Annotated in this window: 53 protein-coding genes and 2 tRNA genes (2 of these 55 only partly in view); 30 read left to right on the forward strand and 25 right to left on the reverse strand. The window is 64.3% G+C overall.

The features are described 5' to 3' along the window. The 3 genes from KW832_RS08280 to KW832_RS08290 form a co-directional block, all read left to right on the forward strand. Nucleotides 1-1,188, forward strand: the 3' portion of a protein-coding gene (locus tag KW832_RS08280) for an acyclic terpene utilization AtuA family protein (RefSeq protein ID WP_218299510.1). Its footprint begins 189 nt before the window's first position; only the last 1,188 of its 1,377 coding nucleotides appear in the window; its start codon lies beyond the left edge, outside the window; it ends in the stop codon at nucleotides 1,186-1,188. 176 nt (nucleotides 1,189-1,364) lie between these two features. Beyond that, nucleotides 1,365-1,727 carry a hypothetical protein gene (locus KW832_RS08285; RefSeq protein WP_218299511.1) on the forward strand — a complete coding sequence of 121 codons (363 nt, stop codon included), beginning with the start codon at nucleotides 1,365-1,367 and terminating at the stop codon, nucleotides 1,725-1,727. Nucleotides 1,728-1,772: 45 nt separating this feature from the next. Then, nucleotides 1,773-2,765, forward strand: a complete 993-nt coding sequence (locus KW832_RS08290) for a tripartite tricarboxylate transporter substrate binding protein (protein WP_218299512.1) — start codon at nucleotides 1,773-1,775, stop codon at nucleotides 2,763-2,765. Nucleotides 2,766-3,039: 274 nt separating this feature from the next. On the opposite strand, the gene KW832_RS08295 is transcribed toward KW832_RS08290, so the two are convergent. After that, a complete protein-coding gene (locus tag KW832_RS08295; protein ID WP_218299513.1) occupies nucleotides 3,040-3,933 on the reverse strand; it encodes a LysR family transcriptional regulator in 894 nt (297 codons plus the stop codon). A gap of 125 nt (nucleotides 3,934-4,058) precedes the next feature. Here KW832_RS08295 and KW832_RS08300 point away from each other — a divergent pair, with 125 nt between their 5' ends. From KW832_RS08300 to KW832_RS08310, 3 genes are read left to right on the forward strand one after another with little or no spacing between them, the layout of a single operon-like run. Continuing rightward, entirely contained in the window at nucleotides 4,059-4,925 is an 867-nt protein-coding gene (locus KW832_RS08300) for an MBL fold metallo-hydrolase (protein ID WP_218299514.1), read from the forward strand. 53 nt (nucleotides 4,926-4,978) lie between these two features. Beyond that, complete coding sequence (locus tag KW832_RS08305; protein ID WP_233573380.1) at nucleotides 4,979-5,251, forward strand: hypothetical protein; 273 nt, start codon at nucleotides 4,979-4,981, stop codon at nucleotides 5,249-5,251. A 3-nt stretch (nucleotides 5,252-5,254) separates the two neighbouring features. Beyond that, the gene (locus KW832_RS08310) at nucleotides 5,255-5,899 is read left to right on the forward strand and encodes a DsbA family protein (RefSeq protein WP_218299515.1); all 645 of its coding nucleotides are present in this window, start codon (nucleotides 5,255-5,257) and stop codon (nucleotides 5,897-5,899) included. Between the two features lie 286 nt (nucleotides 5,900-6,185). Here the strand turns inward: KW832_RS08310 and KW832_RS08315 are convergent, their stop codons facing one another. Continuing rightward, nucleotides 6,186-7,076 (reverse strand): LysR family transcriptional regulator, encoded by an 891-nt coding sequence (locus KW832_RS08315; RefSeq protein WP_082437627.1) that lies wholly within the window; start codon nucleotides 7,074-7,076, stop codon nucleotides 6,186-6,188. Between the two features lie 132 nt (nucleotides 7,077-7,208). Here KW832_RS08315 and KW832_RS08320 point away from each other — a divergent pair, with 132 nt between their 5' ends. The 4 genes from KW832_RS08320 (at nucleotide 7,209) to KW832_RS08335 (ending at nucleotide 13,003) form a co-directional block, all read left to right on the forward strand. Continuing rightward, complete coding sequence (locus KW832_RS08320) at nucleotides 7,209-8,207, forward strand: DMT family transporter (protein ID WP_218299516.1); 999 nt, start codon at nucleotides 7,209-7,211, stop codon at nucleotides 8,205-8,207. A 163-nt stretch (nucleotides 8,208-8,370) separates the two neighbouring features. Beyond that, the gene (locus tag KW832_RS08325; RefSeq protein WP_218299517.1) at nucleotides 8,371-8,757 is read left to right on the forward strand and encodes a hypothetical protein; all 387 of its coding nucleotides are present in this window, start codon (nucleotides 8,371-8,373) and stop codon (nucleotides 8,755-8,757) included. Between the two features lie 580 nt (nucleotides 8,758-9,337). After that, nucleotides 9,338-10,681, forward strand: coding sequence for a sorbosone dehydrogenase family protein (locus KW832_RS08330; protein WP_218299518.1), 1,344 nt, complete (start codon nucleotides 9,338-9,340; stop codon nucleotides 10,679-10,681). 159 nt (nucleotides 10,682-10,840) lie between these two features. Next, entirely contained in the window at nucleotides 10,841-13,003 is a 2,163-nt protein-coding gene (locus KW832_RS08335) for a TonB-dependent receptor (protein ID WP_218299519.1), read from the forward strand. A gap of 74 nt (nucleotides 13,004-13,077) precedes the next feature. On the opposite strand, the gene KW832_RS08340 is transcribed toward KW832_RS08335, so the two are convergent. The 5 genes from KW832_RS08340 to KW832_RS08360 form a co-directional block, all read right to left on the reverse strand. After that, nucleotides 13,078-13,647, reverse strand: coding sequence for an AAA family ATPase (locus KW832_RS08340; RefSeq protein WP_218299520.1), 570 nt, complete (start codon nucleotides 13,645-13,647; stop codon nucleotides 13,078-13,080). Nucleotides 13,648-13,856: 209 nt separating this feature from the next. Continuing rightward, complete coding sequence (locus KW832_RS08345) at nucleotides 13,857-14,810, reverse strand: dienelactone hydrolase (protein WP_255577579.1); 954 nt, start codon at nucleotides 14,808-14,810, stop codon at nucleotides 13,857-13,859. Between the two features lie 29 nt (nucleotides 14,811-14,839). Beyond that, nucleotides 14,840-15,718, reverse strand: coding sequence for a GyrI-like domain-containing protein (locus KW832_RS08350; RefSeq protein WP_218299521.1), 879 nt, complete (start codon nucleotides 15,716-15,718; stop codon nucleotides 14,840-14,842). 201 nt (nucleotides 15,719-15,919) lie between these two features. Then, nucleotides 15,920-16,864: an NAD(P)/FAD-dependent oxidoreductase gene (locus KW832_RS08355; protein WP_218299522.1), complete on the reverse strand. Its 945-nt coding sequence runs from the start codon at nucleotides 16,862-16,864 to the stop codon at nucleotides 15,920-15,922. Beyond that, nucleotides 16,842-17,330, reverse strand: coding sequence for an Rrf2 family transcriptional regulator (locus KW832_RS08360; RefSeq protein ID WP_218299523.1), 489 nt, complete (start codon nucleotides 17,328-17,330; stop codon nucleotides 16,842-16,844). The genes KW832_RS08355 and KW832_RS08360 overlap by 23 nt, the downstream gene beginning before the upstream one ends. A gap of 247 nt (nucleotides 17,331-17,577) precedes the next feature. Between KW832_RS08360 and KW832_RS08365 the strand changes: the two genes are divergently transcribed. Next, nucleotides 17,578-18,300 carry a class I SAM-dependent methyltransferase gene (locus KW832_RS08365; RefSeq protein ID WP_255577580.1) on the forward strand — a complete coding sequence of 241 codons (723 nt, stop codon included), beginning with the start codon at nucleotides 17,578-17,580 and terminating at the stop codon, nucleotides 18,298-18,300. Nucleotides 18,301-18,421: 121 nt separating this feature from the next. On the opposite strand, the gene KW832_RS08370 is transcribed toward KW832_RS08365, so the two are convergent. After that, entirely contained in the window at nucleotides 18,422-19,360 is a 939-nt protein-coding gene (locus tag KW832_RS08370; RefSeq protein ID WP_218299524.1) for a LysR family transcriptional regulator, read from the reverse strand. 118 nt (nucleotides 19,361-19,478) lie between these two features. Here KW832_RS08370 and KW832_RS08375 point away from each other — a divergent pair, with 118 nt between their 5' ends. The 3 genes from KW832_RS08375 (at nucleotide 19,479) to KW832_RS08385 (ending at nucleotide 20,929) form a co-directional block, all read left to right on the forward strand. Then, complete coding sequence (locus KW832_RS08375) at nucleotides 19,479-19,877, forward strand: 4-oxalocrotonate tautomerase family protein (RefSeq protein ID WP_218299525.1); 399 nt, start codon at nucleotides 19,479-19,481, stop codon at nucleotides 19,875-19,877. A gap of 45 nt (nucleotides 19,878-19,922) precedes the next feature. Further along, nucleotides 19,923-20,423 carry a cupin domain-containing protein gene (locus KW832_RS08380; RefSeq protein ID WP_218299526.1) on the forward strand — a complete coding sequence of 167 codons (501 nt, stop codon included), beginning with the start codon at nucleotides 19,923-19,925 and terminating at the stop codon, nucleotides 20,421-20,423. Between the two features lie 125 nt (nucleotides 20,424-20,548). Beyond that, entirely contained in the window at nucleotides 20,549-20,929 is a 381-nt protein-coding gene (locus KW832_RS08385) for a class I SAM-dependent methyltransferase (protein ID WP_218299527.1), read from the forward strand. 147 nt (nucleotides 20,930-21,076) lie between these two features. Here KW832_RS08385 and KW832_RS08390 read toward each other — a convergent pair whose 3' ends face one another. Beyond that, on the reverse strand, nucleotides 21,077-21,838 hold the full coding sequence (locus KW832_RS08390; protein ID WP_218299528.1) for a putative phage abortive infection protein: 762 nt from the start codon (nucleotides 21,836-21,838) through the stop codon (nucleotides 21,077-21,079). Nucleotides 21,839-22,166: 328 nt separating this feature from the next. On the opposite strand from KW832_RS08390, the gene KW832_RS08395 reads away from it, so the two are divergent. From KW832_RS08395 to KW832_RS08420, 6 genes are all read left to right on the forward strand, one after another. Continuing rightward, a complete protein-coding gene (locus KW832_RS08395; protein WP_370628651.1) occupies nucleotides 22,167-23,414 on the forward strand; it encodes an ROK family transcriptional regulator in 1,248 nt (415 codons plus the stop codon). Further along, nucleotides 23,411-24,901, forward strand: coding sequence for a sugar ABC transporter ATP-binding protein (locus KW832_RS08400; protein WP_218299529.1), 1,491 nt, complete (start codon nucleotides 23,411-23,413; stop codon nucleotides 24,899-24,901). Before KW832_RS08395 ends, KW832_RS08400 begins: the two co-directional genes overlap by 4 nt. Then, entirely contained in the window at nucleotides 24,882-25,937 is a 1,056-nt protein-coding gene (locus KW832_RS08405) for an ABC transporter permease (protein WP_218299530.1), read from the forward strand. Before KW832_RS08400 ends, KW832_RS08405 begins: the two co-directional genes overlap by 20 nt. 193 nt (nucleotides 25,938-26,130) lie before the next feature. After that, the gene (locus KW832_RS08410; protein WP_056063953.1) at nucleotides 26,131-27,108 is read left to right on the forward strand and encodes a substrate-binding domain-containing protein; all 978 of its coding nucleotides are present in this window, start codon (nucleotides 26,131-26,133) and stop codon (nucleotides 27,106-27,108) included. 329 nt (nucleotides 27,109-27,437) lie between these two features. After that, entirely contained in the window at nucleotides 27,438-28,448 is a 1,011-nt protein-coding gene (locus KW832_RS08415; RefSeq protein ID WP_218299531.1) for a sugar phosphate isomerase/epimerase, read from the forward strand. 53 nt (nucleotides 28,449-28,501) lie between these two features. Next, nucleotides 28,502-29,686, forward strand: coding sequence for a Gfo/Idh/MocA family protein (locus KW832_RS08420; protein ID WP_218299532.1), 1,185 nt, complete (start codon nucleotides 28,502-28,504; stop codon nucleotides 29,684-29,686). Between the two features lie 84 nt (nucleotides 29,687-29,770). Here the strand turns inward: KW832_RS08420 and KW832_RS08425 are convergent, their stop codons facing one another. Beyond that, nucleotides 29,771-30,283 (reverse strand): hypothetical protein, encoded by a 513-nt coding sequence (locus KW832_RS08425; RefSeq protein WP_228894848.1) that lies wholly within the window; start codon nucleotides 30,281-30,283, stop codon nucleotides 29,771-29,773. A gap of 32 nt (nucleotides 30,284-30,315) precedes the next feature. Beyond that, entirely contained in the window at nucleotides 30,316-31,656 is a 1,341-nt protein-coding gene (locus KW832_RS08430) for a GNAT family N-acetyltransferase (protein WP_218299533.1), read from the reverse strand. Between the two features lie 80 nt (nucleotides 31,657-31,736). Between KW832_RS08430 and KW832_RS08435 the strand changes: the two genes are divergently transcribed. Continuing rightward, on the forward strand, nucleotides 31,737-33,395 hold the full coding sequence (locus KW832_RS08435; RefSeq protein WP_218299534.1) for an NAD+ synthase: 1,659 nt from the start codon (nucleotides 31,737-31,739) through the stop codon (nucleotides 33,393-33,395). A 55-nt stretch (nucleotides 33,396-33,450) separates the two neighbouring features. Further along, nucleotides 33,451-33,789 (forward strand): P-II family nitrogen regulator, encoded by a 339-nt coding sequence (locus tag KW832_RS08440; RefSeq protein WP_007857855.1) that lies wholly within the window; start codon nucleotides 33,451-33,453, stop codon nucleotides 33,787-33,789. A gap of 115 nt (nucleotides 33,790-33,904) precedes the next feature. Here the strand turns inward: KW832_RS08440 and KW832_RS08445 are convergent, their stop codons facing one another. From KW832_RS08445 to KW832_RS08470, 6 genes are read right to left on the reverse strand one after another with little or no spacing between them, the layout of a single operon-like run. Further along, a complete protein-coding gene (locus tag KW832_RS08445; RefSeq protein WP_218299535.1) occupies nucleotides 33,905-34,498 on the reverse strand; it encodes a TIGR00730 family Rossman fold protein in 594 nt (197 codons plus the stop codon). Then, the gene (locus KW832_RS08450) at nucleotides 34,491-34,901 is read right to left on the reverse strand and encodes a diacylglycerol kinase (RefSeq protein WP_055393766.1); all 411 of its coding nucleotides are present in this window, start codon (nucleotides 34,899-34,901) and stop codon (nucleotides 34,491-34,493) included. Before KW832_RS08450 ends, KW832_RS08445 begins: the two co-directional genes overlap by 8 nt. A 55-nt stretch (nucleotides 34,902-34,956) precedes the next feature. Continuing rightward, a complete protein-coding gene (locus KW832_RS08455; RefSeq protein ID WP_055393768.1) occupies nucleotides 34,957-35,505 on the reverse strand; it encodes an RDD family protein in 549 nt (182 codons plus the stop codon). Nucleotides 35,506-35,550: 45 nt separating this feature from the next. After that, on the reverse strand, nucleotides 35,551-36,441 hold the full coding sequence (locus tag KW832_RS08460) for a DUF3106 domain-containing protein (protein ID WP_207401877.1): 891 nt from the start codon (nucleotides 36,439-36,441) through the stop codon (nucleotides 35,551-35,553). Between the two features lie 24 nt (nucleotides 36,442-36,465). Further along, on the reverse strand, nucleotides 36,466-36,918 hold the full coding sequence (locus KW832_RS08465) for a DUF3619 family protein (protein WP_218299536.1): 453 nt from the start codon (nucleotides 36,916-36,918) through the stop codon (nucleotides 36,466-36,468). Next, a complete protein-coding gene (locus tag KW832_RS08470; protein ID WP_121419806.1) occupies nucleotides 36,915-37,484 on the reverse strand; it encodes an RNA polymerase sigma factor in 570 nt (189 codons plus the stop codon). Before KW832_RS08470 ends, KW832_RS08465 begins: the two co-directional genes overlap by 4 nt. Nucleotides 37,485-37,777: 293 nt before the next feature. Here KW832_RS08470 and KW832_RS08475 point away from each other — a divergent pair, with 293 nt between their 5' ends. The 6 genes from KW832_RS08475 (at nucleotide 37,778) to pbpG (ending at nucleotide 45,254) form a co-directional block, all read left to right on the forward strand. Beyond that, nucleotides 37,778-39,571 (forward strand): acetolactate synthase 3 catalytic subunit, encoded by a 1,794-nt coding sequence (locus tag KW832_RS08475; RefSeq protein ID WP_218299537.1) that lies wholly within the window; start codon nucleotides 37,778-37,780, stop codon nucleotides 39,569-39,571. Between the two features lie 142 nt (nucleotides 39,572-39,713). Beyond that, a complete protein-coding gene (ilvN, locus tag KW832_RS08480; RefSeq protein ID WP_007857867.1) occupies nucleotides 39,714-40,205 on the forward strand; it encodes an acetolactate synthase small subunit in 492 nt (163 codons plus the stop codon). Between the two features lie 61 nt (nucleotides 40,206-40,266). Then, nucleotides 40,267-41,283, forward strand: coding sequence for a ketol-acid reductoisomerase (ilvC, locus tag KW832_RS08485; protein WP_055393779.1), 1,017 nt, complete (start codon nucleotides 40,267-40,269; stop codon nucleotides 41,281-41,283). A 192-nt stretch (nucleotides 41,284-41,475) separates the two neighbouring features. After that, nucleotides 41,476-42,309 (forward strand): CDP-diacylglycerol--serine O-phosphatidyltransferase, encoded by an 834-nt coding sequence (gene pssA, locus KW832_RS08490; protein WP_055393781.1) that lies wholly within the window; start codon nucleotides 41,476-41,478, stop codon nucleotides 42,307-42,309. Nucleotides 42,310-42,522: 213 nt separating this feature from the next. Next, on the forward strand, nucleotides 42,523-44,061 hold the full coding sequence (locus tag KW832_RS08495) for a 2-isopropylmalate synthase (protein WP_121419808.1): 1,539 nt from the start codon (nucleotides 42,523-42,525) through the stop codon (nucleotides 44,059-44,061). 116 nt (nucleotides 44,062-44,177) lie between these two features. After that, a complete protein-coding gene (pbpG, locus tag KW832_RS08500; protein ID WP_121506717.1) occupies nucleotides 44,178-45,254 on the forward strand; it encodes a D-alanyl-D-alanine endopeptidase in 1,077 nt (358 codons plus the stop codon). A gap of 199 nt (nucleotides 45,255-45,453) precedes the next feature. On the opposite strand, the gene KW832_RS08505 is transcribed toward pbpG, so the two are convergent. From KW832_RS08505 to KW832_RS08530, 6 genes are all read right to left on the reverse strand, one after another. Then, the gene (locus KW832_RS08505; protein ID WP_218299538.1) at nucleotides 45,454-46,281 is read right to left on the reverse strand and encodes an IclR family transcriptional regulator; all 828 of its coding nucleotides are present in this window, start codon (nucleotides 46,279-46,281) and stop codon (nucleotides 45,454-45,456) included. A gap of 56 nt (nucleotides 46,282-46,337) precedes the next feature. Further along, the gene (locus KW832_RS08510; RefSeq protein ID WP_121419810.1) at nucleotides 46,338-47,099 is read right to left on the reverse strand and encodes an arginyltransferase; all 762 of its coding nucleotides are present in this window, start codon (nucleotides 47,097-47,099) and stop codon (nucleotides 46,338-46,340) included. Continuing rightward, the gene (aat, locus tag KW832_RS08515) at nucleotides 47,096-47,851 is read right to left on the reverse strand and encodes a leucyl/phenylalanyl-tRNA--protein transferase (RefSeq protein ID WP_218299539.1); all 756 of its coding nucleotides are present in this window, start codon (nucleotides 47,849-47,851) and stop codon (nucleotides 47,096-47,098) included. Before aat ends, KW832_RS08510 begins: the two co-directional genes overlap by 4 nt. Nucleotides 47,852-48,049: 198 nt before the next feature. Next, nucleotides 48,050-48,125, reverse strand: a tRNA-Asn gene (locus tag KW832_RS08520). A gap of 52 nt (nucleotides 48,126-48,177) precedes the next feature. Then, nucleotides 48,178-48,253 (reverse strand) — tRNA-Asn (locus KW832_RS08525). A gap of 137 nt (nucleotides 48,254-48,390) precedes the next feature. Continuing rightward, the gene (locus KW832_RS08530) at nucleotides 48,391-48,810 is read right to left on the reverse strand and encodes a YbaN family protein (RefSeq protein WP_055393793.1); all 420 of its coding nucleotides are present in this window, start codon (nucleotides 48,808-48,810) and stop codon (nucleotides 48,391-48,393) included. A gap of 105 nt (nucleotides 48,811-48,915) precedes the next feature. Here KW832_RS08530 and def point away from each other — a divergent pair, with 105 nt between their 5' ends. Continuing rightward, a complete protein-coding gene (gene def, locus KW832_RS08535) occupies nucleotides 48,916-49,455 on the forward strand; it encodes a peptide deformylase (protein ID WP_218299770.1) in 540 nt (179 codons plus the stop codon). Between the two features lie 189 nt (nucleotides 49,456-49,644). On the opposite strand, the gene KW832_RS08540 is transcribed toward def, so the two are convergent. Both KW832_RS08540 and map read right to left on the reverse strand, forming a co-directional pair. Continuing rightward, nucleotides 49,645-52,254, reverse strand: coding sequence for a [protein-PII] uridylyltransferase (locus KW832_RS08540; protein ID WP_218299540.1), 2,610 nt, complete (start codon nucleotides 52,252-52,254; stop codon nucleotides 49,645-49,647). Between the two features lie 86 nt (nucleotides 52,255-52,340). Continuing rightward, nucleotides 52,341-53,156: a type I methionyl aminopeptidase gene (gene map / locus KW832_RS08545; protein ID WP_055393799.1), complete on the reverse strand. Its 816-nt coding sequence runs from the start codon at nucleotides 53,154-53,156 to the stop codon at nucleotides 52,341-52,343. Nucleotides 53,157-53,293: 137 nt separating this feature from the next. Here map and purL point away from each other — a divergent pair, with 137 nt between their 5' ends. Next, a protein-coding gene (gene purL, locus KW832_RS08550; RefSeq protein WP_218299541.1) for a phosphoribosylformylglycinamidine synthase crosses the window boundary here: on the forward strand, nucleotides 53,294-55,991 show its 5' portion. Its footprint extends 1,310 nt past the window's final position; 2,698 of the gene's 4,008 nt are visible here — the first part of the coding sequence; it begins with the start codon at nucleotides 53,294-53,296; the stop codon falls past the right edge of the window.

Consider the following 55,991-nt stretch of genomic DNA (forward strand, 5'->3'; position numbering starts at 1 on the left):
GCGGGCTACGAACCCCTGCTGGTAGACCTGCTGCGCCCCGTGCTGGCGCAGTGCCTGGCGCACGGCGTGCGCGTTGTCAGCAACTTTGGTGCGGCCAACCCGCACGGCGCGGCGCGCCGCATCCACGCGCTGGCGGCCGAGCTGGGCTTGGCCCGCCCGCGCATTGCCGTGCTGCAGGGCGACGACCTGAGCGGCCCCGACCACCGTGCGCTGCTACAGGGCGCGCTGGGCAGCGCCATGCCCACCGAGCCCATCGTGAGTGCCAACGCCTACATTGGCGCGCAGGCGATTGCCGATGCGCTGCGCGCTGGCGCCGATATTGTGGTCTGCGGCCGCGTGGCCGATCCGTCGCTGGTGCTGGGCCCTGCGCTGGCGCACTACGGGTGGGCGCTGGACGACTGGGACCGGCTGGCCCGCGCCACCATGGCCGGGCATCTGCTGGAATGCGGTGCACAGGTCACGGGCGGCTACTTTGCCGACCCTGGCTACAAAGACGTGGCGGGCCTGGCGCAACTGGGCTACCCCATCGCCGAGATCGACGCCGACGGCCACTGCACCATCACCAAGCCCCCGGGCACGGGCGGCTGCATTACCGAGCGCACGGTGAAGGAACAGCTGCTGTACGAGCTGCACGACCCGGCGGCGTACCTCACGCCCGATGTAGTGGCCGACATCACCACCGCCCGCGTGACCACGGTGGGCGCTGACGCGGTGCGGCTGGAGGGCGTGCAGGGCCAGGCGCGGCCCGCCACGCTCAAGGTCAATGTGTGTTTTGAATCCGGCTGGTTTGCGGAGGGCGAAATCTCCTACGCCGGCCCGCGTGCCGAAGCCCGTGCCCGACTGGCGGGCGAGGTGCTGCGCGAGCGCTTGCACGGCCTGGGCCCGCTGCGCATCGACCTGATTGGCGTGACCAGCATCTTTGGCGACGACACCAGCCGGTGGCTCGATGCGCCCGCCAGCGACAGCGGCGACGCCCGCAACGACGTGCGTGATGTGCGCCTGCGCGTGGCCCTGCAGCACCGCGACCACGCCAGCGCCCAGCGCCTGGTGCGCGAGGTAACCGCGCTCTACACCTGCGGGCCTGCAGGCGGAGGCGGCGTGCGCACCGCCATGCGCCCGCGCCTGGGCACGGTGTCGTGCCTGGTGCCGCGCGATGCGGTGGCCGTGCGTTTTGAGATGGTGGGCTAAGAAGCTGTGAACGAATCCCTCATGCCCGCTCGTGCCGCAAAAACGCACGCCCTCGGCGTTGCAAATGCTCGCCATAGCCCGAGCTATGGCTGTGCTTTGGGCCTTGATGGCGCACGTTTGTGCGGCCCGCTCGGCCACGCCGGATTCATTCTCAGCTTCTGAGGAGTACACACACCATGACGACGACCCTCACCGTTCCGCTTTATCGAGTTGCTCATAGCCGCACCGGCGACAAAGGCAACCGCTCCAACATCAGCGTCATCGCCTGGCACCCCGCGCTGTGGGAGGTGCTGGTCGAACAAGTCACCGAGGCCGCCGTGGCACAGCAGTTTGCGCAGCGCCGCCCGCGCCAGGTCACACGCTACCTGCTGCCCCAGCTGCAGGCCATGAACCTCGTGCTGGACGATGTGCTTGACGGTGGCGTGAACGACTCGCTCAACCTCGACAGCCACGGCAAGGCGCTCAGCTACCTGCTGCTCGATATGCCCATCACCGTGCCCGCCCATCTGGCGCCGCACTTTGGCGGTCCCACGGCCTAGGCCTCCCGTTTCGCTTTTTCATCCATACCAACACCAGGAGGCAACATGACCCATTCATCCCCCCGCCGCGCTCTGCTCGCCACTGCTGCCGTACTGGCGCTCGGAACACTGCATGCCCCAGCAGCTTTGGCCCAGGCTGCTGGTGCCTACCCCGCCAAGGCCATCACCTTTGTCGTGCCCTTTGCCGCAGGCAGCGCCACTGACCAGCTGGCGCGTGCGCTGGGCCAGTCCATCACCAACGACACCAAGCAGCCCGTGGTCATCGACAACAAGGCGGGCGCCAGCGGCATGATCGCCGCGTCGGCCGTGGCCAAGTCGGCGGCCGATGGCTACAGCGTGCTCATCACCACCAACACCACACACGCCGCCAACGAGCACCTGTACAAGAAGCTCTCCTACGACCCGGTGAAGGACTTCGCCCCCGTCACCGGCCTGGGCAAGGGAGGCCAGGTGCTGGTGGTCAACGCCAGCGCACCGTACAAGAACGTGGGCGAGCTGCTGGCCTTTGCCAAGAAGAACCCCGGCAAGCTCAGCTTCGGCAGCGGCAGCTCGTCGAGCCGCATGGCGGGCGAGATGCTCAAGCAGCTGGCCAGCGTGGACATCCTGCACGTGCCCTACAAGAGCAACCCACTGGCCATCACCGACCTGCTGGGCGGGCAGATCGATTTGATGATCACCGACACCTCCACCGGCGTGCCGCAGGTCAAGGCGGGCAAGCTGCGTGCGCTGGGCTATTCCACCCAAAAGCGCAGCGCGCAATTGCCCGATGTGCCCACGCTGGACGAAGCGGGCGTGAAGGGCTACGACATGGGTTACTGGTTTGCGGCCTACGTGCCCGCAGGCACGCCCGCGCCGGTGGTGGCGCGCCTGAACGAGCTGCTGACCGCCGCCACCAAAAGCCCAGCGGCCAAGAGCTTCTTCGAGAACGCGGGCTCGGAAGCCTGGACCACCACGCCCGATGAACTGGCCAAGTTCCAGGCTGCCGAAACCCAGAAGTGGGGCAAGGTGATCAAGGCGGCGGGGATTGAGGCGGAGTAAATCGAAGGCCTGGTAGCGGCGGGGGGTAACACGCGCTGCGCCGGGTTTTCACTCCCTCTCCCCTCGCGGGAGAGGGCGGGGGAGAGGGGGCTCTTTTTCCGAGCACCGCGCCCCATGCTCCCCCCTCTCCCCAACCCTCTCCCACCAGGGGAGAGGGTGTGTCAGCGCGCCTTCAAAGTGTGGAGAAAACCAAGCCAAAATGGGCCTCTACCGTCTGATGGACAAGCGCTAACAGCTATCAAATTAGTAGTAACTCAGCCTGGGCGACCATCCCTCACCACGGCCCCCCCGCAAACCGGGCCACCAAAAAATCCAATAACGCCCGCACCGCAGGCGACAAGTGCCTGCGTGACGGGTACAGCGCATAGATCGTCATCACCGGCAAGTCCCACCCAGGCAACACGGCCTGCAGCGCGCCGCTGTGCAGGTAGGGGTTGACCAGATACGTCGGCTGCATCGCAATGCCACCGCCCGCCAGCGCGGCGCGCATCAGCGTGGTGGCCTCGTTGGCGCTGAAATGGCCGCTCACGCCCACACGCTCCACCACCTCGCCGCGCGTCAGCTGCCACACGCTTTTGCCAAAGTTGGCGTAGCTCAGGCAGCGGTGCTGCGCCAGGTCGGCGGGTTGCTGCGGCACGCCATGCGCGGCCAGGTAGGCGGGCGAGGCCACCAGCACCGAATCACACCGTGCCAGCGGGCGGCCGATGAGCAGTGGGTCGGGCTCGGCACTGATGCGGATGGCCAGGTCGATGCGCTTTTCCACCAGGTTCAGCGACCCCTCGCTCGCGTCCAGGTCGATCTTGAGCTGCGGGTGTTGCGCCAGAAAGTCCGCAATCGCCGCACCCATCTGCGCAAACGCAAACGACACGCTGCAGGTCAGCCGCAGCTGGCCGCGCAATGCGCCCTCGGTGGTGGAGGCGGTTTCTTCTTCCAGGTCTTGCGACAGCGCCAGCATCTGCTGGCAGCGGCGCAGTGCGTGTTCGCCCGCATCGGTCAGCGTCACGCTGCGGGTGGTGCGCTGCAGCAGCCGCGCCTGCAACCACTGCTCCATCTCGCCCACATAGCGCGTGACCATGGCCCGCGACATATCGAGCTTGTCGGCGGTGGCGCTGAAGCTGCCGCTGGTGGCGACTTCGGCAAACACATGCATGGCGGTCAGGCGGTCCATAGGGGGGTATTTGATCGATTTACGAAACAAATATGCGCGGATTATCGGGTTTATTAGATCGATTGGCGCAAATAAACTTCATTCCGTCATCAACACCAACCTCTCAAAACCCTGGAGAAGCCACCATGTTCCGCACCACTCTCATCGCCGCCACCCTGTCACTCGTTTTCGCGGGCGCCCAAGCCGCCCAGCCCCTGCAGGTCAAGGTCTACAACGCCGACGGCAACAGCTTCAACGTCAACTCCACGCTGGTCTATGGCGAGAAGGAGGCCATGGTCATCGACGCCGGCTTTACCCGTGCCGACGCGCTGCGCATTGCCGCCAACGTGCTCGACAGCGGCAAAGAGCTAAAGACCATCTACGTGAGCCAGGCCGACCCCGACTACTACTTCGGCGTGGAAACGCTGAAAGAAATCTTCCCCAAGGCCGACGTGGTGACCACGCCCGCCGTGCTGGAGAAGATCAACGCCAAGCTGGCCGGCAAGCTCGCCTTCTGGGGCCCCAAGATGGGCGCCAACGCGCCGCGCACGCCCGTGCTGCCCAAGGCTATCAGCGGCAACACGCTGAGCGTGGACGGCCAGGCGGTGGAGATCCGTGGCACCACCGGCCTGCTGGCGCACCGCCCTTATGCGTGGATTCCATCCATCAAGGCCGTGGTGGGCACCATCGGCGTGTTTGGCACCAACACCCATGTGTGGACGGCCGACACGCAAACGGTGGCCGAGCGCAGCGCCTGGGTGGCCCAGCTCGACGAAATGGCCGCCCTGCAGCCCACCGTGGTGGTGCCCGGCCACATGCCCGCCGGTGGCGCGCTGGATGCCGCCAACATCAGCTACACCAAGGGCTACCTGCAAGCGTTTGAGAAGAACGCCGCCGCCACCAAGACCAGCGCCGAACTCATCGACGCGATGAAAAAGGCCTACCCCGCAGCGCCAATGGGCCTGTCGCTGGACATCGGTGCCAAGGTCAACAAGGGCGAGATGAAGTGGTGAGATGACGTGCTGAAAGCTGTCAAAGCAAGTTGTTGAAAGAAAGGAACCAGATCGTGACCACGCACCCGCTCCAACAAGTCCTGCAGCACCTGCACGCCGGGCGCTGGAGCGCGGCGCACGATCTGGTGCAGCACGATGGCTCCATGCTCGCAGCCTGGCTGCACGGCATCCTGCACCTGCAGGAAGGTGATTTGGAGGATGCCGAAAACTGGTACGACCGCGCCGCCCGCCATTTCCGCAGCCGGGGCACGCTGGCCGAAGAGATTGCGGCGTTTGAAGCCGCACTGATTGCGTCCGAAACATCAGACCCTCAAGAAAGAACCTGACCCATGCCCAACGTCACCGTGACCTACTTGTTTGACCCCTTGTGCGGCTGGTGCTATGCCGCCGCGCCCGCGCTCAAGTTCCTGCAAGCGCAGAAGGGTGTCGAGGTGGTGCTGGCCCCCACCGGTCTGTTTGCAGGCGCAGGCGCACGGCCCATGGACGCGCAGTTTGCCGCCTATGCTTGGTCCAACGACCAGCGCATCCAGCAGCTCACAGGCCAGCCCTTCACGCAGGCCTACCGCGATCAAATTCTGGGTGCTGTGTCCGGTCGCTTTGATTCAGGCCCTGCCACCCTCGCGCTGACTGCCGTGGCGCAGACCGCGCCTGCGCATGAACTGGGAGCCTTGCACGCACTGCAGCACGCACGCTATGTGGAAGGCCGCGACACCGCAGAACCGGAGGTGCTGGCGGACCTGTTGCGGGCTTTGGGCCTGGCCGATGCCGCCGCATTGACGCTGGCACCCGACGCCGCACTGCACAGCGTGGTGGCAGAGCGCGTAGCCCGCGCCCAGGCCACGCTGCGTGCCGCGGGTGCCCGCGGCGTGCCGCAATTGGTGGTGAAGGGGCAGGGCGGTGCGCTGCGGTTGATCGGAGGCGATGCGCTGCTGGGGCCGCGCGAGAAACTGGTAGAGCACATCCTGGCGGCCTGAGGCCCTGAACCCTAGGAGGGCTCAGAACCTGTTCAAGATCTTTTCGGGGTCGCACAAGGTCCTTGCCGGGATGGGATGCAAGGCGCGGTGCGCAGTGGATAGCCCGGCTATCAACAAGCGCCGCAGACCGCCCGGCAAGGCACTTGCCCGAAGGGTTGGAGTGAAATCGGGCGATTGGACGCCCCGGCTGCTTGCATGGGCACGAGCCCATGCGGCGCATCCGAAGCATCCACGTCCATCACGATGGCACTCCAATGCGATCCCCGAAAAGATTTTGAACAGGTTCTCAGGCCTTGGGCAGGAGTTCGCCCCGTCGGCCCAAGGTCCGCACCATCTGCTCGTACATCGCATCCACAGCCGGTGAGCGCAGCGACACCTTGCTGCGCAGCACCGCCACGTTCATCGAAGCCAGCGGCGGCAGGTCAAACTCCGCCGGCAGGTTCTGCAGGATTTGCAAATGGGCCGGGGCGCTGCACCGCGTGAGCACCGCCACCGCCAAACCGCTCTCCACAGCAGCCAGCTGGCCCGCCAGGCTGGAGCTGTGGTACACGATGCGGTAGGCCCGCCGCCGCGTGCCCAGCGCGGCCAGGGTGGCCTGCCGGGCCATGCTGGCCGATTCATACACCGCAATCGGCAGCGGATCGCGCCGCCAGGCCTCGAACTGGGCGGCACCCACCCACACCAGCGGCTCGTCGAACAAGAAGCGCCCGCGTTGCGGCTTGTCCTGCGAGACCAGCGCCAGGTCCAGCTCGCCCTTCACCACACGCGGGATCAGCGACGTGGACTGCTCGCACGTCAGCTCAATCTCCACCCCCTGGTAGCGGTGCGAAAAGCTGCGCAGCACTGGCGTGAGGTAGGCCGACGCATAGTCGTCGGGCACCCCCAGCCGCACCCGGCCCGCCAGCTTGGGGCCAAACAATGCGGCATGTGCCTCAGCCTGCAAATCGAGCACGCGGCGCGCATACGACAGCAGTTCGGCGCCCGCAGGCGTCACCTCCAGGTGGCGCGGCCCGCGCAGCAGCACCGGGCGGCCCAGCGCGGCCTCCAGCTTCTTGATCTGCATGCTCACGGCCGACTGTGAGCGGTGCACCAGCGGCGCCGCGCCCGAGAGCGAGCCTGCATCCACCACGGCCACAAAGGCACGCAGCCAGTCGATTTGAAAGTCTGGGTAGTTCATGGGGGCCTTTATCGGTCGGACCAGTGACGACAGTGGTGGGGCTCTCGGTGGGTTGGTAAATTCGTTTATCGAATGGTAGCTGTTCGATTTATCCGTTTTACAGGATGCCTGTAAAGCGTGAGCATCGGCGGCATGAACCACTCCAAAGCCAGCACCGTCGCATCGCCTTCCCTGGCCACCACACCGCTGCCCGTCAATGCCAATGCCATCACCCGCGAGCGCGACGGCCAGTGGCTGCTCATCGCCGGTGGCGTGCTGCTGGGCACCATCGGCGTGTTTGTGGAAGAGGCGGGCCAGCACCCTCTGGTCACGGTGTGGTTCCGCTGCGCATTCGGTGCACTGGCGCTGCTGGCCTGGTGCCTGGCCACGGGGCGGGGACAGCAACTTTTTCTGCACGGCCGTGCCCGCTGGGTGGCCTGCGCTACGGGCGTGCTCATGGTGCTCAACTGGGCGCTGTTCTTTGCAGCCATCCCACGCACATCGATTGCAGTGGCCACCGTGATCTTTCACATCCAGCCCATCTGGGTCATCGTGTTTGGCGCGTTGTTCTTGCGCGAGGCCGTGTCGCCCACGCAGTGGCTGGCCACACTGGCCGCGCTGGGCGGGCTGGTGCTGACCACGGGCTTGCTCGACGGCACCGCAGCAGCCGCAGCGGCCAGCAGCACCGGCGGCGGCAGCTATGTGGCTGGCGTGCTGATGTGCCTGGGCGGTTCGCTCTGCTATGCGGGCGTGACGCTGCTCGCCAACACGCAGAAAACCATCAGCCCCTTTGCCATGGCGCTGTGGCAGTGCCTGGTGGGCGCGGTGGCGCTCGTGTGGGCGCCCTTTGTGCTGGGCTGGCCGCAGCAGGGCGCCGCGTGGGGCTGGCTGCTGGGCCTGGGCGTGCTGCACACCGGCCTGGCGTATGTGGTGCTGTTTGCCGGCATGTCGCGCCTGGGGTTGGGGCGCATTGCGGTGCTGCAGTTTGTGTACCCGCTCACGGCGGTGCTGGTGGACTGGGTGGTGTATGGCCGTACGCTCAGCCCCATCCAACTGGGCGGCGTGGGGCTGATGGCTGTGGCGCTGTGGACGATTCGGCGGCCCCGTTCGAAGGGGGTGGGTACTCCTGGCTCCACCACAGCAAGCCGCTGATCAGGCCCGCCCCCACGCTCAATGCGTGAAATGCGCCAAACGTTTGGGAGTAGCTTCGCTGTAATTTCCTGTAATCGCCAAACCGCTTTGGTGGCGCCACCATGCGCTCACTTCATCAACACGTGATGAAGCCGAGGGCGCCGAAAATCGTCACAGAGTAGGCATGAAGGGGAACTTGGCAATGAAAAAATTCATGACTGCGGTCTGCATGTTGCTGCTGTGCGGCACAGCCTTTGCGAGGCCGACCTATGTATTCCAGCCTCAGTGGAATCAACCCAACAACAACGATGTGAACAACGGCGCCACCGGGCAGCCCTACACCCAGACTCAGATTGAGGCGTTCCTCAACAATGCGAAGGACCGCCGTTCCGGCGCACCCCTGGCCAGCCAGATTCTGGACTCGTGTGGTGTGGTCGAGGTCGAAAAAGGCTGCCATCAGGCCACGGATCCGCACATCACTATTTGGGTGGACAACCGGGTCAAATCCAACCAGGTCAAAGCGTGCCAGAAGCTCAACCCAGGCACTGCCGTGCACGCGAACGGCTGTTGAGGGCGCCACAACTTACCCCCGCCGGGAACATCGTGCTGGATGGGGGTAGATGGCGCAAATCCGTTCGGGCTGCGCCTGTCAATGGCCCACCAGGTGATTGGGCAGGCTCAGCGTGAACGGCCCGTTGTGCTGGCAGGCCGTAGAGGAACGCCTCCGCAGAAATTATGCCAAAAAAGGTATCCAGCGCTTGATGGATAAGCGCTTCAAGCTATCAAATCAGTAGTATTCGGGTGGTGTGCACTACGGCGATTCCGTCAGTTGCACCACCACCGACCGATGATCCGAACCCAAGTCCGGCCCGAGGTCAAAACGCACCTCCCGCCAGCCCGTTCAAGCCAGCACAGGGTCCGGCGGCAGCACCGACAACCCTCCCCACGCGCTGGGCCAGTTGGCCACCATGCCCTTGGCGCGGCGCAGGGGCATCCAAGGCTACCAAGACAAAAATCGACGCGGCATTGTGTGCCCGGTGCCTCTATGTGGGTGCAGGGTGCGCGCGCCGCCATCACACGCCGCCATCACATGTGGAACTGACGGCACTGGCCTACAGCTGCCCGCAAATCGGGCCGCCCATACTGCGTTGATGAAAACGCACCTCTGCTCCCACCGCTTCACCCAGGGGCCGCTGGCGTTGGCCCTGGCAGGGTCCATGGCTCTGGCCCTGGCCCAGCCGGCCACCCCTGGCCCCGGCCTGGGTCCGAACCCGCAATTGCCCGCACCGGAAAAGAGTGGCCTGGTGCCCACCTTCAACATCGCACCTGCACAGGGTTGGCCGCAGGGCGCCCAGCCGCAGGCCCCTGCGGGGTTCAAGGTCACGGCGCTGGCGCGTGGGCTGGACCATCCCCGCTGGGTCTACACCCTCCCCAACGGCGATGTGCTGGTGGCGGAAAGCAACAAGCCACCGCCTGCAGAGGGCGCCAAAAACGTGCACTCCGACGGCCTGCGTGGCCTGGCCATGGGCCTGGTGATGAAACGCGCTGGTGCCGGTACGCCCAGCGCCAACCGCATCACGCTGCTGCGCGACACGGACGGTGACGGCGTGGCTGACGTGCGCAGTGCGTTTCTGCAAAACCTGCTCTCGCCCTTTGGCATGGCGTTGGTGGGCACCCAGCTCTTCATTGCCACGGCCGACGGTGTGGTGAAGGTGCCTTACGAAACCGGGCAGACCTCGGTCAACACGGCACCCGTCAGGGTCACCGATCTGCCTGCCGGGGCCAACCACCACTGGACCAAGAACATCATCGCCAGCCCCGATGGCCGCAAGCTGTATGCCACCGTGGGCTCCAACAGCAATGCGGGCGACAACGGCATGGCGGCGGAAGAGGGCCGCGCCGCCATCTGGGAGGTGGATGTAGAGACTGGCAGCAAGCGGCTGTTTGCCACCGGCCTGCGCAACCCCAACGGCCTGGGCTGGGAGCCGCAGAGCAAGCTGCTCTGGACGGTGGTGAACGAACGCGACGAGCTGGGCAACGAGCTGGTGCCCGACTACCTCACCTCGGTGAAGGATGGCGCCTTTTACGGCTGGCCCTGGAGCTACTGGGGCCAGCATGTCGACACCCGTGTCAACCCGCCCAACCCCGACATGGTGGCCAAGGCCATCGCGCCAGACTTTGGCCTGGGTTCACACGTTGCGCCGCTGGGCCTGGCGTTCTCCGACGCCCGCATGCCCGGCGCCTACGCCAGCGGCGCGTTCATCGGCCAGCACGGCTCGTGGAACCGCAAGGAGCTGACGGGCTACAACGTGGTGTTCGTGCCTTTTGCCGACGGGCGCCCCTCGGGGCCTCCCCAGGCGTTTCTGACGGGATTTTTGAGCAAGGACGGCGATGCCTATGGCCGCCCCGTGGGCGTGGCGCTGGACGGCAATGGCGCGTTGCTGGTGGCCGACGACGTGGGCAACGTGGTCTGGCGCGTGGTGCGGTCCGAATGACGTCTGCGTAGGTGCTCGGCCCTTCGTTGCGGTGGTTCGCAAGACCGCCACGGGGCCAGAGCAGACTATCCTGCTGTTTGCTGGGCTTGGCCCCTGTGCCCGCCACGCGACGTTCCGCACAACCCCGTTCTGAAATTCCGCAACCAGGAAGCGGCACCCATGTCTTTTGCAGCCACCCATTGGCCCCGCGCCGCCCAAGTTACCCAGGTTGCCCGCATCCTGGCCGGTTGCGCGTGCGTGGTGGCGCACGCCCATGCCCATGCGCAAGATAGCCCGGCCGATCCCGCCCAGTCACTGCCCACCACGCCCCCCACACTTGAAACCCAGCAGGTCACCGGCAGCGCGCAGGCGCAGCGCCAGTTTGACAGTGCAGCCAGCCACTGCAGCGTGGCCGTGGATGCCTTCACGGCCCCCACGCCATTGGTGAACCTGTCGGAGCTGCTGGCAGGGCAGGCTGGCGTGGTGGCCACAGACCGGGGCAACTACGCGCAGGATCTGCAGATCGCGGTGCGGGGCTTTGGCTCCCGCGCCACCTTTGGTGTGCGGGGCGTGCGCATTCTGGTGGATGGCATCCCCGCCACCATGCCCGACGGCCAGGGCCAGGCGGCCACCGCGCACCTGCCTTCGGCCAGCCAGATTGAAGTGCTGCGCGGCCCGCTCGCGCAGCTGTATGGCAATGCGGCAGGGGGCGTGGTGCAGGTCACCACCCGCGATCCCCGGCCCGGGGGCGGCGCCCAGGCCGGGGTGGCGGTGGGCTCGTTCGGCCAGCGGCTGGTGGACGCATCCTTGGACTTTGGCGACCAGCGCCTGGGCGGGCTGCTGGGGGTGTCGCACTTCGAAACCGTGGGCTGGCGCGGCCACAGCGCCGCGCGGCGCACGCACCTCAACGCCAAGCTGCAGGCCCAGCCCGACAGCCGCACACGCATCACAGCCCTGGTCAACCTGTACGACCAGCCCCAGGCGCAAGACCCACTGGGCCTCACGCGCGCGCAATTCGATGGCGACCCGCGCCAGGCCAGCGCCCTGGCCACCACCTTCAACACCCGCAAGTCGGTGGGCCAGAACCAGCTGGGCCTGGTGCTGGAGCGCCAGCTCAGCGACACCGACAGCGTGCGGCTGCGCGCCTATGGCGGTGGGCGGCAGCTCACGCAGTACCTGTCTTTCAGCGGCGCGGCGGTCAACAGCGCAGGCGGGGTGGTGGACCTGGACCGCAGCTACCAGGGCGCGGCCGCCACCTGGACGCGGGCCGTGCGCCTGCCCTCGGGCCTGCCGCTGACGTGGACGGTCGGGGCGGAGGCGAATCGCCTGTCTGAACACCGCCAAGGGTTTGTGAACAACGCGGGCACCAGCGGCGCGCTGCGGCGCGACGAACAAGACAGTGCCGCCAACACCGATGTGTATGCCCAGGTAGACGTCTGGCTCTCCCCGCGCTGGCGCGCCATCGCCGGGCTGCGCGCCAGCCAGGTGCGCGTGCAGGTGGATGACCGCTACGTCACCCCCGCCAACCCCGACGACAGTGGCGCGCGCAACTGGCGCCACACCAGCCCCGCGTTGGGTCTGGTGTGGGCTGCCACCGACCAGCTCAACCTGTACGCCAACGCAGGCCAGGGCTTTGAAACCCCCACGCTGGCCGAGATGGCCTACAGCACCGGCAACACCGGCCCCAATTTCGGCCTGGCTGCCGCCCGCAGCCGCCAGTGGGAGGTGGGCGCCAAGTGGCAAGGCACCCACCAGCAGCTGGAGCTGGCATGGTTCGACACCCGCAGCCAGGGCGAGATCGTGCCCGTGGCCACGGTCAACGGCCGCTCGGTGTTCCAGAACGTGGACAACGTGCGGCGCCGGGGGCTTGAAGTGGGTTGGCGTGCACAGTGGGGCGCCTGGGCCCCGCGCGCCAGCTACACCTACCTGGATGCCCACTTTGGCAGCGCCTACGCGGGGGCAGGGGGCGCCAACGTCGCCGCGGGCAACCAGTTGCCGGGCACGGCGCGGCACGCTGCGCAGCTTGCCATCGACTACGCGCCCACCGCACGCTGGCAACTGGGGGGCACGGCGAACGTGTCGGGGCCGGTGTTTGCCAACGATGTCAACAGCGAGCGGGCCGCTGGCTTTGCCGTGCTGGGCCTGCACGCGGCCTACGGCTGGGGCGGCCAACAAGCAGGTCCAGGTGCAGGCACGGCGCGCTGGCAGCTCTGGGCCCGGCTCGACAACGTGTTCAACCGCCACCACGCGGCCACCCTCATCGTGAACGACGCCAACGGCCGCTACTTCGAGCCCGCCGCGGGCAGGCGCCTCATGGTGGGGCTGCGCGCGCAGTTCATGTAGTCGAGGTGGTCGGGCCCCCGGGCACTTCCATCGCCACGGAAGGGCCTGCGTGCAAGCACAGCTGCAACCACGGCCTACCGCTCCGCCATCGGCACAAACACCACGGTACGTTCCGCGCGCTCCACATCGCCGGGCGGTTGCCACAGGTCACTGGCCAGCTCAAAGATGTGCGGCGGCACCACCATCGAAAACGTCGCTCCCTGTTCGGCATTGCGCCGCAACACACGCTCGCGGCGCACCTCGCGCGGAGCATCGAGCACATACACCACCATGGCGTCGGCCCACGGCCCCATGCGGGCATAGAAGGCGTCGCGCTGGTGCTGCTGGATCAGGCCTACCTCCAGCACCACATCGCTGCCCGCGTTCAGCCCGGCCTCGGCGGTTTTCCAGATCTGCGTGAGGCAACGCAGGGTGCGGGGCACATACCAGGCCATCACATCGGCCATGTCAGCCGTGTCGGGCCGGTCAGGCGAGAACAGCGTGGCCATCCAGTCGTCCAGGTTCAGCGGCACGGCGCGGTGCTGCTGCACCTGGTGGCGCACAAAGGTGGACTTGCCCGCTCCCACCGGGCCGATGACCAGGTGAATGCGGGGGGCGGTGCCTGCAACGGCTGCGGGGGTGGTGTGGGTCGAAGCGGTTTGCATGAGATAAGGGCTCCAGAAATGCAAAAAGCCCTCTCTGCAAGCAGGGAGAGCTTTCCATAGGGCGGACGAAAAAAAGCCCTCAACGGTGGTGGAGGGCTTTGCGGTTCGCTCCGATCCCAAGGACCGGATGCGAGGTTGGCAGTGTAGGTGGCAGACGCTGGCTGCGTCAACTCACGGGCAGCGTGGGCGCGACGAATGCCGAACTGCGCTCAGGGCGCTTTGCCTGCCGCGAGGTGCCGCTGAAAGAACGCCAGCACCTGGGCATTGAAAGTCTGGTGAAAAGTCACCCGGTCAAACCCTGCTGCATCGCGGCAGATGCCGGGCACTGCCTCGGCCAGCGCGGGTGAGCAGGGCGCCAGAAAGGCGAAGTGCCCGGCGTTGGCCGCCAGCTGCCAGTCGGGCGCACTGGGCAGACCCTGGCGCACCGTCTCCACGCTTTGCAGCGTGACGCCATCACCACCCAGGGCCGAGGCCCACAGCTGGATGGGGGTTCTGACGTGCCCCAAGCCCTTGGCATCGAAGACGCTCAACGGGTCGACGATGACTGCAGCCCGAATGCGCGGGTCCGGCGCGGGCGTGGCGGGGATTTCTTTGCGCCGGATCTCGCCGCACAAGGGCCGGGTGGATAGCGGCGAGCACAGGTCTTGCCGTGACGTCCAGTCCGGCACGGCGCCGATGGCCACCAGGCCCGTGTAGCCGCCGCGTGAAAAGCCAAAGAAACCGACCTTGCCCGCGTCCAGCTGCGCGCGCTGGGGCCAGGCGCCCAGCATGTAATCCGTCAGCCGCTTCATGTCCACCGGCCGCGTGGCAAAGGCCGACAGGTAGCCCTGGCGGCTCAGGTCTTGAAAGTTGTCGCCCGGGTGGCTGATGGCGGCCACCACATAACCTGCGTCGGCCAGCGTGGCCGCCGTGTCGTGGTGCCCCAGGGCCGATCCGCCCGCGCCGTGCGACACCACAACCAGCGGCAGGCCCTGGCCAGCTACGGGGCAGTCACGCGTGCCTTGCAGCACCAGCGGCGCCAGGTCAATGCGGCCCGGCGGCGTGCTGCAGGGCGACCACACGGCGCCGCGCAGCGCGGGCCCGTCCTTGTCTGCAGGCACCTCGATAAAGGCAAAGCCTGCAGCGTGGGCCAGGGTGGCGGCGCAGCACAGCGCTGCGGGCAAAAGGGAACGAAAGAGCCAGCGAAAACGGGTTATAGGGGTGTGGTGGGGCGGATGGGAATCAGCAGGTCGGTGCGCAGGTCCGCCTGCGCGGCGTTGCGGGGCGAGTTGAGGTAGTGCTCCAGCGTGGGGCGGTCGTCCGGCTCGTAGCCGCTGGCCGGGATCCAGCGTGTGTGGATGGCCGCCAGTGCCGCGTTGATGCGCGTATAGGGGCCGGTCAGCGTGTGGCGTGCGTACAGCCCTGCGGGGATGTCCAGCCGTTCCAGTCCGCCATCTGCCACTGAGAGAGGCTCTGGCAGCACCACGGCCGCGTAGTAGCGAAAGCTGCCGCCCTCCACGTCCTGCGGGTCTCCGCACGATGCGCCCAGCCGGTGGACAGCGCGCTGCCCGCACTGCAGGTACAGCCGCCGCTGCGTGTGGGGGATGGTGGATGGCGGCCCCTGGTGGCGCAGCGCATGCAGGCGCTGTGCCGGGCGCTCGACGATCTGCACGGCCAGCGTTTGCTCGGCCTTTGCATGCGCGTTTGCGTGCGCGTTTGCGGCGCCTGAATCAAGGATGAGGCGGTGCATGTCCCGCTGGAACGCCCGTGGCGATTGCCCGGTGAACTGGCTGAACGCGCGGGTGAAGGCCTGCGGGCTGTCGTAGCCCACCTCCAGCGCCACCTGCGTGATGCTCTGCCCGCCTTGCTCCAGCATCCGCGTGGCCAAGGCCAGGCGCACGCGGCGCACCGTGGCGGCCACGGTTTCGCCCGCAATGCTGCTGTAGACGCGGTGGAAGTGAAATGGGGAAAAATGGGCAATGGCGGCCAGGTCCTCCAGCCGATGCGCTGCCAGCGGGTGCGCCACGATGTGGGCGACCACGCGGGCCACGCGGTCGCGGTAGTGCTGATCGGCGCTCTGGTCCAGGCTCATGGCCGCAGAGTTTGCCGCAGCTTGCGCGCCGGTACTTAGCCGATCTTGCTACTTTGTGGCCTGGTGCCGCGGCAGCGCTGCACTACTTGGAGCGGCTGACAAAAATCAGCGAAGCGGTTCTGGCTAGGCGCTGCGTCGCAGGCAGTACGAGCAGTACTACAAGACGCGGCAACAACGCCAGAAGAGTTTTGTTAGCTGCTCTTATTGCCCAAACACCATCGCCTGGTGTGCCCCCACGCCCGCTAGCACGCCTTCGGCCGAGGCCAACGTGGCGTTGTGGCGCATCAGCGTCAGGTCGCCTGCGGCATACACGCCGGGCACGGTGGTCATCTTGTTCGCATCGGTGCGGAGGTAAGGGCCCATGGGCCCATCGTCGAACGCGCAGCCCAGTTGTTCGGCCAGCGGGCTGGCAGGGCGCGTGGTGGCGGCCACATACAGCGCAGCCAGCGGCACCACGCGCGCGTCACCGCTGCCGGTGGCCTGCAGGCGCACGCCCTGCAGCGCCTGGCCCAGGCCCTCCAGCGCGGCGATGGGCGCGGGCTCGATGGTTATGCCCAGCGCCAGCAGCCGCTCGCGCTCGGCGTTCTCCAGCGTGGTGTCGCCGTTCAGGAAGAGGGTGGTCGGCCCCCAGTCGGCAATCAGCTGCGCGTGCATGGCCGAGCCTGGCGAGTGGTACAGCACGCCCAGCCGCTGGCCTGCAAATTCATAGCCATGGCAATACGGGCAGTGCAAAACCGATGCGCCCCAGCGCTCGCGCAGGCCTGCAATGTCCGGCAAACCGTCTTGCACGCCAAACGCCAGCACCAGCTTGTGGGCCTCCAGGGTTGCGCCATCGTCCAGCACCACTTCAAACCCGTTCTCTGGTGACCCGGCGCGTTGCTGCGCCGTGGCCGACACCACCGTGCCCTGCACAAAAACCACCGTGGGGTAGGCCGCCAGCTTGCGCCGCGCCTGCTCGATCATCGCCAGCGGCGGCTCGCCGTCTTGCCCGAAGAAGCCGTGCGACGCGGCCGCAAACCGGTTGCGCGGCTGGCCTGCATCCACCACACACACCCGCCGCCGTGCACGCGCCAGCTGCATGGCGGCCGACAGGCCGGCAAAGCTGCCGCCTATCACGATCACCTCATACGCCTGGGTGGTTGTCATTGCCGCCGTCGCCATGCTCAATCTCCTTGTGACCGTGGCACCCGGCCACCATGCGTTCATGAAACTCGGCCGAGAGTTGCGCCAGCGTTACCTCGCCCAGCCGTGCCAGCAACGCCTCTTCGGCCGCCTGGTAGGCATCGGTCAGCGCGCGGTTCACCGCTTGCTCCACGATGCAGCCGGGGCTCTCCATGCGGTTGCCCACCGCCAGCAGCGTGGGCGCGCCCAGCGCCTCGTAGATGTCGCGCAGCGTGATGTCGGTGAGCGGGCACGACAGCACCCACCCGCCGCCATGCCCCTTGGCCGACGACACAAAACCCGCATACCGCAGCCCCGCCATCAGGCGGCGCACCACCACCGGGTTGGTCTGCATGGCCTGCGCCATCGCCTCAGATGTAGCGGGCCCCTCCATCTCTGCCATGTGCAGCAGCGCGTGGAGAACATTGGAAAGTCGGCTATCTCGTTTCATGCAACATTTAAAGTTGCGTGATGCTAGCATGCAACCGGGAACAGTGCTTGGGTACGAACAAATTACTACTGAATTGATAGCTGCAAGCGCTTTATGGATAAGCGCTAGAGGTCAATTTGGCTTGATTTTTTCAGACGTTGCCCACCCCTGACCGTTCGGGTTGAGCCTGCCGAAACCCTGCGCTGACCTGGCAATGCCGATGGACAAGCTCAACGCAAAAACGCGTATCCACCACACGCAACACACCATGACCCAACCCACCACGTCCCCCTTCACCGACCCCGCCGCCGTCGCCCGCTACGCCGAAGGCCCCCGCCGCAACGTGCCCGGCTACGACAGCCTGCTGCCCATGGTTCGCATCCTGCTGGCCGAGCGCGTGCCCGCTCACGGCCGCGTGCTGGTGGTGGGCGCAGGCGGCGGGCTGGAGCTGGAAGACATGGCGCGGGCGCACCCCGGCTGGCGGTTCGACGGCGTGGACCCCAGCCAGCCCATGCTGGACTTGGCCGCCCAGCGGCTGCAGAGCGCGGGCGTGCTAGGCGACCGCGTGGCGCTACACCACGGCTACGTGCAGGGCGCACCGGCCGGGCCGTTCGACGGCGCGACGTGTCTGCTGACTTTTCACTTTGTGCCACGCGAAGAGCGTGTGCCCATGCTGGTGGAGATCCGGCGGCGGCTCAAGCCCGGGGCGCCGCTGGTGGTGGCGCATCTGAGCGTGGCGGATGGGGCAGGCCATGGTGGCGATGCCGGGGCAGGGGAGCGCGATCTGTGGCTGTCACGCTATGCGGCGTTTCAGGTTGCGTCCGGCGTGACGCCGGAGCATGCGGCCAGGGCGCGGGACAAGATTGCGGCGGAGCTGGCGGTGCTGACGCCGCAGGAAGACGAGGCGATTCTTCGTGAGGCTGGGTTCAGCGATGTGCGGATGTTTTATATGGGGTTTGCGTTCAGGGGTTGGGTGGCAACGGCCCGGTAGCGAGCAACTAAAGAGGGCCAGCTCATTGGACCCGCATGACCGCACCTTGCTCACCCCCAGGCTGTCTTGCAACTGGGGTCAGCAGCCCCCGGCCATCCATCCGGTGGTGCACAAGAGCCACTCAGCGCACAGGCGCCAGCGCCCACCGGTCCTTCGACGCCTTCACCAGAAAATCAATCACCGCCTTCACCCTGGCCGCATTGCGCCGGCCCGGTGACGACACTGCGTACAGCGTGTGCACGGTGCGCGAGGCAAAAGGCGCCAGCACCTCCACCAACCGTCCTTGCGCCACATCGGCCGCCGCGAGCGGGCTGGACAACATGCCGATGCCCGCGCCGCTCACCAGTGCGTGGTGCACCAGGGCCGAAGTGCTGGCGGCCAGGCGCGAGCGCACGGTCACCTCCAGCGGCTTGCCTTGTGCATTGCGAAAGGCCCAGGTCACCGCCGGCCCCTGCGCGGTGTGCGTCACGGTGTGGTGCTGCTGCAGCTCGCTGGGGTCGGCCGGCGTGCCGTGCAGGCGCAAATACTCCGGGGCCGCGTACAGGCGCCGCTCGAACCGGCCCAGCGCACGCGCCACCACCAGGTCGCTGTGGCCCACGGTGGTGCGCAGCGCCACGTCGATGCCCTCCGTCACCAGGTCGGCCACGCGGTCGTCGGCCAGCAGTTCCACCCGCAGCGCCGGGTAGCGCGCCTGCAGGTCCGCCAGGTGGGGCAGCACCAGCGCCTCGCAAATCTCCTGGCTGGAGGCCAGGCGCAACGTGCCCGCCACGCGGCTGCGCTGGTCCGACAGCGATGCCCCGATGTCCTCCAGCTGCGCCAGCAAGGCACGCGCTTCCTGCGCCAGCTCTGCGCCCTCCGGCGTGGCCGACAGGCCGTGCGTGGACCGGCGCAGCAAGCGCACGCCGTAGCCGGCCTCCAGCCGGTCCACACCGCGCGCCACCACCGACACCGCCACATCCATCTCGCGCGCCGCCGCAGAAAACGAGCGCAGGTCGAGCGACCGCACCAGCCACCGCAGGTCGGCCGGATCGGGGAGGAAGGAGCGAGGTTCGTTTTTCATCGAGCGCGCCTTTGCGTGCGGAGCAAAAGCCATTATCGCCACGGGCGGTTTCCGTGGCGGGGCGCAATTTCTACAGTGAAGGCTCGTTCAACCCCATGAGTTTTAACAGGAGCCCACCATGCCCATCCTCAACGTCCAAGTGTCCGCCCAACGCACGCCCGAGCTGTCTGCCCGCATTGCAGAAACTCTGCTGGACCTGACCACCCGCGTGCTCGGCAAGCGGCGCGACCTCACCGCCGTGGTCATCACCTTTGTGGACCCGGCCGATTGGTACGTCGCCGGCCGGTCGCTGGCCGACCTCAAGCAATCAAGCTTCTACTTCGACGTCAAGGTGGTGGATGAGACCAACACCAAGGCCGAGAAGGCGCGCTACATCGCCGAGGCGTTCGCAGCCTTCGAGGGCCTGCTGGGCGCGCTGCACCCCGAAAGCTACGTCTACGTGCAAGACGTGCGCGCCGCCGCGTACGGCTTTGGCGGCCGCACGCAGGAATACCGCCACCAGCACCCCGAGCAATAAGCAAGCAATCAGGCAATCCACCAACAACTACCCAGGAGCACCGACATGACGACGACGAACAACAACCATCTCGCAGATGTGATCGTGGCCCAGACGCTGGAGCGTGCGGGCCTGGCGGACTGGATTCCTGAAGGCGAAGGCAAGTGGTCCCTGCCCATCCAGTTCCTGCCCGACGATGCCGGTTGGGGGGAGCTGATGCGCCTGTCGCCCGGCACGCGGCTGGGCCTGCACCGGCACACGGGCGAAGTGCACGCCCTCACGCTGGCGGGCGAGCGCCGCCTGAACGATGGCCGCGTGGTGCGGCCGGGCGACTACATCCACGAGCCCGCCGGCAATGTGGACTGGTGGGAGGCAACGGGCACCGAGGAGCTGCTGGTGCATGTGGTGGTCAAGGGCAGCGTGGAGTACCTGGGGCCACACCACACGGTGCTGCAGCGGATTAGCACGGCTGATCGACGGGCGGACTATCGCCGGTGGTGCGAAACGGTGGGCGTGGTGCCGCGTGATCTTTGCTACGAGCCCAGCCGGGCGGAGCACCTACTATAAAAAATATGGATGAAAAACGGCTGTAACGCTTATTTTTTAAGCGCTAATAGCTATCAAATACAGAGCGGATCTTCCAAACCCGCCGTCGCGTGCTGATAGTGGGCGCGGGCGCGTCAAACGACCGCGTGGCGCTGCACCACGGCTTTGTGGGGAGCGCACCTGTAGGGCCGTTTGATGGCGCGATGTGCCTGCTGACTTTTCACTTTGTACTGCGGGAGGAGCGCGTGGCCATGGTGGCCGAGATCCCGCGGCGGCTGAAGCCCGGCGTGCCGTTGGTGGTGGCACATCTGAGCGTGGCGGACAGCGATGAAGGCCCAAGCGGCGAGGGCGGGGCAGGGGAGCGCGATCTGTGGCTGTCGCGCTATGCGGCGTTTCGGGTGGCGTCCGGCGTGCCGCCGGAGCATGCGGCCAGGGCGCGGGACAAGGTCGCGGCAGAGCTGTCGGTGATGAGCCCGCAGGAAGACGAGGCGATTATGGGGTTTGCGTTCAGGGGTGGTGGTTTGTGAGTGATATCAGTACCCCATCTGGGCCTAAGAAAATCCGAGTTGGATAAAGAGGTATTAATTTATCTTTCGAATTTTCGTTTTCGTAGATTTTTGCATTAATAAATTTGGCGGGCTTCAATTGAAGGATTGGCGGCTTGCTTAGCGTTGCTAATACGCGGTTGGTAAATAAAAATCGCGATGAGTTGAATCAAGCAAAAGATCGCTTGGTAAGTTGTTGAAAATGGAGTATTTCTCAATCAGGGGTTTAAATCTTTGATGGCCATTGCTATGCAAACAGTTGTAGAAGAGTATTAAAAGCTCGTAGTCTGAGAGTTGTGCTCGAACAATGTTGGTATATTTTTTCTTTGATTCATTCGGAATTTCTGATGAGTCGATGAATTTTAATATGTTATACAAAAATGTTAGATAGTGACTCAAATTTTGCCTATGACGAAGCCAGACTGTATCATAAGAAAAAATAGCAGCATCCGATTCGCTAATATCTGGATTTTCTCTTTTGATGCGTTTATAGCGTGGCTTCAGATGCTTGACGAAGTATCTATAAAAGCAATCTCTGCCTTTGGCTTGCAATAGTCTTGTTTCCGCGCTATGTATGTCCATATCTTGCACAACGTTATTGTGCGCAGAAACTAGATTAAATAAAATGGATTCGAAGTGACGAATGTCGGTTTCTTTTTTGTTCTGTTGCAATGTTTGATGCTGATACCATAATGTGAAGAGCACCCCTCCAAAAGCCAATGCCGAGAATAGCGATGTAAAAGCGCCGAACGAGTCTCCAAACTGGCCTTTGTCTTGAAGACTGTCTGGGGTAACTGGCCACCAGCTATTGACTACTGCAAAATAGTAGTAGGCAAAGGCGCAAGTGATCGCAGAAAAAATAGAGAGTGGTGGGATCCAGCGATTTTTCATAGTTAATGGAATTAAAAGTCGGTCCAGGGCTTATCGTGTTGCTTACAGCGACCCTTCCGCAGACGACCGCAAGTACAGGGGAGACTATAGCTTTGCCTAGCAGAATCTCTGGAACGTATTAGCCATGGGGTGGTGAAGCAAGTCACGAGACGTGTTGTCATGTAAAGACGCTATACCCACTTCTCGTTTTGGACAAAGTTTTAAAGACATTGTTTGACCTGGTTCAAGCCAAAGTTCAGTCTTGCCCGGCCAAAGTAGACCGCATAGCATCCCTGTCAAGCACCCATCCCCATGAGGTGCTGCACAAAAACATGACAGGAGACAAGCCTTGCCATCCACCCGCTGGAGTCACTGCGGCACCGAAGACCTGAGCGTCTTGCAGACCATCTTCTGGTCCGCTGGCGCGTCGCGCAATGCGCTGGCGCAGCGCCTGGCCTATTCCAAGAGCAAGGCCAACGCCATGGTCGCGGCGCTGCTGGACGAGGGCCTGCTCGACGAGGTGGGCCTGCAGGAGTCCTCTGGCGGCCGGCGGGCCGAAACCCTGCGTTTGAGCGAAACCCTGGGCGTGGTCATTGGTGCCGACCTGGGCGCGACCAGCATGCAAGTCGCGGTGATGCGGCCAGACATGACGGTGCTGGCGCGGCACCGCGAGCCCATTGATGTGCGCCAGGGGCCGGGTGTGATTCTGGCGCGGCTGCGGGGGCTGATGCGGGAACTGCTGGCGCGCTGCGGGATGCAGGCTTCGCAGGTCATTGCCATCGGCATGGGCGTGCCGGGGCCGGTGGATTTTGAAAGCGGGCAGCTCGTCAACCCGCCGCTGATGCCCGACTGGGACGGGTTTTCCATCCGCGACTATCTGCGCGAGGCGTTTGCCGCGCCGGTGTTTGTCGACAACGACGTGAACCTGATGGCGCTGGGCGAGCTGTGGCGGCTGCAGCGCAACCTGCCCAACTTCCTCGTGATCAAAGTGGGAACGGGCATTGGCTGCGGCATCGTGTGCCACGGGCAGGTGTATCGGGGCGCCAACGGGTCGGCCGGTGACGTGGGCCACATCTGCGTGGACCAGGCCGGGCCGCGCTGCCACTGCGGCAACCAGGGGTGTGTGGAGGCGATGGCCGCAGCGCCCGCCATGGCGCGCATGGCGATGGAGGCCGTGGAGCGCGGCGAGAGCGCGATGCTGGCCGAGCGCCTGCAGGCCACCGGCACGCTGACGACCGAGGACGTGGCCCAGGCCAGCCGCGCGGGCGATGTGGCGGCCAACGCGATCATCCAGCGCGCTGGCAGCCTGGTGGGGCAGATGCTGGCGTCCATCGTCAACTTCTTCAACCCGTCGCATGTGTTCATTGCGGGGCGGGTGACGGACATGGGCCCGCTGTTCCTTGCGTCGGTGCGGCAAAGCGTGTACCACCGGTCGCTGGCGCTTTCTACGCGGCACCTGGAGATTCAATACGCGCCGCTGGCTGACGATGCGGGCGTGGTGGGCGCGGGCGTGCTGGCGATGCAGGAAAGTTTGGCGCGGTCTTCGTCACGCCCGACCGCAGCGGTTGGCGTTGCAACGGCAGGAGCGATGCGATGAGTGTTGCCGTCGAGTTCCGCAATGTGACCAAGGAGTTTGGCCCCGTGCGCGTGCTGCACGGGGTGGGCTTTGCGCTGCAGCCGGGCAGGGTGTATGGCCTGCTGGGCGAGAACGGCGCGGGCAAGTCCACGCTGATGAAGATTTTGGCGGGGTACGAGAGCCCCACCACCGGCGAGGTGGTGGTGGACGGCGCGGTGCGCGCCCCGGGCGGCGGATCGCGCGTGGCCGAGGCGCAGGGCATTGTGCTGATCCACCAGGAGTTCAACCTGGCGGACGACCTGACGATTGCGCAGAACATCTTTCTGGGCCACGAGATCAAGAAGGGCCCCTTCCTCGACGACAAGGCGATGCGCGAGAAAACGCGCGCTGCTTTGGCACAGGTGGGCCTGCCGCTGGACCCCGACACGCGCGTGAAGAAGCTCATCGTGGCTGAAAAGCAGCTGGTGGAGATTGCCCGCGCGCTGGCCCGCAATGCGCGCCTGCTCATCATGGACGAGCCCACCGCCACGCTGACCCCGGGCGAGACGGAGCGCCTGTTTGCGCTGATGGCGGGGCTGAAGGCGGCGGGCGTGACCATCATCTACATATCGCACAAGCTCGACGAAGTGGAGCGCACCACCGACGAGGTGGTGGTGATGCGCGACGGCCTGCTGGTGGCGCGCGAGGCCACGGCCAGCGTGACGCGGCGGCAGATGGCCAACCTGATGGTGGGCCGCGAGCTGGCGGATTTGTTCCCGCCCAAGCTGCCTGCGCCTGCGGGTGGAGAGCCCGCCATCAAAGTGCGCGGCCTCACGGTGCCGGGCTGGGCCGAGGACGTGAGCTTTGACGTGCGGCGTGGCGAGATCCTGGGCTTTGCCGGGCTGGTGGGCGCGGGCCGCACGGAGCTGTTCGAGGGCCTGCTGGGCCTGCGCCCGCGTTCGGCCGGCACGGTGGAGCTGGCGGGCAAACCGGTGAATTTGAAAAGCCCGCGCGATGCGGCGCGCCACGGCCTGACGTATCTGAGCGAAGACCGCAAGGGCAAGGGCCTGCATGTGCACTTCAGCCTGCGGCCCAACCTGACGCTGATGGCGCTGGAGCGGTACGCCAAGCCCTGGCTCGACCCCGCGGCCGAGCAGGCTGCGCTGCGCGATGCGGTGCAGGAGTTCGGCATCCGCACCGGCTCGCTGGACGTGCGCGCGTCATCGCTGTCGGGCGGCAACCAGCAAAAGCTGGCGCTGGCCAAGGTGCTGCACCCCGGCCCCAGCGTGGTGGTGCTGGACGAACCCACGCGCGGCGTGGACGTGGGCGCCAAGCGCGAGATTTATCACCTGGTGCAGCGCCTGGCAGAGCAGGGGCTTGCTGTTGTGGTGATCTCGTCTGAACTGATGGAGCTGATCGGCCTGTGCCACCGCGTGGCGGTGATGCGCGCCGGGCGGCTGCAGACCACGCTGCAAGAGCCAAATTTGACCGAAGAGGAGTTGATCGCACATGCCACAGGTACCCGCTGAAAACGCATCCACCGCAGCGGCTGCCGCAGCACCCGCACCACCCGTGGTACCCGGTGCAGGCCGCCACGGCGGCGCCACGGCCTGGTGGGGCAAGCTGCACGGGCTGGGCCCGGTCATCGGGCTGGTGCTGCTGTGCATCGCGGGCACGCTGCTCAACAGCAATTTCGCCACCTACGACAACGTGATGAACGTGCTCACGCGCACGGCCTTCATCGGCATCATCGCGGTGGGCATGTGCTTTGTGATCATCTCGGGCGGCATCGACCTGTCGGTGGGGTCGATGGCGGCGCTGATCGCAGGCTCGGTCATCCTGTTCATGAACGCCATGGCGCCCGTGCTGGGCTCACCCCTGGCGGCCGTGGTGGTGGGCATGCTGCTGGCGGTGGTGCTGGGCGCGGTGTTCGGGCTGGTGCATGGGCTGCTCATCACCAAGGGGCGTATCGAGCCCTTCATCGTGACGCTGGGCACGCTGGGCATCTTCCGCGCGTACCTCACGTATTTTTCGAACGGCGGGGCGATCACGCTGGAGAACGATCTGTCGGACATCTACAGCCCTGTGTACTACGCCAATCTGCTGGGCGTGCCCATCCCCGTGTGGATCTTCCTGCTGGTGGCTGTCATCGGCGGCGTCATCCTGAACCGCACGGCTTATGGCCGCTATGTGCAGGCCATCGGCTCCAACGAGCAGGTGGCGCAGTACGCGGCGGTGGATGTGCACAAGATCAAGATCCTCACGTACATGCTGCTCGGTGTGTGCGTGGGCATTGCCACGCTGCTGTACGTGCCGCGCCTGGGGTCCGCATCGCCCACCACGGGGCTGCTGTGGGAGCTGGAGGCGATCGCTGCGGTGATCGTGGGCGGCACGGTGTTGAAGGGCGGGGCGGGCAGCATCACCGGCACGGTGGTGGGCGCGATCTTGCTCTCGGTCATCAGCAACATCCTCAACCTCACCAGCATCATCAGCGTGTACCTGAATGCGGCGGTGCAGGGCTTCGTGATCATCGCGGTGGCGTTCATGCAGCGCGGCAAGCGGTGACGGAGTGGCCGGAACAACTCTCCTGGCGTTGTTGCTGCGTCTTGCCGTGCTACTCGCACTGTCTGCGACACAGCGCCTAGCCAGGACCGCTTCGCTGAGTTTTCCAGCCACTCTTTGCGTGCATTTGTTTTTCAAGGTGTTCCCCAGCCGGCCAGCTTCCATGGCCATATTCCAAAGCAACAGGAGACAACGCATGAACAGCCAACTTTCTTTCACCCGCCGCCTGGCCCTCACGGCCGTGGGCGCCGCTGCCTTCGCATTGGCCGCCCCCGCCATGGCGCAGGCCAACAAGACGGTGGTGGGCGTGGCCATTCCGTCGGCCACGCACGGCTTTACCGGCGGCATCGTGTACTGGGCCAACCAGGCCAAGAAGGACCTGGAAAAGGCCCATCCGGGCCTGCAGGTCATCGTCAAGACCGCAGGCGGCGCGCCCGAGCAGGCCAACCAGCTGCAAGACCTGGTCACGGTGAACAAGATCAACGCACTGGTCATCTTCCCGTTTGAATCGGCGGCGCTGACCAAGCCCGTGGCCCAGGTCAAGGCCAAGGGCGTGTACGTGACGGTGGTGGACCGGGGCCTGACCGACACCAGCGCGCAGGACGCATATGTGGCGGGTGACAACACGGCCTTCGGCAAGATTCCGGCCGAGTACATCGCCAAGGCGCTGGGCGGCAAGGGCAACGTGGTGGCCATGCGTGGCATTGCGACCACGCTGGACAACGAGCGCATGGACGCGTTCAACAGCGTGCTGAAGAACCACCCCGGCATCAAGCTGCTGGACGCCAAGTACGCCAACTGGAACCGCGACGACGCCTTCAAGGTGATGCAGGACTACCTGACCCGCTTCCCGCAGATCGACGCCGTGTGGGCCGCCGACGATGACATGGCCGTGGGCGTGCTCAAGGCCATCGAGCAGGCCAAGCGCAAGGACATCAAGCTGGTGTTTGGCGGCGCGGGGGCCAAGGGCATGATCAAGACGCTGATGGATGGCAGCAACCCGCTCATCCAGGCCAACGTGTCGTACAGCCCCAAGTTCATTTATGACTCGATCAAGCTCACGGCCGAGGCGCGCATCAAGGGCGAGAAGCTGCCTGCCAACACCATCATTCCGTCCGTGCTGATCACGAAGGAAACGGCGAAGGACTTTTACTTTCCTGATTCGCCGTTTTGATGGCGTCAATGTGAGTCAAGTTGCCTGATCAGGAACATCCCTCAGATGAGGACATCAGCCCCCGCACCCTCAGCGGCGCTGGGTGTTACTCCCTCTCCCCTCGCGGGAGAGGGTTGGGGAGAGGGGGGCCGCATTCCGCGCCGCGCCCGTTCCATCCCCCCTCTCCCCGGCCCTCTCCCACCAGGGGAGAGGGAGTGAGGGGCGATCTGAGATGTGTGAAAAATCAAGCCAAATTGGCCTCTAGCGCTTATCCAGTAATCGCTAGCAGCTATTGAAAATATAGCTTATAGCCGCTTCGAACCTGCAACCCAACGTCCCTTGGAGTCCCCATGCCAAGACCCGTCACCCTTTTCACCGGCCAGTGGGCCGACCTGCCTTTGGCGCAACTCGCGCCCCTGGCCAAAAGCATGGGCTACGACGGCCTGGAGCTGGCCTGCTGGGGCGACCATTTCAACGTGCAGGAGGCGCTGTCGTCGCCCCAGTACGTCAAGGACAAACATGCACTGCTGGCCCAGCACGGCCTGCAATGTTTTGCCATCGGCAACCACCTGGTGGGCCAGGCCGTGTGCGATTTGATCGATGAGCGCCACCAGTCCATCCTTCCTCCGCATGTGTGGGGCGATGGCGAGCCTGAGGGCGTGCGCCAGCGCGCTGCCGCAGAGCTGGCCGACACGGCGCGCGCTGCCGCGAAGTTCGGCGTGAAGACAGTCACGGGCTTCACGGGCTCGTCGGTGTGGCATTCGATCTATGCGTTTCCTCCCACCACGCAGGCGTATTGGGACAAAGGCTTTGCCGATTTTGCGAAGCGCTTCGGCCCCATCCTGGATGTGTTCGAGCAGCACGACATCAACTTTGCGCTCGAAGTGCACCCCACCGAGATCGCGTTTGACATCGCATCGGCCGAGCGCGCAATTGCTGCGGTGGGCGGCCACCAGCGCTTTGGCTTCAACTACGACCCGAGCCACCTGGCCTACCAGGGCGTGGACTACATCAAGTTCATCCGCCAGTTTGCCGACCGCATCTACAACGCCCACATGAAGGACGTGTGGTGGGGCAAGGGCGACGGCACGGTGGGCACCTTCGGCGGGCACACCAGCTTTGGCGACGCGCGGCGGAACTGGGACTTTCGCAGCGTGGGGCGCGGGATGATCGACTTTGAATCCATCATCGTTGCCCTCAACGACATCGGCTACCAGGGCCCGCTGTCGGTGGAGTGGGAAGACAGCCGCATGGACCGCGTGCACGGTGCCACGGAGAGCGCGGCGTTCTGCAAGCGGCTCGACTTCAAGCCGGCGGCGGGCGCGTTCGACGCCGTTTTTGCGCGCGACAAGCAGGCCTAGCCGCTGCCCATTTCCAAAACCATAACAACACACAGCGAGCAAAGGCGTTTCGTATGTCCAGTCCCCAAAAGCTCCGCTACGCCATGGTGGGCGGCGGTCATGGCGCCTTCATCGGCGCGGTGCACCGCAAGGCCATGGCGCTCGACGGCCAGTTTGAACTGGTGGCCGGTGCGCTCTCGTCCTCGCCCGAGCGGGCGCGCGCGTCCGGCGCCGAACTGGGCCTGGCGGACGACCGCAACCACGGCAGCTGGCAGGACCTGCTGGCAGACGAACTGCGCCGCCCGGCGCATGAGCGCATCGACCTGGTGAGCATCGTCACCCCCAACCACATGCACCACCCGGTGGCGCTGGCATTTGTACAGGCAGGCTTCCATGTGGTGTGCGACAAGCCGCTGGTGCACACCCGCGCGCAGGCCGACGAGCTGGTGGCCGCCGTGAAGAAGGCGGGCACCGTGTTCGGCGTGACCTACAACTACACCGGCTACCCCATGGTGCGCGAGGCGCGCCACCTGGTGCAAAGCGGTGCGCTGGGCACACTGCGCAAGATCACCGTCGAATACAACCAGGGCTGGCTGGCCACAGCCGTGGAAGAGGGCGGCGCCAACAAGCAGGCCGACTGGCGGCTGGACCCGGCGCGCAGCGGCAGCGCAGGCACGCTGGGCGACATCGGATCACACGCCGAAAACCTGGCCGCCACCGTCACCGGCCAGCACCCCGCCTGGGTGTGTGCGGACCTCACCACCTTTGGTGCCGGGCGGCAGCTGGACGACGACGCCCAGCTGCTGCTGCGCTACGACAGCGGCGCACGCGGCTTCATCGTGGCATCGCAGGTGGCAGCGGGGCTGGAGAACGACCTGCGCCTGCAGGTGTCCGGCACGCTGGGCACCATCACCTGGCGGCAGGAGGAGCCCAACCAGCTCATCCACTCCCCGGTGGACGGCCCGCGCCGCATCCTCACGCGCGGCTCGCCGTGGCTGTGCGAATCGGCGCGGCGCGCCGGGCGCATCCCAGCGGGGCACCCCGAGGCGTTCATCGAAGCCTTTGCCAACATCTACCTGGGTGTGGCGGCCGACATCCGCGCGCGTGCCGCTGGCCGCGCGGCCGACCCTTTGGCGGCCGACTATCCGCGCGTGGAGGATGGTGCCGAGGGGGTGCGCTTTATCGAAAAGGTGGTGGAGTCCGCTGCGAGCGAGCGCAAATGGACCGCATTGGCCGACTCTGCGGGCCTGAATGGTTGAATCAGATTGGCCCGTAGCGCTTATCAGAAAAGCGCAGACAGCTATCTATTTGTGACCGTTTGACGGGCCGTCTGCAGCCGTTGGTCAGTTGCCTGCCAGCTGAAACCGCTGGTCAAAGTTCATCTTGCCCAGCACACGCAGTGCCGCCGTGCGGGTGGCGTTGTCTACCTTGCTGATGTCCAGACTGTAGCGCTTGGCGGTGGACACCACGTCCACGCTTTTGGGGCCCCACTGCACCGCGACCAGCAGGGCGGGGCGCTGGCCCGCTTCGGCACCCACCGACACACCGCGCTGCTCGGGCCGCAGCATGAATTCCAGCCGGGGGGTGCGTACCAGGGTGAGGCGGTGGGCGCCCTGTGGGCCCAGCGCGAATGAGACGACCCAGTCGTCTTCGTCTTCCACCGTCAGAAATGGGACATGCTGCGGAGCGGCCATGGTGAGGGTGCTGTGGGTTGACGGGCGGGCGGATGGGCCGCCGTGGTGCGCAGCCCGGGTGCGGGCGGCCGCCAGTATGCCGTTGCAAAAGCTGTGCCGAGGTCGGGAGAACCCGAGGTTGGGCGCATCCAACGCGCTGGTGGCGTTGTCAGGCTGGTGCAAGCTGGTGTGGGGCGGGCTGGCGTTGCGCTGGCTCAGGCTGTCTTGAACGGGCTGCGTTCGTGCAGTTCGCTCAGGTACTCAGCCACCCCGGCGCCTTCGCGCTGCAGGAACCGCTCCACCGCGTCGGCAAAAGCCGGGTGCGCCAGCCAGTGGGCGCTGGTGGCCTGCACGGGCAGCAGGGCGCGGGCCATCTTGTGCTCGCCCTGGGCGCCGCCCTCAAAGCGGATCACGCCGTGCTCGATGCACCACTGCAGTGGCTGGTAGTAGCAGGCTTCGAAGTGCAGGCAGTCCACGCGCTCCAGCGCGCCCCAATACCGGCCGTAGGCCACAATGTTTTGGTCTTTTTGGCTGCCAGCGCTGGATGGTAAAGCGCTGATAGCTATCAAACTGCTAGCAATTGGCTGGCCGTCGCGCTCGGCCACAAACAGCAGCCAGGCCTCGGGCATGTGGGCCGCCATGCGGGCGAAGAAGTCCCGCGTGAGGTAGGGCGGGTTGCCGTGTTCGAGGTAGGTGCACTCGTAGCAGCGGTAGAAAAAATCCCAGTCGGCTGCGCTGATGTCCGCACCACGCGACCAGCGGAAGCTGACCCCGGCATCCGCCACGCGGCGGCGCTCCTGGCGGATCTTCTTGCGTTTGTCATGGGAGAGGCTGGCAAGGAAGTGGTCGAAGTCTTTGAAGGGTTGGCCCGAGCCGCCGCCGGGCAAGGTGCTGTCGGGGGAGGGTGCATCAGACGCAGCGGGGAGCGTGGGGGCAACGTTCTCGCCGCCGCCGGGCCGCCCCAAGGCGGTGAGGGCCCCCTCGGGGGGCAGCGAACCACGCGCAGCGGGGAGCGTGGGGGCCACATTCTTCCAATGAAATTGCACGGTGTGCCGCAGCATCAGGTCTTGCTGCGCACTGGTCAGCACGTCGTCGTCGCTGGCAAACAGGATGTGCACGGACGACACGTTTTCGTCCTCGCACCACTGGCACACCGCCTGCACCAGCAGAGCGCGTGCAGCATCGTCACGGGCCAAAAGGCGGCTGCCCGGCACGGGGGTGAAGGGCACGGCGATCACGGCCTTGGGGTAGTAGGGCACGCCGTGCTGTTCGTAGGCGCTGGCCCAGGCCCAGTCGAACACGTACTCGCCGTAGGAGTGGTTCTTGAGGTACAGCGGGCAGGCGGCAATCAGGGTGTCGCCCTCCCACAGGGTCATGAAGCGCGGCGCCCAGCCGCTGCGTGGGGTGGCGCTGTCGCTGGTCTCCAGGGCGGCCAGGTACTCGTGGCGCATGAAGGGCGTGGGGTGGCTTTGCTGGGCCAGCAGGGTGTTCCAGGCCGCAGCATCCACGTCCAGCGCAGTGGCAAGTACGCGGGCGATAATGGCAGATTCAGCCATGCACGCCCCGGTTTTGTTTTGCAAGCTGCGGGCCCGTGTGGGCGGTGTTCAACCTGGCCGCAGGGGCCGATTCCAGTTCCATGACGCTCTCCATTTGCACTGCGCAGCTCAACTTTGTTGTGGGCGACATGCCCGGCAACGCCCAAAAGATCATTGCGGCGGCCCGCGAGGCGTATGCCCAGGGCGCCCGCTTGCTGCTGACGCCTGAGCTGGCGATTTGCGGCTATGCGGCCGAAGACCTGTTCCTGCGCCCCGCCTTCATTGCGGCCTGTGATGATGCCGTGAAAACCGTGGCCCGCGAGACTGCGGGGTTGAAAGGCCTGGCCATCGTGCTGGGCCACCCGCAGGCCGTGGCGCCCGATGCACCGGCGTTCAGCGCTTGCTTCAATGCCGCCAGCCTGCTGCGCGATGGGCAGATCGAGCAGACCTATGCCAAGCGCGAACTGCCCAACTACCAGGTGTTTGACGAGCGCCGCTACTTTGTGGCGGGCGACAAGCCTTGCATCTTCGAGGTGGAAGGCGTGCGCGTGGGGGTGCTGGTGTGCGAAGACGCGTGGTTTGCCACCCCTGCACGCGATGCTGCCGTAGCGGGGGCACAAATGCTGGCGGTGATCAATGCATCGCCTTTCCACCTGGGCAAGAGCGCCGAGCGCGAAGCCACCATGCGCGAGCGGGTGGCCGAGACGGGCTTGCCGCTGGTGTACGCGCACCTGGTCGGCGGGCAGGATGAGGTGGTGTTTGAAGGCCGCTCGTTCGCGCTCAATGCCGATGGCACGGTGGCCTGCCGGGGGCCGGGTTTTGAAGAAAAACTGGTGTTTGCGCAGGTCCATCAAGCGCAATCTGCTATAAAAATTGAAGCAGACGTAGCTCCAGAGAAAAGCCTGGAGGCCGACCTGTGGGATGCGCTGGTGCTAGGCGTGCGCGACTATGTGGGCAAGAACGGCTTCCCTGGCGCGCTGCTCGGGCTGTCGGGGGGCATCGATTCGGCCCTCGTGCTGGCGATTGCCGTGGATGCGCTGGGGGCCGACAAGGTGCGCACGGTGATGATGCCTTCGCCCTACACGGCCGACATCAGCTGGATCGACGCGCGCGACATGGCCGAGCGCCTGGGCGTGCGCTACGACGAGATCTCCATCAAGCCGCAGTTCGAGGCCTTCAAGGCCGCGCTCGCCAGCGACTTTGCAGGGCTACCCGAAGACACGACCGAAGAAAACCTGCAGGCGCGCATCCGGGGCACGCTGCTCATGGCGCTGTCCAACAAGTTCGGATCCATCGTGCTCACCACGGGCAACAAGAGCGAGATGTCCACGGGCTACTGCACGCTGTACGGTGACATGGCAGGGGGCTTCGCCGTGATCAAGGACGTGGCCAAGACCCGCGTGTTCGACCTGGCCCGCTGGCGCAACGCCAACGACCCGTATGGCACGGGCGCCAGTCCGATTCCAGAGCGAATCATCACGCGCCCGCCCAGCGCCGAGCTGCGGCCCGACCAGAAAGACCAGGACAGCCTGCCGCCCTACGAGGTGCTGGACGCCATCGTGGCGCGCTACATGGAGAACGACGAGCCCATCGAGTCCATCATCGCCAGCGGCTTTGAACGTGCCGATGTGGAGCGTGTCACGCGCCTCATCAAGCTCAACGAGTACAAGCGCCGCCAGGCGCCGGTAGGGATTCGCGTCACGCGCCGCAGCTTTGGCAAGGACTGGCGTTACCCTATCACCAGCAAATTCAGGGCGTGACGCTTCGGCGCTGCGCTTTCAGACCCCTTTTTTTACATCCTCCAGGAGACCCGCCATGAAAATGATCACCGCCGTCATCAAGCCCTTCAAGCTCGAAGAAGTCCGCGAAGCCCTGGCCGAGTGTGGCGTGACCGGTCTCACCGTGACCGAGGTGAAGGGTTTTGGCCGTCAGAAGGGCCACACCGAGCTGTACCGTGGCGCCGAGTACGTGGTGGACTTCCTGCCCAAGGTCAAGGTCGAGGTTGTCGTGAAAACCGAGGACGTGGACCGCTGTGTGGACGCCATCGTGAATGTGGCGCGCACCGGCAAGATTGGCGACGGCAAGATTTTTGTGACGGCTGTGGAGCGTGTGGTGCGTATCCGTACTGGGGATCTGGACGACGCGGCTGTGTAAGGCTCCCCCCTTAGTCGCTGCGCACCTTCCCCCTGAGGGGGACGCCACCAGTGGCCTGGCAAAGCCAGTTCCACGGTGGCGCTGGCCTTGCGCTGCGCCAGTTTTTTGAAGGCCGTTAGATCACCGAGCGCAGCGGGACGGGCGCTTGGTCGGGGCCGGCGTCTTGCACCAGCGTGCGCAGCAGTGCCTCGGCATCGGTAGAGGCGTGCAGCAGGCCCATCTGCCATTCGCCCATGAAGCCGCTGGCCACGCTGGACTGCAAAAAGCCCAGTAGCCCGTCGTAGTAGCCGGCCACATTGAGCAGACCCAGGGGTTTGTCGTGGTAGCCCAGCTGGCGCCAGGTCCACACTTCAAACAGTTCTTCAAAGGTGCCGATACCGCCGGGCAGGGCCAAAAAGGCATCGCTGCGCTCGGCCATCATGGCCTTGCGTTCGTGCATGGTCTGCACGATGTGCAACTCGTCGCATTGGCGGTTGGCCAACTCTTTGTCGACCAGCGCCTGGGGAATCACGCCCACCACGCGCCCGCCCGCAAGCCGGGTGGCTTCGGCCACCGTACCCATGAGGCCGCTGCGGCCGCCGCCATACACCAGCTGGCCGCCGTGCTGGCCAATCCATTGGCCCACGGCTTCGGCAGCGTCGGCAAAGGCCGCGTTCTCGCCAGGTCGCGAGCCGCAATACACACACACGGAAAAAGTCGGTTCAGCCATGGAAAATCCTCTGAAAAACCGCTGCACCCCAGATGCCCGCGCACAGCAGCAAGGCCAGAAGCACGGCAGCGCTGCCCATGTCCTTGGCGCGTTTGGAAAGGTCGTGCCACTCGGGGCCGATGCGGTCGATGGCGGTTTCGATGCCGGTGTTGAGCAACTCCACGATCATCACGATCACCACCGAGCCTGCCAGCAGCGCGGTTTCTACCCAGCTTTGCCCCAGCCAGAGAGACGCGGGCAACAGCACCATGGCGGCAATGGCCTCCTGGCGGAATGCCTTTTCGTTCCAGCCTGCGCGAAGGCCTTCGATGGAGTAACCCGCAGCGTGCCAGATGCGGTTCAAGCCCGTGCGGGCCTTCTGGGGGTTGGCGGGCGCGGAGGACTCGGGTGGGGACAGGGGCATAGGGATATTGTGTCGCAGCCGCATGACAGCGGGCGTTGCAGCCTGCGCGCGGGTGCTACTTTTTCGGAAGCTCGAAGTGCACCAGGCGCGTGCCTGCCAGGGCGTCGTGCCAAAACTGCCGCTCTGGATGAAAGCGGCTCAGGATGGCCCAGATGGCAACCCAGCCGAACAGCAGCACCAGCACTTCAATGGCCGAGACCCCCAACAGATAGGCTGCCAAGGGCGGCAGGAACCACACCCAGCTCAGCAGGTAGCGCAGCAGCGCACGCGCCTGGGTGATGGGTTGCCCGGCGGTGTCCACCACACGGATGAGCCAGGTCTTTTGAGCCAGGGTCTGGCCTTTGGCCCAGAACCAGGTGAAGTAAATGCCAAACACCACAAACAGAAAGGCCTGCAGGGCGTGCCGATTGTCTAGGGCGTGGCGGGTTTGGCTGAGGGTGCCGAACAGGTAGCCTGCAATGAAGACCACCCCGAACATGAGCATGCCCTCATACAGCCAGCAGGCCATGCGACGCCACAAATTGGGCGTGGGGCCGAGGGCGGCGGAAGAGGTCTTTGCAGAGAGGGATGCCTGCGGTGCTGGGGCGGGAGGGGTGGCGGTCATTCCAGAAGGCGAAAGCAAGGCGGAGAGTGTCGGCCAGCGACGGGACTACTGAGGATACAGGCCCGAGTTGTCGGGAGTGACCATGGGCGCTGTTGTCGCAGGTGTTTCTGCGGAACCTGCGCCCAGAGGGGGGAGTGCTGCCGGTACTGCCACCGGAATCGAGACAGGGGCAGTCTCGACCACGTTGGAGGCGGGATTTTGCGTGGGCACGCCGGTCGCCGGGGGCGCCGTGGGGGTGACCGGTGCCGCCACACGGGGGGCGCTGTGGTCGAGCACGGGCGGAATCTTCGGTGCGTTGGGGCGGCTGGGGTTGGCCTGCGTGGCCGCAGGAACCTGGGCCAGCTTCTTGGGCGACACGGGGCGCAAGGCCGTGGCGGCGCCCTTGGGTTTGGGGGCGGCACGCGCAGCCAGCGCACGTTTTTCCTCGTCGGACAGCGCCTGGTAGGCCTCCCACTGGGCGCGTTTGTCGTCGCGGGCAAGCCGGTTGGTGACTGCATAGTTCAGCCGGGCCTGGTTGCGCTGCTGTGCGCTCAGGCTGGCCCAGTCCGTCATGCGGTCATGAAATTTGGCCTGTTCTTCTTCAGGAAGCGCCGAGAAATTGGCGGCCAGCGCAAGCCAGCGGCGCTTTTGCGCTTCGCTGATGAGCGCCCAGCGCTCTGCCAGTGGGTACAGCGCCAGTTTCTGGGGCGTGGTCAGGGTTTCCCAGCCCGGGCCGGTCTCGACCTGTGGCACTGCCATGGCGCCAGGCCGGGTGGACGTGCGGGCATTGTTGGGGCTGGCCACCGCAGCTTCAGCCCCCGCAGGCAGCAGGGTGCCGGGTGCCATGCGCATCTGTACCAGCACCTGGCCACCCACCGCTGCGAGCACGCCCAAGAGCGCCAAAGCCAGCACGAAGGCTGGCAGGGCAGGGGAAGCGTCGGGTGAACTTGGGTGCATGCAGTACGCGGTCGGGGGCGGGGCTCAGTTCGACGGGGCAGAGGTTTTGAGGAATTGTACGAAGCCAGGGTCAGCGTAGGCTGCTGGCGGCAAATCGTCGGTCAAAAGGGCTGCATCGACTTCGGCCAGGTCATTGGCGCTGCTTTCGTCCTGGGCAATGTTGATGACCACCAGCCCCACCACCAGTGCCATCAGCGGAACGGCAGACACCAGTGCATTCCACCAGCCGCCACCCTCGTTGCCGCCACGGCCCAGCGTGACACTGCCACCCGCATGCACCACAACGGGTGCCGCCAGACGCACCGGCACGGTGTCTTTCTTGCGTTTGGCAAGGGCTTGCATGCGCGAGGCGCGCAGCCGTTCGGAAATGTCGTAAGGCAATTCGTCGGTGCCGCTGGACAAGCGCGCCGTGACGCGCAGTGCAAAGCGCTCTGCCGCAGCTTCTGCCTGTGTCGATGGGGTCTGTACAGTGTTCATGGCTCGATTCCTTTGGCCTTCAGTGCCTTGCTGAGGGTTTGTATGGCACGAAAACAGTGCGTTTTGACGCTGCCTTCGGAGCAGCCCATGGCGGCTGCCGTTTCAGCTACATCCATTTCTTCCCAGTAACGCATCAGGAACGCTTCCCGTTGACGTGGGGGCAGCTCGGCAATCTCGGCTTCAATCCCGTGAAAGATCTGCGCCCGCCGGGTCAGATCCTCAGCGCTCTCCGCCCGTTCCCCATTTTCTGGTCCTGAATACGCTTCAAGCAGATCAAAATCCATGCCATCTTCGCCGGGACCTTCAAAGTCGCTCATGCTCGAAAACAGTGCATTGCGGGTTTTCTGGCGGCGAAACCAGTCCAGCGTGCAGTTGGAAAGTATGCGCTGGTAGAGCATGGGCAGCTCAGCCGCCGGCTTGTCACCATAGTGCTCTGCCAGCTTGAGCATGCTGTCCTGCACGATGTCGAGCGCCGCTTCCTCATTGCGAACGTGGTAGACCGAGCGCTTGAATGCGCGCTTTTCTACACTTTTGAGGAAGTCGGAGAGTTCTCGTTCGGTTGCCAAGACGGGTCAGCCCGGGAGGGGATCGGTGCCGGTGAGTTCACAAAAATGTGGCTATCCGGCACGTGGAGCCTTTGATTATCGCATCCGCCGGGGTTTTTTTCGGGGGATGGCAGTTTTACATGTGTTGCAGTGCGATAATCGCCACTGCAATTCAAAGGCAAACGGGTCACGGTCCGGCGCGGCAATCATCCCGCCCATGTCCTTGGCCTCAAGTTCCAAGCTGGCTTCACAAGAGCGCATGTTAGGAGCACCCAAGGTTTTTCGTCAGAGAAATTCACAAAGGTTGATCGATCATGGAAATCTCCAAGGCTGAAATCTCTTCAGCAGCCGCTGCTTCGCAGGGCAACACCTCCCCCGCTCCCGGTGCTCAGGACCTCATGGGTTCCGAGATCCTCATCAAGTCGCTTCAAGCTGAGAACGTCCAGTACATCTGGGGCTACCCCGGTGGTGCTGTTCTCTACATCTACGACGCGCTCTACAAGCAAGACACCATTCAGCATGTGCTGGTGCGCCATGAGCAGGCTGCTGTACACGCTGCCGACGGCTACGCCCGCGCCACGGGTGAAGTGGGCGTTGCGTTGGTCACGTCCGGTCCAGGTCTTACTAACGCGGTGACCGGTATCGCTACGGCGTACATGGATAGCATCCCGATGGTGATCATCTCCGGCCAGGTGCCCACGCCCGCGATCGGGCTCGATGCCTTCCAGGAATGTGACACCGTCGGCATCACCCGTCCCATCGTCAAACACAATTTCCTCGTCAAGGACCCGCGCGATCTGGCCATGACGATGAAGAAGGCCTTCCACATTGCCCGCACCGGCCGCCCCGGCCCCGTGGTGGTGGACGTGCCCAAGGACGTTTCCTTCAAGAAAGTGCCGTACAGCGGCTACCCACAAAGCGTGGAAATGCGCTCGTACAACCCCGTGCGCAAGGGCCATGGCGGCCAGATCCGCAAGGCACTGCAGCTGCTGCTTGCGGCCAAGCGCCCCTACATCTACACCGGCGGTGGCGTGCTGCTGGGCAATGCCACCAACGAGTTGCGCACGCTGGTGGATATGCTGGGCTACCCGGTCACCAACACGCTGATGGGCCTGGGTGCTTACCCCGCGTCGGACCGCAAGTTCCTCGGCATGCTGGGCATGCACGGCACCATCGAGGCCAACAACGCCATGCAGAACTGCGACGTGCTGCTGGCTGTGGGCGCGCGTTTTGACGACCGCGTGATCGGCAACCCCAAGCACTTTGCACAGAACGACCGCAAGATCATCCACGTGGATATCGACCCGTCGAGCATCTCCAAGCGCGTGAAGGTCGATATCCCGATCGTCGGCGACGTGAAGGACGTGCTCACCGAGCTGATCTCCATGATCCGCGAGAGCAGCACGCGCCCCGACGCGGGTGCTCTGGCCGCCTGGTGGGACACCATTGAAGGCTGGCGCAAGCGCGATTGCCTGAAGTACAGCATGGGCAGCCCTGACGTCATCAAGCCCCAGTACGTGGTCGAGACGCTGTGGAACATGACCAAGGACGCCGATACGTACATCACGTCCGACGTGGGCCAGCACCAGATGTGGGCCGCGCAGTACTACCGCTTTGACGAGCCGCGCCGCTGGATCAACTCCGGTGGCCTGGGCACCATGGGCGTGGGCATTCCCTACGCCATGGGTATCAAGCTGGCCAAGCCGGATTCTGAAGTGTTCTGTATCACGGGCGAAGGCTCGGTGCAGATGAACATTCAGGAACTGTCCACCTGCCTGCAGTACAACACGCCGATCAAGATCTGCTCGCTGAACAACCGCTACCTGGGCATGGTGCGCCAGTGGCAAGAGATCGAATACTCTGGCCGCTACAGCCACAGCTACATGGACGCGCTGCCCAACTTCGTAAAGCTGGCAGAGGCGTATGGCCATGTGGGCATGTTGATCGAGAGCCCCAAGGACGTAGAGCCCGCTCTGCGTGAAGCCCGCAAGCTCAAGGACCGCACCGTGTTCATGGACTTCCGCACTGACCCCACCGAGAACGTGTTCCCGATGGTCCAGGCCGGCAAGGGCATTACCGAAATGTTGCTGGGGTCGGAAGACCTTTAAGCCAAATCGGCCTCCAGCGCTTGTTCATCAAGCGCTACCAGCTATCGAATAGATAGCATTCACTTTTTGACGAATCTATTGCCTGCCAAGCCCGTGCATTACCGTGCACGGGGGAGGGCAGCGAAAAGAGGAATCTGCACCTATGAAACACATCATTGCCGTTCTGCTGGAAAACGAACCCGGTGCGCTGTCGCGCGTTGTAGGCCTGTTTTCTGCCCGTGGTTACAACATCGAATCGCTCACCGTGGCGCCCACTGAGGATCCATCGCTCTCGCGCATGACGATCCAGACCACGGGCTCCGACGATGTGATCGAACAGATCACCAAGCACCTGAACCGCCTCATTGAGGTCGTGAAGGTGGTGGATCTCACCGAAGGTGCCTACACCGAGCGCGAGCTCATGATGGTGAAGGTGCGCGCGGTGGGCAAGGAGCGCGAGGAGATGAAGCGCATGGCCGACATCTTCCGTGGCCGCATCATCGACGTGACCGAGAAGAGCTACACGATTGAGCTGACCGGCGACCAGTCGAAGAACGACGCTTTTCTGCAGGCCATTGACCGCACCGCCATCTTGGAAACCGTACGTACGGGTGCCAGCGGGATCGGCCGTGGCGAGCGCATCTTGCGCGTGTAAGACAATTCACCCCGTTTTTCCCATTTCAACCCCCAACAACGCATTTCAACCGGAGCGACCCATGAAAGTTTTCTACGACAAAGACACCGACCTGAGCCTGATCAAAGGCAAGACCGTGGCCATCATCGGCTACGGCTCACAGGGCCATGCCCACGCACAAAACCTGAACGACAGTGGCGTGAAGGTCGTGGTCGGCCTGCGCAAGGGCGGTGCATCGTGGGACAAGGTCGGCAAGGCTGGCCTGACGGTTCTGGAAGTCAACGACGCCGTCAAATCCGCTGACGTGGTCATGATCCTGCTGCCCGACGAAGACATCGCAGCCGTCTACAAGAACAACGTCGAACCCAACATCAAGCAAGGCGCCTCGCTGGCCTTTGCCCACGGCTTCAACGTGCACTACAACCAAGTCGTGCCCCGTGCTGACCTGGACGTGTGGATGGTGGCGCCCAAGGCCCCTGGCCACACCGTGCGCAACACCTACACCCAAGGCGGCGGCGTGCCCCACCTGGTGGCCGTGCACCAAGACAAGTCCGGCAAGGCCCGTGACTTGGCCCTGAGCTACGCAGCTGCCAACGGCGGCGGCAAGGCCGGCATCATCGAGACCAACTTCAAGGAAGAAACCGAGACCGACCTGTTCGGCGAACAAGCCGTGTTGTGCGGCGGTGCCGTCGAGCTGATCAAGATGGGTTACGAAACCCTGGTTGAAGCCGGCTACGCCCCTGAAATGGCCTACTTCGAATGCCTGCACGAGCTCAAGCTCATCGTGGACCTGATCTACGAAGGCGGCATTGCCAACATGAACTACTCGATCTCGAACAACGCCGAGTACGGCGAGTACGTGACCGGCCCCGAAGTGATCAACGAGCAGTCGCGCGCCGCCATGCGCAATGCCTTGAAGCGCATCCAGAACGGCGACTACGCCAAGATGTTCATCCAGGAAGGCCGCCTGAACTACCCATCGATGACGGCCCGCCGCCGCAACACGGCCGACCACAGCATCGAAAAGGTAGGCGGCCAACTGCGCGCCATGATGCCCTGGATCGCCAAGAACAAGCTGGTCGATCAGACCCGCAACTGATTCTCCATCGCTGGAGCATCACAAGGCCACTTCGGTGGCCTTTTTCGTTGGCGGTCGGTCCTGTGGGCAGGCGCTACACTGCGACCTTCGCCTTGATGGCTCGCGGCGATCTGTCTGTGCAGCGGGAATTGTCGGATACTATAAATTTAATAGCTGCTCACGCAATATGGGCAAGCGATGGAGGTCAATTTAATGCATGACGGCAATGAATCCACCGACAACCCCGGTGTGATGGTGCGCAAACGGCGCAAGGGCATCTACATCCTGCCCAACCTGTTCACGCTGGCGGCATTGTTTGGGGGCTTCTATTCGATCGTGATGGCCATGAATGGCCGTTTCGACATGGCGGCCGTGGGCGTTTTTTGTGCGATGGTGCTCGACAGTCTTGATGGCAGGGTAGCGCGCATGACCAATACCCAGAGCGCGTTTGGCGAGCAGATGGATTCGCTCTCCGACATGGTGTCCTTTGGAGCGGCGCCTGCCCTGATCGCCTATGAGTGGTCCCTCCAGGGGCTGGGCCGCTGGGGCTGGATTGCCGCATTTGTGTACTGCGCCTGTGCCGCGCTTCGCCTGGCGCGCTTCAATGTGAATACCGGCGTGGTGGACAAGCGCTATTTTCAGGGGCTGCCTTCGCCAGCCGCTGCAGCTTTGGTGGCGGGGTTCATCTGGCTGATGACCGAGCTGGGCGTGCATCCTGGTGAAGACCACTGGCTGACCTGGAGTCAGACGACCTGGATCATGTTCGCATTCACGCTGTACGCGGGGCTCACCATGGTGACCAATGTGCCGTTCTACAGCTTCAAGGATGTGCAGATGAAAAAGAGCGTGCCTTTTGCAGCCATCGTGCTGATCGCGCTGGGCATTGCCATCATCAACATCCACCCGCCCATCGTGCTGTTTGGAGTGTTCGTGTTCTACGGCCTGAGCGGTTACGGCGTGTACGCCTGGCGCAAGGCCAAAGGGCAGCACAGCAGCGTGATCAGCACCTCGACGGACGAACCGGACGAACGTGGACTGCACAAGTGATTGGAATGATGTCTGGCCAGTTGTGCTACATTGCACCGCATGAATTCGTTTGCACTGGCTCTACTGCTACCTCCCTACGGGCGGAGACAGTAGGCGCACGCGCACACTTTTTCCACAAAGGCCCGTATGCACCCGCAACGGGCCTTTTGTTTTGGGCGCCAGATTTTTAGTGTTGCGGGCCAATTCCACCCCACCAGTACCAGGAGAAACAACATGGCTGACAAACTCATCATTTTCGACACGACCTTGCGCGATGGCGAGCAGTCCCCCGGCGCCTCGATGACCAAGGATGAGAAGCTGCGAATTGCCCGCCAGCTGGAGCGCCTGAAGGTGGACGTGATCGAAGCCGGTTTTGCGGCCAGCTCGAACGGAGATTTTGAGGCGGTACAGGCGATTGCCAATGCCATCAGGGAGTCCACCATCTGCTCGCTGTCGCGCGCCAATGACCGCGACATTTCCCGCGCAGCAGAAGCGCTTGCAGGGGCGAACAGCGCGCGCATCCATACGTTCATTGCCACCAGCCCGCTGCACATGGAAAAGAAGCTGCGCATGACGCCAGAGCAAGTGCTGGAGCAGGCCAAGCAGTCGGTGCGTTTTGCGCGCAACCTGGTGGGAGATATTGAGTTCAGCCCCGAAGATGGCTACCGCAGCGACCCAGACTTCCTGTGCCGCGTGCTCGAAGCTGTGATCGCCGAGGGTGCCACGACCATCAATGTGCCCGACACCGTGGGCTATGCCATCCCCGAGCTGTACGGCAACTTCATCAAGACCCTGCGCGAGCGCATTCCCAACAGCGACAAGGCCATCTGGTCCGTGCACTGCCACAACGACCTCGGCATGGCCGTGGCCAATTCGCTGGCTGGTGTGAAGATTGGCGGCGCGCGCCAGGTGGAATGCACGATCAATGGTCTGGGTGAGCGCGCTGGCAACTGTTCTCTCGAAGAGGTGGTGATGGCGGTCAAGACCCGCCGCGACTATTTCAACCTCGATCTCAACATTGATACCCAGCACATCGTTGCGGCCAGCCGAATGGTCAGTCAGACCACGGGGTTCGTGGTGCAGCCGAACAAGGCCGTGGTGGGGGCCAATGCCTTTGCGCACGCCAGTGGTATCCACCAGGATGGCGTGCTCAAGGCGCGCGATACCTACGAAATCATGCGTGCCGAGGATGTGGGCTGGAGCGCCAACAAGATCGTGTTGGGCAAGCTCAGCGGCCGCAACGCCTTCAAGCAGCGCCTGCAGGAACTGGGTGTGAGCCTGGACAGTGAAACCGAAGTCAACACCGCTTTCACGCGTTTCAAGGAACTTGCCGATCGCAAGAGCGAGATTTTTGACGAGGACATCTTGGCGCTGGTGAGTGATGAGAGCGTGACCAGCGAAAGGGAACAATATGGCTTTGTCTCTCTGTTCCAGCAGAGCGAAACGGGTGAGCACCCCCGAGCACGCATCGTCTTTACGGTAGATGGCCAGGAGGTGCGGGGCGAGTCCGAAGGAAACGGCCCTGTGGATGCCTCGCTCAAGGCCATCGAATCGCATGTGAAGAGTGGTGCGGAGATGGTGCTGTACTCGGTGAACGCCATCAGCGGCTCGACAGAGAGCCAAGGCGAGGTCACAGTGCGCCTGCAGAACAGTGGCCGCGTGGTCAACGGCGTCGGAGCAGACCCCGATATCGTGGTCGCTTCGGCCAAGGCCTATCTGAGTGCGCTGAACAAGTTACAAAGTAAAGCTGACCGGGTGGCTGCACAGGGTTGAATGATCAATTTATAATTTCATTCACTTTCTTGGAAAGTCGCGCAAGGTATTGATCTTGCGCGACTTTTTTTGATTCTGTACACTGCTCAACACTTATTACCGTTTGGAGCACTTTGATGCACCATCGCCACCGCGCCGCAGTGACCCGTTTTTTCCAGCTTTTGGGCTTTGTCGTCGTCAGTACGGCGCTGGTTGTGCCGATTGCGCACTCAGGGGAGCGCTCCAAGGCGCCAGCCAAAAAGCAGCAAGTCAGTTCGGCCAATGCCAAGCGCGCTGCTCCGGCCCGCAAGGTCGCTACCAATACCCGGGCCGTGCGTGTCACGGCCAAGACCGCCAAGGCGCCGACCCGTGTGGCCTTTGTGCCTGCCAAGCAGTCGTTCGGGCAAATGGCGGGGCTGCATGAGGTGAGTGATCCGCTGGACCTGAAGTCCAGCGTCGCACTCGTCATCGACCAGGACACGCATGAAGTCCTGCTCAGCAAGAATGATCAGGCCGTGCTTCCCATTGCGTCCCTGACCAAGCTCATGACGGGCTTGCTGATTTCCCAGGCCAAGCTGCCGATGGATGAGCCCATTACGATCACCCAGGATGACGTTGATACTGAAAAAGGCAGCCGCTCGCGCCTGACGGTGGGCTCTACGTTGACCCGGGGCGAGATGCTGCACCTGGCGCTCATGTCCAGCGAGAACCGCGCAGCGCATGCGCTGGGTCGTACGTACCCAGGGGGCCTCGAAGCGTTTGTCGTGCAGATGAATGTCAAGGCCCGCCTGCTCGGCATGACCGATACCCGTTATGTTGAGCCAACCGGCCTTTCCAGCCGCAACCAGTCCAGCGCACGTGACCTGGCTACCCTGGTGAATGTGGCGCATGGTGATCCCCTGCTGCGCGAACTGTCCACCTCTCCGGGATATGAGGTGGCAGTGGGTCCCAAAACATTGCAGTACAACAATACCAACGGGCTGGTAAAAAACCCCACCTGGGACATTGGCCTCCAGAAAACCGGCTACATCTCGGAAGCAGGGCGCTGTCTGGTGATGCAAACCCAGATCGCCGGGCGCAAGCTCATCATGGTGTTTCTGGATTCGGCGGGCAAATTCAGCCGCCTGGGTGATGCTGAGCGTGTGCGCCATTGGGTGGAGTCCATGCCGTCATTGACGGCGCCTTTGCAGGCCCGTGCAGGGTCCAACGGGTGAGGCGGTTAATCCTGTAGCTTGCACATCCATCCCTTCTGCGACAAGCATTTGGTGCTGGTAGCGTCGGCGGGATTTCGTGCCGACTGCCTTTTGCGCTGATTTGATGGATCCACCGGCCGACCGGGTATCACTGCCTGCGTCGGTTTTTTTGCATGGATCAGGCCCGGCTGCGACTGCGGTAGCTGTTGTGTCCCGAGGCTCAGCGAAGTCCCGGACGCAAACCCGCATCACCGGATGCCGACGCTTCCATGCTGGGTGTGTAACCCAGAGCCAGAGAAATCTCGTTGGCCGTGGCTTGGAGCTTGGGAAGCCATCCTTCGTCCAGTCGATCAGCGGGTGCTGATATGGACAGTCCGGCTACCAGCTTGCCTTGGTCATCGTAGACGCCAGCGGCCATGCAGCGCACGCCCAGTTCCAGCTCTTCGTTGTCGCGGGCAATACCGTACTGGCGTGCTTTGGCGAGTTCGCGCTCCAGGATGGGCAATTGGGTGATGCTGTTGCGGGTGTGTCCGGCCAGACCGGTTCGGGTGGCATAGGCCCGCACGCGCTGGGGGTCGTCCAGGGCCAGAAAGAGCTTGCCTGTGGAGGTAAGGTGCAGAGGGGCCCGTCCGCCAATGGCGCGCACCACCTGCATGCCGGAGCGTTCACTGTAGGCACGTTCGACATACACAATCTCGTCGCCCTGGCGCATGCTCAGATTGACGGGCTGCTGGATCAGCTTGTGAAGATTGCGCATCGGGGTCAGGGCTGCATCGCGCACGCTCAGGCGCGCTTTTACGAGGTTGCCCAGTTCCAGCAGGCGCATGCCCAGTCGATAGCTGCCCGATTCTGGCCGATCCACGAAACGGCCAATCGTGAGGTCGTTCAGGATGCGGTGCGTGGTGGACGGGTGCAGCCCTGTTTTCTCGCTGATTTCCTTGAGAGATATCGCCTCTTCGCGTGACGCCAGAACATCGATCAGCGTAAACATGCGCTCAAGCACCTGAACGCTGGGTTTGACGGGGATGCTGGGATCGTTTTTTTTCATGGACGGCGATGCAGTGACGGCCGCAGCATTTTATCTTGTGAAATGCGAGCCTGCATTCACGCGCTCTGATTCGCGCCTGGGCTGGAGCGATGCCACTGGCCATCGGTCCGGATCTCGTGGGGGTGAAAGCGCGCCTTGTAGTTCATCTTGGGGCTGGCCTCGATCCAGTAGCCCAGGTACACATGGGGCAACTCCAGGGAGCGTGCCTGGGCAATCTGCCACATCACGTTGTAGGTGCCGTAGCTGCAATGTGGCTCGGGTTCGTAGAAGGTGTAGACCGCCGAAAGCCCGTCGTCGAGCACGTCCAGGATGGACACCATCTTGAGCGCGCCGGGCTCTCCTGTTATGCCATCTGTTTCGCGGAACTCCACCAGACGTGAATTCACCCGGCTTTGCAGCAGAAACTGCGTGTATTGGTCGATGCTGTCATGGTCCATGCCGCCGCCCGCATGGCGGCCGTTCTGGTAGCGCAGATACAGCTGATAGTGCTCGGGTACAAAACACAGGCGCAATACCCGCGCCTGCAGATTGCCGTGCCGCACGGTAGCGCGCCGCTGGCTCCGATCCGGCTGAAACTCGTTCACCAGCACGCGCAAGGGAGTGCAGGCCTGGCAGCCATCGCAATAGGGGCGGTAAGTGAACATGCCACTGCGGCGAAACCCCTTCGCCACGAGATCGGAATACACATCGCTCTGGATCAGGTGGCTGGGCGTGGCGACCTGCGACCGTGCCTGCCTGTCCGGCAGATAACTGCAGGGGTAAGGGGCTGTCGCGTAGAACTGCAGGGTCTGCAGTGGTAGGTCATTGAGTTGCGTCATGCCGTGGGCGCCGTGAAGGGCTGCAGCTCGTTCCAGTATACGGGTTCAAACGACCACGAGAGGGCGGGCTGGTCCAGTGCGTTTTGTATGTGAGACAGGAACTGGGCTCGCGAGATTTCGTGGGCTCCCAATGAGGCCAGGTGCCGGGTGTTCTGTTGGCAATCAATCATTGCCACACCCTGGCGGCGGCACAAGGCCACCAGGGCTGCAAGCGCGATTTTCGATGCATCGGTAGCGTGGGCGAACATCGATTCACCGAACACCGCCTGCCCCAGTGCGACGCAATACAGGCCGCCTGCCAGTTTTCCATCGATCCAGGTTTCAACGCTATGAGCATTGCCCGCTGCATGGAGGCGGGTGTAGGCTTCAACCATCTCGGGCACGATCCAGGTGCCCGCCTGCCCGTCGCGCTCCTTGCTGGCGCAGGCTGTAATCACGTCCAGGAAGTTGTGGTTTATGCGGATCTCGCAGGCTGTATTTGCTCGGAATGCCTGCAGGGTCCTGCGAAGCGAGCGATGGAGTCGGAAGTTCGCCACGGGCAAGACCATTCGTGGATCGGGAGCCCACCACAAGATGGGTTGCCCCGGGCCGTACCAGGGGAACGTGCCCTGGGCATACGCCGCTCGCAGATGCGCTACATCCAGCGTGCCACCGGCAGCCAGGAGTCCGGGGGCGGGGTCGTCGGGTCCCCATGCTTTCGCAGGGGCGGGTAGCGGATCTTCAAGCTCCAGCCAAGGCAGTTGCGGGGGCATGGGGTTGCAATACAAATAGGACTTGCGCAAATCGGGGTGCAACGGCCGCCTCGCCTTGGGATGGGCCGATTGCCTGGGCCTGTTTTGCGCAAGTCATGACAAAGAACTGTATTGTCAGGCAGGCACAGGGGTGGTGGATTTTCTTGAGGCGTATGAATGAAAAAGCCCACCATGTGTGAACATGGCGGGCTTCTTGGCTGGCTCCTCGACCTGGGCTCGAACCAGGGACCTACGGATTAACAGTCCGGCGCTCTACCGACTGAGCTATCGAGGAATGATCGGTATGTAAAAGGCCCCGCGTACACATGCAGGGCCTGCAAAATTCTTGGCTCCTCGACCTGGGCTCGAACCAGGGACCTACGGATTAACAGTCCGGCGCTCTACCGACTGAGCTATCGAGGAACAAGACTTAGATTATATACATAAAAATTGGGGCTCCGAAGATTTGACGGCGTGTTCTTGCGTGGTGTTGCGGTCGCGTGCCGAGGTGTGCGAATGACGGCCAACTTTCACTACTCCGGTGAGGGGAAGGGTGGGCTTCAGGGCTCGGGGCGGTGCCACAGCCAGGCTGCCACGCAAACCATGGAGGTGATGGCGATACCCACCACCCACGGCCGGGTGCCCGTGGCGAACAGCACGATGCCGCTCAGCGCCATCAGCAGTGTGGCGCTCCACTTGGCCCGTCGGCTGACCTTGCCGCCCTGGGCCCAGTTGCGAAGCAGGGGGCCGAACAAGCGGTGGTTCCACAGCCAGCGGTAAAGCCGTGGCGAGCTGCGGGCAGCGGCCCAGGCCGCCATGAGGATGAACACCGTGGTCGGCAGTCCGGGAACGATCACACCGATGATGCCCATGACCAGGCACAGCACGGCAAATGCGAGCAGCAGCCAGCGCACGGGCCAGGGCAGGGTGCGCAGTGGCGGCGCGGCGTCTTCGTGGGACTCGGTGGGGGGCTGGGGCATGTCCGTTATTGTGAATGCCCCGGCGGCAGCACCGGGGCGTGCGCACGCGCTATGCTGCCGCAGCAGCGCATGCGCCGCTTTTCTCTTGACCTGAATGCACCTTCGATGACCATCCACACCATCCTGAAGATGGGCGATCCGCGCCTGCTGCGTGTTGCCCAGCCTGTCACTGAATTCGATACCGATGCGCTTCACCTTCTGGTGCGCGACATGTTCGAGACCATGCAGTCTGTCAACGGAGCGGGACTTGCGGCGCCGCAGATCGGCGTGGATCTGCAGCTCGTGATTTTTGGATCTGGCGAGCGCAATCCACGCTACCCGGACCGGCCCGTGGTCCCTCCCACCGTCTTGCTCAACCCGGTCATCATGCCCCTTGGTGATGAGGAGGATGAGGACTGGGAAGGTTGCCTTTCGGTGCCAGGGTTGCGCGGCAAGGTGCCCCGCTGGTCGCGCATTCGCTATACCGGGTTTGATCCGTATGGCGACCCGATCGACCGCACGGTGGAAGGGTTTCATGCCCGGGTGGTGCAGCACGAATGCGACCACCTCATCGGCAAGCTCTACCCCATGCGGGTGCGCGATTTCACGCAGTTCGGCTTTACCGAAGTGCTGTTCCCGGAGATCAGCGCCAACGAGGACGACTGATGCCTCCGCCTGACAGGCGCACATCCGTCACCGGTGTACCCGCACCGGGATAGATCTTGCTGTGGGTGAGGGCTTCGTACGCGTGGTTGCTGAAGCTGATCAGGGTTTCATATATTAAAAAAAAGCCGCTAGCGCTCTCTGGTAAAGCGCTGGTTGCTATTAATAAGAGAGCATTTTGTTGGGCATGAATCACGCGGACAGTTCGCGCAGCAGCTCGGTCTCGATCTCGATCTGGCGGGCGTTGTTCTGCAGCTCGGGGCCCTGGATCAGGAAGGTGTCTTCCACCCGCTCCCCCAAGGTGCTGACCTTGGCCAGTTGCACGCTCAGGTGGTGCTGCGCCAGGATACGGGCCACCAGGTAGAGCAGGCCCGCCCGGTCGCTGGCCGAGATGGCCAGCAGCCAGCGCTGGGCCTTTTCGTCGGGTCGCAGGGTGACGCGCGGCGCCACCGGAAAACTCTTGACCCGGCGCGAGACCCGCTTGCGGGCGGGCTCGGGCAGCGGGCCACCGGCCTCGATCACACGCACCAGATCGCTTTCGACCATGTGCGTCAGCTCCCGGTAGTGCCCCGGCTGCGATGGGGCCACCACCTGGAAGGTGTCGAGGGCATAGCCGTTGTTCGCGGTGTGCACGCGGGCATCCAGGATGGAAAACCCCGCGCGGTCGAAATATCCGCAGATGCGCGCAAACAGATCGGCCTGGTCAGCCGCATACACCATCACCTGCAGCCCGTCGCCTGCCAGCGACTGGCGCGCGCGCACCACAGGCTTTGCCGTGCCGACATGGCGCGACAGGTGGCGCGTGTGCCAGGCGATGTCGGCAGCCTCGTGCCGCATGAAATAGCTCACGTCCAGCGTGGCCCACAGGGCCTTGTGTGCCTCGAAGGGCAGGGCGCTCAGGGCCAGCAGCACCAGCGCCTCGCGCTTGCGGGCCTCGATTTCGGCGGCAGCGTCGGGCGCCCGGCCGCCCAGAGTGCGCAGCGTGGCGCGGTACAGGTCTTCCAGCAGTTTGCCCTTCCACGCATTCCACACCTTGGGACTGGTGCCACGGATGTCGGCCACGGTGAGCAGGTACAGCGCGGTGAGATAGCGTTCGTTGCCTACGCGCTGCGCGAACGCGGCGATCACGTCGGGATCGCTCAGGTCTTCCTTTTGGGCGATGCGGCTCATCGACAGGTGTTCGCTGACCAGGAATTCGACGAGTTTTGCGTCCTCGCGGGCGACGCCGTGTTGGCGGCAAAAGCGGCGCACTTCCACGGCACCGATCTGCGAGTGGTCGCCCCCACGGCCTTTGCCGATGTCATGGAAGAGTGCGGCGATGTACAGGATCCACGGCTTGTCCCAGCCGCCAGCCAGCTGCGAGCAAAAGGGGTACTCGTGCGCGTGCTCGGCCATGAAGAAGCGGCGCACGTTGCGCAGCACCATCAGGATGTGCTGGTCCACCGTGTACACGTGGAACAGGTCGTGCTGCATCTGCCCGACGATGCCGCGAAACGCCCACAGGTAGCGGCCCAGCACCGAGGTCTGGTTCATCAGCCGCATGGCATGCGTAATGCCCGACGGCTGCTGCAGGATGCGCATGAAGTTGTCGCGGTTGACCGGGTCGCGGCGGAAAGCGCCATCCATCACGCCGCGTGCGTTGTACAGCGCACGCAAGGTGCGGGCTGACAGATCTTTCAGGCCCACCGTGGTCTGGTAGAGCAAAAAGGTTTCGAGGATGGCGTGTGGGTCGCGCGTGTAAAGGTCATCGCTGGCCACCTCGATGAGCCCAGCCTTTTCGAAGAAGCGCTCGTTGATGGGGCGCGGCTCGTGCGTCGAGGGATTCAGGCGCTCTTCGATGTTCAGCAGCAGGATCTGGCTGAGCTGCGATACAGCCTTGGCCGCCCAGTAGTAGCGCCGCATGAGGCTCTCGCTGGCGCGCATGGGCAGCCGCGATCCGTCGGGCGCCTGTGAGCGGTAGCCAAACGACTCGGCCACGGCGGTCTGCAGGTCAAACACCAACCGGTCTTCATGCCGCCCAGCGGCGGCATGCAGGCGCGCACGGATGAGGCACAGCACCGCCTCGTTGCGCTCGATCTGGCGCACCTCGAACGCGGTGGCCATGCCGCTGGCGGCCAGCTCTTTCCAGTTGCGGCCCAGCCCCGCGGCCTGGGAGACCCACAAGATCATCTGCAGGTCGCGCAGCCCCCCAGGAGACTCTTTGCAGTTGGGCTCCAGCGAATAGGGCGTGTTCTCGTACTTGTTGTGGCGCTGGCGCATCTCCAGTGTCTTGGCCACCAGAAACGCCTGGGGATTCATCTGCGCGCGGTACTGTCGCTGGAAGTCTTCAAACAGCGCTGCGTTGCCGCACACGAGGCGTGATTCAAGCAGGGAGGTCTGCACGGTGACATCGCCCGCACTTTCGGCCAGGCATTCGGCCACCGTGCGCACGCTGGAGCCAATCTCCAGCCCCGCATCCCAGCAGCTGCCGATGAAACCTTCGAGCTGGGTGCGCAGTGCGCTGCCCGCCTCGGGCGCCGCACCATCGGGCATCAGCAGCAGCACATCCACATCCGAATAAGGAAAGAGCTGGTCGCGCCCGAAGCCGCCCACCGCCACCAGGGCCATGTCGGCAGGCAGTTCGGCGCGCTGCCACAGCGTTTGCAGCAGGTTGCCTGCCAGGGTGGACAGCTTGCGCAGCAGCACCCGGATGCCGCGTGTGGAGGCCCCCGTCGCTTTCATGGCGGCCAGCAGCGCCGCTTTGTCGCTGCGGTAGGCGTCCCGCAGGACGTGCACTTCAGGCAGGGCATGGATTTTGGTCATGGTCGTCGAAGGTCGCGCTGAAGAAGGGCCATGCAAAAAGCCATGCAAGAGTTGTGCGAGCCGGCTGGCAGGGGCCGGCGAGCGGGTCAGGTCTTGGTCGCGGTCACAAACGCCGGGAGCGGCGGCGAACCTGCCGACAGCGTCATGACTTCATAGCCTGTTTCGGTAACCAGCACCGTGTGCTCCCACTGGGCTGACAGGCTGTGGTCCTTGGTCACGATGGTCCAACCGTCGTTACCAAAGTCTTTTACCTCGCGGCGGCCAGCGTTGATCATGGGCTCGATGGTGAACACCATGCCGGGCACCAGTTCTTCGAGCGTGCCGGGGCGGCCGTAGTGCAGCACCTGAGGCTCTTCGTGGAATTTTTTGCCAATGCCATGGCCGCAGAACTCGCGCACGATGGAAAAGCCCTGGCCTTCGGCAAACTTCTGGATGGCGTGGCCGATGTCGCCCAGATGCGCGCCGGGCTTGACCTGCACGATGCCGTGCCACATGGCATCAAACGTGATCGCCGACAGCCGCTTGGCGGCGATCGAGCATTCGCCGATCAGGTACATGCGGCTGTTGTCGCCATACCAGCCGTCCTTGGTGATCACAGTCACGTCCACATTGACGATGTCACCCTTCTTCAAAGGCTTGTCGTTGGGGATGCCGTGGCACACCACATGGTTGACCGAGGTGCATAGCGAGGCCGGGTAGGGTGGATAACCCGGTGGCTGGTAGCCCACGGTGGCCGAGATGGTGCCCTGCTGGGCCATGCATTCGGCGCCCAGGCGGTCGATCTCTTTGGTGGTGATGCCGGGCTTGATGTGGGGGGCGATGTAGTCCAGTACTTCGGAGGCCAGACGGCAGGCCAGGCGCATGCCCTCGATGTCCTCAGCGCTTTTGATGGTGATGCTCATCCCCGGATTATCCCATTGGCCCCCGCGCCACGCAGGCGGTGCGGCCATGCCCGGTAAAATAGCGGGCTCCGGTCCTGGCTGCACGCTGGCGCCCGGAGCCACCCTCTACCCCTGACACCCCCCAACAGGCCGCTACCGTGACCTTGCACATGACCACGCTGGCGGGCGGCAACGCCCTCAGCTCCTTCCGCGCCCAGCAACTTCAACCCGCCCTGGAGGCGATCCACCCCAAGATCAGCGGCATTGCAGCGCGTTTTGTGCACCTGGTCGCTACCGACGCGGCCCCTACACCCACTGAGCAAGAACGTTTGGCCGCGCTGTTGACCTACGGCGACCCTTATGCGGGCCCCGAAGACGGCGCCGCGCTCATCGTCACGCCCCGCCTGGGCACGCTGTCGCCCTGGGCCTCCAAGGCCACCGACATCGCCCGCAACTGCGGCATCGCCATCCGCCGGGTCGAGCGCATCACTGAATACCGCATCAGCCTCAAATCCGGTCTGCTGGGCAAAACCCCTGAGCTGACGGCCGAGCAGCTGGGCCAGGTGGCCGCCTTGCTGCACGACCGCATGACCGAATCGGTGGTGGCCGACCGCAGCGCCGCCGCCGCGCTGTTCACCGAACTGCAGCCCGCGCCCATGGAGCATGTGGACGTGCTGGCCGGCGGCCGCGTTGCACTCGAAGCCGCCAACACCCGCTTTGGCCTGGCCCTGGCCGATGATGAAATCGACTACCTCGTGACCGCCTTCACGGGCCTCGCGCGCAACCCCACCGACGTGGAGCTGATGATGTTCGCGCAGGCCAACAGCGAACACTGCCGCCACAAGATCTTCAACGCGCAGTTCACCATCGACGGCGTGGCGCAGGACAAGAGCCTGTTCGGCATGATCCGCAACACGCACCAGCTGGCGCCCCAGCACACGGTGATCGCGTATTCGGACAACGCTTCGGTGATGGAAGGCCACCAGGTCGAGCGTTTTGTGGCAAAAATGGACTCCAGCGCTTATCCATCAAGCGCCAATAGCTATCAAAAGAGTAGCGTAACCCAGCATGTGCTGATGAAGGTGGAAACCCACAACCACCCCACGGCCATCTCTCCCTTCCCCGGCGCATCGACCGGCGCAGGCGGCGAGATCCGTGATGAAGGCGCCACCGGCCGGGGCTCCAAGCCCAAGGCGGGCCTCACGGGCTTCACGGTGTCCAAGCTCTGGGGCAGCACCGTGGGCAAGCCCGAGCACATTGCCAGCCCGTTGCAGATCATGGTCGAAGGCCCCCTGGGCGGCGCGGCGTTCAACAATGAATTCGGCCGGCCCAACCTGAACGGCTACTTCCGTGAGTACGAGCAAGAAGTCGGTGGCGTGCAGCGCGGCTACCACAAGCCCATCATGATCGCGGGCGGTGTGGGCGTGATCGACGCCGAGCTGACCAAGAAGATTGAATTCCCTGCGGGCTCGCTGCTGATCCAGCTGGGCGGCCCCGGCATGCGCATCGGCATGGGTGGCAGCGCCGCCAGCTCCATGGCCACTGGCACCAACGCGGCCGAGCTGGACTTTGACTCGGTGCAGCGTGGCAACCCCGAGATCGAGCGCCGCGCGCAAGAGGTCATCAACCACTGCTGGGCGCAGGGCGCGGCCAACCCGATCCTCGCCATCCACGACGTGGGCGCAGGCGGCCTCTCGAATGCCTTTCCCGAGCTGACCAACGACGCAGGCCGTGGCGCACGCTTTGACCTGCGCGCCGTGCAGCTCGAAGAGTCGGGCATGGCGCCCAAGGAAATCTGGAGCAACGAATCGCAAGAGCGCTACGTGCTGGCCATCGCGCCCGAGTCGCTGGAACAGTTCAAGGCCTTCTGCGAGCGCGAGCGCTGCCCGTTTGCCGTGATCGGCACGGCCACCGAAGAGCGCCAGCTGGTGCTGCACGACCCTGCTGCTACGGCCGACGACCAGAAGCTGCCCGTGGACATGCCCATGAACGTGCTGCTGGGCAAGCCGCCCAAGATGCATCGCGATGTGAAGACGGTGGTGCGCGAATTCGCACCGATGGACTTGACCGGCGTGCCGCTGCAAAAGGCTGTGATCGACGTGCTGGCCCATCCCACGGTCGCGTCCAAGCGCTTCCTCATCACCATTGGTGACCGCACCGTGGGCGGCCTGAGCCACCGCGACCAGATGGTTGGTCCCTGGCAAGTGCCCGTGGCCGATTGCGCCGTGACGCTGGCCGATTACAAGGGCTTTGCGGGCGAGGCCATGAGCATGGGCGAGCGCACTCCGCTGGCCGCCATCAATGCACCCGCATCGGGCCGCATGGCGGTAGCCGAGGCCATCACCAACCTGCTGGCTGCGCCCATCGAATTGCCGCGTGTGAAGCTCAGCGCCAACTGGATGGCCGCCTGTGGCGAGCCCGGCGAAGACGCCGCGCTGTACGAAACCGTGAAGGCTGTGGGCATGGAGCTGTGCCCCGCTTTAGGCGTGTCAATCCCCGTGGGCAAGGATTCGCTGTCCATGCGCACGCAGTGGAGTGAGGGCGCGGACAAGAAGAAGGTCACGTCCCCCGTCAGCCTGATCGTGAGCGCATTCGCCTCACTGTCCGACGTGCGTGGCACGCTCACCCCCCAGCTCGACGCCACCGAGGCCGACACCACGCTGGTGCTGATCGACCTTGGCAGGGGCCAGAACCGCATGGGCGGCAGCATCCTGGGCCAGACGCTGGAGCAGAGCGGCGATGTGGTGCCCGATGTGGATGATCCGAAAGACTTGGTGAACCTCGTCAACGCCGTGAACGCACTGCGCGCCAAGGACCAGATCCTGGCGTACCACGACCGCAGCGATGGCGGCCTGC

The organism is Acidovorax sp. sif0632 (assembly GCF_019218805.1).
In the GTDB taxonomy this organism is placed as follows: Bacteria; Pseudomonadota; Gammaproteobacteria; order Burkholderiales; family Burkholderiaceae_C; genus Acidovorax; species Acidovorax facilis.

What these genes read in the sequence shown, in the direction of transcription:
- KW832_RS08285 (WP_218299511.1), top strand. Translation starts at nt 1,365, where the DNA reads ATGACGACGACCCTCACCGTTCCGCTTTATCGAGTTGCTCATAGCCGC.
- KW832_RS08290 (WP_218299512.1), top strand. Translation starts at nt 1,773, where the DNA reads ATGACCCATTCATCCCCCCGCCGCGCTCTGCTCGCCACTGCTGCCGTA.
- KW832_RS08295 (WP_218299513.1), bottom strand. Translation starts at nt 3,933, where the DNA reads ATGGACCGCCTGACCGCCATGCATGTGTTTGCCGAAGTCGCCACCAGC.
- KW832_RS08300 (WP_218299514.1), top strand. Translation starts at nt 4,059, where the DNA reads ATGTTCCGCACCACTCTCATCGCCGCCACCCTGTCACTCGTTTTCGCG.
- KW832_RS08310 (WP_218299515.1), top strand. Translation starts at nt 5,255, where the DNA reads ATGCCCAACGTCACCGTGACCTACTTGTTTGACCCCTTGTGCGGCTGG.
- KW832_RS08315 (WP_082437627.1), bottom strand. Translation starts at nt 7,076, where the DNA reads ATGAACTACCCAGACTTTCAAATCGACTGGCTGCGTGCCTTTGTGGCC.
- KW832_RS08320 (WP_218299516.1), top strand. Translation starts at nt 7,209, where the DNA reads ATGAACCACTCCAAAGCCAGCACCGTCGCATCGCCTTCCCTGGCCACC.
- KW832_RS08325 (WP_218299517.1), top strand. Translation starts at nt 8,371, where the DNA reads ATGAAGGGGAACTTGGCAATGAAAAAATTCATGACTGCGGTCTGCATG.
- KW832_RS08330 (WP_218299518.1), top strand. Translation starts at nt 9,338, where the DNA reads ATGAAAACGCACCTCTGCTCCCACCGCTTCACCCAGGGGCCGCTGGCG.
- KW832_RS08335 (WP_218299519.1), top strand. Translation starts at nt 10,841, where the DNA reads ATGTCTTTTGCAGCCACCCATTGGCCCCGCGCCGCCCAAGTTACCCAG.
- KW832_RS08340 (WP_218299520.1), bottom strand. Translation starts at nt 13,647, where the DNA reads ATGCAAACCGCTTCGACCCACACCACCCCCGCAGCCGTTGCAGGCACC.
- KW832_RS08350 (WP_218299521.1), bottom strand. Translation starts at nt 15,718, where the DNA reads ATGAGCCTGGACCAGAGCGCCGATCAGCACTACCGCGACCGCGTGGCC.
- KW832_RS08355 (WP_218299522.1), bottom strand. Translation starts at nt 16,864, where the DNA reads ATGACAACCACCCAGGCGTATGAGGTGATCGTGATAGGCGGCAGCTTT.
- KW832_RS08360 (WP_218299523.1), bottom strand. Translation starts at nt 17,330, where the DNA reads ATGAAACGAGATAGCCGACTTTCCAATGTTCTCCACGCGCTGCTGCAC.
- KW832_RS08365 (WP_255577580.1), top strand. Translation starts at nt 17,578, where the DNA reads ATGACCCAACCCACCACGTCCCCCTTCACCGACCCCGCCGCCGTCGCC.
- KW832_RS08370 (WP_218299524.1), bottom strand. Translation starts at nt 19,360, where the DNA reads ATGAAAAACGAACCTCGCTCCTTCCTCCCCGATCCGGCCGACCTGCGG.
- KW832_RS08375 (WP_218299525.1), top strand. Translation starts at nt 19,479, where the DNA reads ATGCCCATCCTCAACGTCCAAGTGTCCGCCCAACGCACGCCCGAGCTG.
- KW832_RS08380 (WP_218299526.1), top strand. Translation starts at nt 19,923, where the DNA reads ATGACGACGACGAACAACAACCATCTCGCAGATGTGATCGTGGCCCAG.
- KW832_RS08390 (WP_218299528.1), bottom strand. Translation starts at nt 21,838, where the DNA reads ATGAAAAATCGCTGGATCCCACCACTCTCTATTTTTTCTGCGATCACT.
- KW832_RS08400 (WP_218299529.1), top strand. Translation starts at nt 23,411, where the DNA reads ATGAGTGTTGCCGTCGAGTTCCGCAATGTGACCAAGGAGTTTGGCCCC.
- KW832_RS08405 (WP_218299530.1), top strand. Translation starts at nt 24,882, where the DNA reads ATGCCACAGGTACCCGCTGAAAACGCATCCACCGCAGCGGCTGCCGCA.
- KW832_RS08410 (WP_056063953.1), top strand. Translation starts at nt 26,131, where the DNA reads ATGAACAGCCAACTTTCTTTCACCCGCCGCCTGGCCCTCACGGCCGTG.
- KW832_RS08415 (WP_218299531.1), top strand. Translation starts at nt 27,438, where the DNA reads ATGCCAAGACCCGTCACCCTTTTCACCGGCCAGTGGGCCGACCTGCCT.
- KW832_RS08420 (WP_218299532.1), top strand. Translation starts at nt 28,502, where the DNA reads ATGTCCAGTCCCCAAAAGCTCCGCTACGCCATGGTGGGCGGCGGTCAT.
- KW832_RS08430 (WP_218299533.1), bottom strand. Translation starts at nt 31,656, where the DNA reads ATGGCTGAATCTGCCATTATCGCCCGCGTACTTGCCACTGCGCTGGAC.
- KW832_RS08435 (WP_218299534.1), top strand. Translation starts at nt 31,737, where the DNA reads ATGACGCTCTCCATTTGCACTGCGCAGCTCAACTTTGTTGTGGGCGAC.
- KW832_RS08440 (WP_007857855.1), top strand. Translation starts at nt 33,451, where the DNA reads ATGAAAATGATCACCGCCGTCATCAAGCCCTTCAAGCTCGAAGAAGTC.
- KW832_RS08445 (WP_218299535.1), bottom strand. Translation starts at nt 34,498, where the DNA reads ATGGCTGAACCGACTTTTTCCGTGTGTGTGTATTGCGGCTCGCGACCT.
- KW832_RS08450 (WP_055393766.1), bottom strand. Translation starts at nt 34,901, where the DNA reads ATGCCCCTGTCCCCACCCGAGTCCTCCGCGCCCGCCAACCCCCAGAAG.
- KW832_RS08455 (WP_055393768.1), bottom strand. Translation starts at nt 35,505, where the DNA reads ATGACCGCCACCCCTCCCGCCCCAGCACCGCAGGCATCCCTCTCTGCA.
- KW832_RS08460 (WP_207401877.1), bottom strand. Translation starts at nt 36,441, where the DNA reads ATGCACCCAAGTTCACCCGACGCTTCCCCTGCCCTGCCAGCCTTCGTG.
- KW832_RS08465 (WP_218299536.1), bottom strand. Translation starts at nt 36,918, where the DNA reads ATGAACACTGTACAGACCCCATCGACACAGGCAGAAGCTGCGGCAGAG.
- KW832_RS08475 (WP_218299537.1), top strand. Translation starts at nt 37,778, where the DNA reads ATGGAAATCTCCAAGGCTGAAATCTCTTCAGCAGCCGCTGCTTCGCAG.
- ilvN (WP_007857867.1), top strand. Translation starts at nt 39,714, where the DNA reads ATGAAACACATCATTGCCGTTCTGCTGGAAAACGAACCCGGTGCGCTG.
- ilvC (WP_055393779.1), top strand. Translation starts at nt 40,267, where the DNA reads ATGAAAGTTTTCTACGACAAAGACACCGACCTGAGCCTGATCAAAGGC.
- pssA (WP_055393781.1), top strand. Translation starts at nt 41,476, where the DNA reads ATGCATGACGGCAATGAATCCACCGACAACCCCGGTGTGATGGTGCGC.
- KW832_RS08495 (WP_121419808.1), top strand. Translation starts at nt 42,523, where the DNA reads ATGGCTGACAAACTCATCATTTTCGACACGACCTTGCGCGATGGCGAG.
- pbpG (WP_121506717.1), top strand. Translation starts at nt 44,178, where the DNA reads ATGCACCATCGCCACCGCGCCGCAGTGACCCGTTTTTTCCAGCTTTTG.
- KW832_RS08505 (WP_218299538.1), bottom strand. Translation starts at nt 46,281, where the DNA reads ATGAAAAAAAACGATCCCAGCATCCCCGTCAAACCCAGCGTTCAGGTG.
- KW832_RS08510 (WP_121419810.1), bottom strand. Translation starts at nt 47,099, where the DNA reads ATGACGCAACTCAATGACCTACCACTGCAGACCCTGCAGTTCTACGCG.
- aat (WP_218299539.1), bottom strand. Translation starts at nt 47,851, where the DNA reads ATGCCCCCGCAACTGCCTTGGCTGGAGCTTGAAGATCCGCTACCCGCC.
- KW832_RS08530 (WP_055393793.1), bottom strand. Translation starts at nt 48,810, where the DNA reads ATGCCCCAGCCCCCCACCGAGTCCCACGAAGACGCCGCGCCGCCACTG.
- def (WP_218299770.1), top strand. Translation starts at nt 48,916, where the DNA reads ATGACCATCCACACCATCCTGAAGATGGGCGATCCGCGCCTGCTGCGT.
- KW832_RS08540 (WP_218299540.1), bottom strand. Translation starts at nt 52,254, where the DNA reads ATGACCAAAATCCATGCCCTGCCTGAAGTGCACGTCCTGCGGGACGCC.
- map (WP_055393799.1), bottom strand. Translation starts at nt 53,156, where the DNA reads ATGAGCATCACCATCAAAAGCGCTGAGGACATCGAGGGCATGCGCCTG.